The 57671-nt window shown below is 43.6% G+C and carries 49 protein-coding genes (1 of these 49 running past the window's edge); 28 read left to right on the top strand and 21 right to left on the bottom strand.

Annotated features, from left to right (window positions below):
• The 3 genes from B2863_RS10475 to ylqF form a co-directional block, all read left to right on the top strand.
• Positions 1-32: the end of a dienelactone hydrolase family protein gene (locus B2863_RS10475; protein ID WP_296210194.1), read on the top strand. Its footprint begins 706 nt before the window's first position; 32 of the gene's 738 nt are visible here — the last part of the coding sequence; its start codon lies beyond the left edge, outside the window; its stop codon occupies positions 30-32.
• 171 nt (positions 33-203) lie between these two features.
• Positions 204-3446, top strand: a complete 3243-nt coding sequence (locus tag B2863_RS10470) for a DUF2339 domain-containing protein (RefSeq protein ID WP_296210191.1) — start codon at positions 204-206, stop codon at positions 3444-3446.
• A 122-nt stretch (positions 3447-3568) separates the two neighbouring features.
• The gene (gene ylqF / locus B2863_RS10465; RefSeq protein WP_296210189.1) at positions 3569-4525 is read left to right on the top strand and encodes a ribosome biogenesis GTPase YlqF; all 957 of its coding nucleotides are present in this window, start codon (positions 3569-3571) and stop codon (positions 4523-4525) included.
• A 21-nt stretch (positions 4526-4546) separates the two neighbouring features.
• Here ylqF and B2863_RS10460 read toward each other — a convergent pair whose 3' ends face one another.
• Together B2863_RS10460 and B2863_RS10455 are read right to left on the bottom strand one after the other, a co-directional pair.
• Entirely contained in the window at positions 4547-4942 is a 396-nt protein-coding gene (locus B2863_RS10460) for a hypothetical protein (RefSeq protein ID WP_201607897.1), read from the bottom strand.
• A 6-nt stretch (positions 4943-4948) separates the two neighbouring features.
• A complete protein-coding gene (locus B2863_RS10455) occupies positions 4949-6073 on the bottom strand; it encodes a hypothetical protein (RefSeq protein ID WP_296210184.1) in 1125 nt (374 codons plus the stop codon).
• 191 nt (positions 6074-6264) lie between these two features.
• On the opposite strand from B2863_RS10455, the gene mutY reads away from it, so the two are divergent.
• Positions 6265-7509, top strand: coding sequence for an A/G-specific adenine glycosylase (mutY, locus tag B2863_RS10450; RefSeq protein WP_296210182.1), 1245 nt, complete (start codon positions 6265-6267; stop codon positions 7507-7509).
• Positions 7510-7596: 87 nt separating this feature from the next.
• On the opposite strand, the gene B2863_RS10445 is transcribed toward mutY, so the two are convergent.
• Complete coding sequence (locus B2863_RS10445; protein WP_296210179.1) at positions 7597-8499, bottom strand: acyl-CoA thioesterase; 903 nt, start codon at positions 8497-8499, stop codon at positions 7597-7599.
• Positions 8500-8859: 360 nt separating this feature from the next.
• The gene (gene rapA / locus B2863_RS10440) at positions 8860-11748 is read right to left on the bottom strand and encodes an RNA polymerase-associated protein RapA (protein WP_296210176.1); all 2889 of its coding nucleotides are present in this window, start codon (positions 11746-11748) and stop codon (positions 8860-8862) included.
• A 666-nt stretch (positions 11749-12414) separates the two neighbouring features.
• On the opposite strand from rapA, the gene B2863_RS10435 reads away from it, so the two are divergent.
• The 3 genes from B2863_RS10435 to B2863_RS10425 all read left to right on the top strand — a co-directional run bounded on the left by B2863_RS10435 (position 12415) and on the right by B2863_RS10425 (position 17050).
• Positions 12415-14730 carry a sensor histidine kinase gene (locus B2863_RS10435; protein ID WP_296210173.1) on the top strand — a complete coding sequence of 772 codons (2316 nt, stop codon included), beginning with the start codon at positions 12415-12417 and terminating at the stop codon, positions 14728-14730.
• A 105-nt stretch (positions 14731-14835) separates the two neighbouring features.
• Positions 14836-15792 (top strand): response regulator, encoded by a 957-nt coding sequence (locus tag B2863_RS10430; RefSeq protein WP_296210170.1) that lies wholly within the window; start codon positions 14836-14838, stop codon positions 15790-15792.
• Positions 15793-16102: 310 nt separating this feature from the next.
• A complete protein-coding gene (locus tag B2863_RS10425; protein ID WP_296210167.1) occupies positions 16103-17050 on the top strand; it encodes an NAD(P)-dependent oxidoreductase in 948 nt (315 codons plus the stop codon).
• Between the two features lie 11 nt (positions 17051-17061).
• Here the strand turns inward: B2863_RS10425 and B2863_RS10420 are convergent, their stop codons facing one another.
• Both B2863_RS10420 and B2863_RS10415 read right to left on the bottom strand, forming a co-directional pair.
• Positions 17062-18564 (bottom strand): flavin-containing monooxygenase, encoded by a 1503-nt coding sequence (locus B2863_RS10420; protein ID WP_414706938.1) that lies wholly within the window; start codon positions 18562-18564, stop codon positions 17062-17064.
• A gap of 217 nt (positions 18565-18781) precedes the next feature.
• The gene (locus B2863_RS10415; protein ID WP_296210163.1) at positions 18782-19495 is read right to left on the bottom strand and encodes an RluA family pseudouridine synthase; all 714 of its coding nucleotides are present in this window, start codon (positions 19493-19495) and stop codon (positions 18782-18784) included.
• Positions 19496-19976: 481 nt separating this feature from the next.
• Here B2863_RS10415 and trxA point away from each other — a divergent pair, with 481 nt between their 5' ends.
• From trxA to B2863_RS10400, 3 genes are all read left to right on the top strand, one after another.
• Positions 19977-20303, top strand: coding sequence for a thioredoxin (gene trxA / locus B2863_RS10410; RefSeq protein ID WP_057761928.1), 327 nt, complete (start codon positions 19977-19979; stop codon positions 20301-20303).
• 525 nt (positions 20304-20828) lie between these two features.
• Positions 20829-22097 (top strand): transcription termination factor Rho, encoded by a 1269-nt coding sequence (gene rho / locus B2863_RS10405; RefSeq protein WP_055125334.1) that lies wholly within the window; start codon positions 20829-20831, stop codon positions 22095-22097.
• A gap of 319 nt (positions 22098-22416) precedes the next feature.
• Positions 22417-22644 carry a hypothetical protein gene (locus B2863_RS10400; RefSeq protein ID WP_057761930.1) on the top strand — a complete coding sequence of 76 codons (228 nt, stop codon included), beginning with the start codon at positions 22417-22419 and terminating at the stop codon, positions 22642-22644.
• A gap of 194 nt (positions 22645-22838) precedes the next feature.
• Here B2863_RS10400 and B2863_RS10395 read toward each other — a convergent pair whose 3' ends face one another.
• A complete protein-coding gene (locus tag B2863_RS10395; protein WP_296210159.1) occupies positions 22839-23726 on the bottom strand; it encodes a KPN_02809 family neutral zinc metallopeptidase in 888 nt (295 codons plus the stop codon).
• 544 nt (positions 23727-24270) lie between these two features.
• Between B2863_RS10395 and B2863_RS10390 the strand changes: the two genes are divergently transcribed.
• On the top strand, positions 24271-24627 hold the full coding sequence (locus tag B2863_RS10390) for a hypothetical protein (RefSeq protein WP_165598186.1): 357 nt from the start codon (positions 24271-24273) through the stop codon (positions 24625-24627).
• 246 nt (positions 24628-24873) lie between these two features.
• On the opposite strand, the gene B2863_RS10385 is transcribed toward B2863_RS10390, so the two are convergent.
• The 5 genes from B2863_RS10385 to rpmI all read right to left on the bottom strand — a co-directional run bounded on the left by B2863_RS10385 (position 24874) and on the right by rpmI (position 30062).
• Positions 24874-25173: an integration host factor subunit alpha gene (locus tag B2863_RS10385; RefSeq protein WP_057761935.1), complete on the bottom strand. Its 300-nt coding sequence runs from the start codon at positions 25171-25173 to the stop codon at positions 24874-24876.
• Positions 25174-25388: 215 nt separating this feature from the next.
• Positions 25389-27800, bottom strand: a complete 2412-nt coding sequence (gene pheT / locus B2863_RS10380) for a phenylalanine--tRNA ligase subunit beta (RefSeq protein ID WP_296210156.1) — start codon at positions 27798-27800, stop codon at positions 25389-25391.
• 189 nt (positions 27801-27989) lie between these two features.
• Complete coding sequence (pheS, locus tag B2863_RS10375) at positions 27990-29045, bottom strand: phenylalanine--tRNA ligase subunit alpha (protein WP_296210153.1); 1056 nt, start codon at positions 29043-29045, stop codon at positions 27990-27992.
• A 327-nt stretch (positions 29046-29372) separates the two neighbouring features.
• Positions 29373-29729, bottom strand: coding sequence for a 50S ribosomal protein L20 (gene rplT, locus B2863_RS10370; protein ID WP_011281252.1), 357 nt, complete (start codon positions 29727-29729; stop codon positions 29373-29375).
• A 135-nt stretch (positions 29730-29864) separates the two neighbouring features.
• On the bottom strand, positions 29865-30062 hold the full coding sequence (gene rpmI / locus B2863_RS10365) for a 50S ribosomal protein L35 (protein WP_057761939.1): 198 nt from the start codon (positions 30060-30062) through the stop codon (positions 29865-29867).
• A 435-nt stretch (positions 30063-30497) separates the two neighbouring features.
• Here rpmI and B2863_RS10360 point away from each other — a divergent pair, with 435 nt between their 5' ends.
• The 7 genes from B2863_RS10360 to B2863_RS10330 all read left to right on the top strand — a co-directional run bounded on the left by B2863_RS10360 (position 30498) and on the right by B2863_RS10330 (position 36895).
• Positions 30498-30941, top strand: coding sequence for an acyl-CoA thioesterase (locus tag B2863_RS10360; protein ID WP_102093896.1), 444 nt, complete (start codon positions 30498-30500; stop codon positions 30939-30941).
• A 170-nt stretch (positions 30942-31111) separates the two neighbouring features.
• The gene (gene hisI / locus B2863_RS10355) at positions 31112-31969 is read left to right on the top strand and encodes a phosphoribosyl-AMP cyclohydrolase (RefSeq protein WP_296210150.1); all 858 of its coding nucleotides are present in this window, start codon (positions 31112-31114) and stop codon (positions 31967-31969) included.
• 205 nt (positions 31970-32174) lie between these two features.
• A complete protein-coding gene (gene tatA / locus B2863_RS10350; protein WP_057761945.1) occupies positions 32175-32414 on the top strand; it encodes a Sec-independent protein translocase subunit TatA in 240 nt (79 codons plus the stop codon).
• A 26-nt stretch (positions 32415-32440) separates the two neighbouring features.
• Positions 32441-33136 (top strand): Sec-independent protein translocase protein TatB, encoded by a 696-nt coding sequence (tatB, locus tag B2863_RS10345; protein WP_296210147.1) that lies wholly within the window; start codon positions 32441-32443, stop codon positions 33134-33136.
• Positions 33136-34068 carry a twin-arginine translocase subunit TatC gene (tatC, locus tag B2863_RS10340; protein WP_296210144.1) on the top strand — a complete coding sequence of 311 codons (933 nt, stop codon included), beginning with the start codon at positions 33136-33138 and terminating at the stop codon, positions 34066-34068. Before tatB ends, tatC begins: the two co-directional genes overlap by 1 nt.
• A 217-nt stretch (positions 34069-34285) precedes the next feature.
• Complete coding sequence (locus B2863_RS10335) at positions 34286-35785, top strand: UvrD-helicase domain-containing protein (RefSeq protein WP_179799124.1); 1500 nt, start codon at positions 34286-34288, stop codon at positions 35783-35785.
• Positions 35786-35860: 75 nt separating this feature from the next.
• Positions 35861-36895 (top strand): tRNA dihydrouridine synthase, encoded by a 1035-nt coding sequence (locus B2863_RS10330; protein WP_296210138.1) that lies wholly within the window; start codon positions 35861-35863, stop codon positions 36893-36895.
• 45 nt (positions 36896-36940) lie between these two features.
• Here the strand turns inward: B2863_RS10330 and B2863_RS10325 are convergent, their stop codons facing one another.
• Positions 36941-37369, bottom strand: coding sequence for an MAPEG family protein (locus B2863_RS10325; protein WP_414706936.1), 429 nt, complete (start codon positions 37367-37369; stop codon positions 36941-36943).
• Positions 37370-37380: 11 nt separating this feature from the next.
• Entirely contained in the window at positions 37381-37794 is a 414-nt protein-coding gene (locus tag B2863_RS10320; RefSeq protein ID WP_201549050.1) for an OsmC family protein, read from the bottom strand.
• A 475-nt stretch (positions 37795-38269) separates the two neighbouring features.
• Between B2863_RS10320 and B2863_RS10315 the strand changes: the two genes are divergently transcribed.
• The gene (locus B2863_RS10315) at positions 38270-38788 is read left to right on the top strand and encodes an RNA pyrophosphohydrolase (RefSeq protein ID WP_057761956.1); all 519 of its coding nucleotides are present in this window, start codon (positions 38270-38272) and stop codon (positions 38786-38788) included.
• 91 nt (positions 38789-38879) lie between these two features.
• Here B2863_RS10315 and B2863_RS10310 read toward each other — a convergent pair whose 3' ends face one another.
• A complete protein-coding gene (locus B2863_RS10310; RefSeq protein ID WP_296210127.1) occupies positions 38880-39701 on the bottom strand; it encodes an NRDE family protein in 822 nt (273 codons plus the stop codon).
• Between the two features lie 109 nt (positions 39702-39810).
• Entirely contained in the window at positions 39811-41463 is a 1653-nt protein-coding gene (locus B2863_RS10305; protein ID WP_296210123.1) for a DUF4139 domain-containing protein, read from the bottom strand.
• 412 nt (positions 41464-41875) lie between these two features.
• Here B2863_RS10305 and urtA point away from each other — a divergent pair, with 412 nt between their 5' ends.
• The 8 genes from urtA to B2863_RS10265 all read left to right on the top strand — a co-directional run bounded on the left by urtA (position 41876) and on the right by B2863_RS10265 (position 50841).
• The gene (urtA, locus tag B2863_RS10300; RefSeq protein WP_296210120.1) at positions 41876-43228 is read left to right on the top strand and encodes an urea ABC transporter substrate-binding protein; all 1353 of its coding nucleotides are present in this window, start codon (positions 41876-41878) and stop codon (positions 43226-43228) included.
• 397 nt (positions 43229-43625) lie between these two features.
• Positions 43626-45284: an urea ABC transporter permease subunit UrtB gene (gene urtB / locus B2863_RS10295; RefSeq protein ID WP_414706937.1), complete on the top strand. Its 1659-nt coding sequence runs from the start codon at positions 43626-43628 to the stop codon at positions 45282-45284.
• A 10-nt stretch (positions 45285-45294) separates the two neighbouring features.
• Positions 45295-46365, top strand: coding sequence for an urea ABC transporter permease subunit UrtC (urtC, locus tag B2863_RS10290; RefSeq protein ID WP_296210117.1), 1071 nt, complete (start codon positions 45295-45297; stop codon positions 46363-46365).
• A 44-nt stretch (positions 46366-46409) separates the two neighbouring features.
• On the top strand, positions 46410-47219 hold the full coding sequence (gene urtD / locus B2863_RS10285; protein ID WP_339343442.1) for an urea ABC transporter ATP-binding protein UrtD: 810 nt from the start codon (positions 46410-46412) through the stop codon (positions 47217-47219).
• 78 nt (positions 47220-47297) lie between these two features.
• Entirely contained in the window at positions 47298-47996 is a 699-nt protein-coding gene (gene urtE / locus B2863_RS10280; protein ID WP_057761967.1) for an urea ABC transporter ATP-binding subunit UrtE, read from the top strand.
• Between the two features lie 305 nt (positions 47997-48301).
• Positions 48302-49186, top strand: a complete 885-nt coding sequence (gene lgt, locus B2863_RS10275) for a prolipoprotein diacylglyceryl transferase (RefSeq protein WP_296210110.1) — start codon at positions 48302-48304, stop codon at positions 49184-49186.
• 148 nt (positions 49187-49334) lie between these two features.
• Positions 49335-50204 carry a thymidylate synthase gene (locus B2863_RS10270; protein WP_296210108.1) on the top strand — a complete coding sequence of 290 codons (870 nt, stop codon included), beginning with the start codon at positions 49335-49337 and terminating at the stop codon, positions 50202-50204.
• Between the two features lie 64 nt (positions 50205-50268).
• Positions 50269-50841 carry a dihydrofolate reductase gene (locus B2863_RS10265; RefSeq protein ID WP_296210105.1) on the top strand — a complete coding sequence of 191 codons (573 nt, stop codon included), beginning with the start codon at positions 50269-50271 and terminating at the stop codon, positions 50839-50841.
• Positions 50842-50974: 133 nt separating this feature from the next.
• Here B2863_RS10265 and uvrC read toward each other — a convergent pair whose 3' ends face one another.
• Together uvrC and B2863_RS10255 are read right to left on the bottom strand one after the other, a co-directional pair.
• The gene (uvrC, locus tag B2863_RS10260; protein ID WP_296210102.1) at positions 50975-52819 is read right to left on the bottom strand and encodes an excinuclease ABC subunit UvrC; all 1845 of its coding nucleotides are present in this window, start codon (positions 52817-52819) and stop codon (positions 50975-50977) included.
• 154 nt (positions 52820-52973) lie between these two features.
• Positions 52974-54497 carry a DUF3360 family protein gene (locus tag B2863_RS10255; RefSeq protein ID WP_290178531.1) on the bottom strand — a complete coding sequence of 508 codons (1524 nt, stop codon included), beginning with the start codon at positions 54495-54497 and terminating at the stop codon, positions 52974-52976.
• A 514-nt stretch (positions 54498-55011) separates the two neighbouring features.
• Here B2863_RS10255 and B2863_RS10250 point away from each other — a divergent pair.
• On the top strand, positions 55012-55572 hold the full coding sequence (locus B2863_RS10250) for a DUF4442 domain-containing protein (RefSeq protein ID WP_296210096.1): 561 nt from the start codon (positions 55012-55014) through the stop codon (positions 55570-55572).
• 239 nt (positions 55573-55811) lie between these two features.
• On the opposite strand, the gene rplS is transcribed toward B2863_RS10250, so the two are convergent.
• From rplS to rimM, 3 genes are all read right to left on the bottom strand, one after another.
• Positions 55812-56234, bottom strand: coding sequence for a 50S ribosomal protein L19 (gene rplS / locus B2863_RS10245; protein ID WP_057761981.1), 423 nt, complete (start codon positions 56232-56234; stop codon positions 55812-55814).
• A gap of 205 nt (positions 56235-56439) precedes the next feature.
• Positions 56440-57204 carry a tRNA (guanosine(37)-N1)-methyltransferase TrmD gene (trmD, locus tag B2863_RS10240; RefSeq protein ID WP_102092093.1) on the bottom strand — a complete coding sequence of 255 codons (765 nt, stop codon included), beginning with the start codon at positions 57202-57204 and terminating at the stop codon, positions 56440-56442.
• A gap of 77 nt (positions 57205-57281) precedes the next feature.
• Positions 57282-57671, bottom strand: a 390-nt coding sequence (gene rimM, locus B2863_RS10235; protein ID WP_296210090.1) for a ribosome maturation factor RimM, incomplete at its 5' end; no start/stop codon positions are given.

The raw sequence follows: 57671 nt of genomic DNA, 5'->3' as shown, positions 1-57671 counted from the left end.
TGATTGAGTTTATGAAAGCCAATTTGGCATAAAAAAGATCTGGTATAAAACTCATCAAGAAGGGTAGCTTAATTATTAAGCTACCCTTTTATTTTGAGCAGCGTTTTAGCACCTGTCTTTTAGCCCAGTAATCAGAGTAGTCTTGTGCTTCTTATCAAATCACGTCATTATCACTTTACTATAAACTGGATTGAGTGACGAAGATGTTGTATCTAATGGTGACCCAGTTGGGCTGGCTGGCTTTTACGATTTTATTGATCGTAGTGGTCGCGTTATTTACTAGGATAGCTCGAAAAATCGAACATTTACGCCGTGATGTGACGACGCTGCAAGCTGAGCTTGAGCAGCAAAGACAGCGTAGTATGTCGCCTCCATCTACACCTTTCGTCGATGGAAGCAATTATGCGCGCAACACTGCTACTAACGATCACGATTTTAAAGACAATATTCCTAAAGACAGTAACACTAAAGACCATGATGCTAAAGAAATAGCTTTAGATTCACAACACTCTTCTCCGGATAATCGGCTACCTGTATCACCTCCACCGCTTCATACCGTTGCTTCAAACTCAACTATACATGCAGCATCAAACATCTATGACGATAAATCTATAGACGATAACGCCTCGATAAATACGGAAAACACAGCGCCTACCGCACCGATTGAGCCTGATGAACGCTCATTGCCTATTGTGACCTCGCTCATTCATTCAATCGAAAACTGGTTTTTCGGTGGCAATTTGGTCGTGCGAGTCGGCGTACTGGTGCTGCTGGTAGGCGTAGTGCTTTTGCTTCGCTTATTAAGCGAATATATCGAGATTTCGATTGCCACGAAGTTGATAGCAGTTGGCGTTATAGGGTTAGCATTAGCAGCGCTTGGGTTAAAGCTGACGGCAAAACGCTTTTCTTATGGTATTACTTTACAAGGTGCAGGTTTAGCCATTGCATATTTGAGCACCTTTTTTGCATACAGCGTTTATGAAATCATTCCTAGTATCCCGAGCTTTATCGGGCTTGGGTTATTGTCTGCCATTACCATTGCCCTCGCCGTACGTCAAAACGCCTTCCCATTAGCATTGTTGGCATTATCGGGTGGATTTTTTGCACCGATTTTGACCAGTGAAGATACTGGCAGCTTAGTCACCTTATTCAGCTACTACCTACTATTAAACGTCACCATTGCCGTCATCGCTCACTATCGACCATGGAAAATATTGAATCTATTCGGTGTGACTGTGACATTTGGCTTGGCATACTATTGGGGTATCAGCGAAAACCTGAGCGCCGTCATTGAAACGCAGCGCTGGGCATTGGTAGCATTAGTAACCTTACACTGGCTGCTTTACTTGTTTGTCGTCATTCATTATGCCCAGCAAATCATCACCTATAATGCGCTAAACGAGAAAAAACTCAGTCATGCTGATAATACAGATGATACAAAGCACTTAGACAAAGCCCATATAGGCAGCTCCTATGTATTCCCTATTGATACGGGTTTACTGTTTTCAGTACCACTACTGGCCTTTGGCTTATTTTCTGCCTTATTAAACGACATCTCTAACGCCCTTACGATTACCAGTGCCATTTTGGCTGCGGTTTATCTTGGGGTGGGTTGGCTGTTCATCCAGCGCAGTAGACGCTATGCTTTAATCACCGAAGGGATGCTGGCGTTGGGATTAGGATTTTTTGCGCTCGTTATTCCGCTAGCGCTAGATGCTAAATGGATTGCTTTTGGTTGGTCCGTACAAGGGTTGGCGCTAGTATGGTTTGGCAGGCGTTCGCTGCGGTCTTGGTCGGTGTTATTCGGATTACTATTACAGCTCGTCAGCATTGGTATGCTAGTGACGACAGCGATATTCTCCAGCAAAGACTATCCTGTTTTAGCCTTTAGTATTTCAGCGCTCAGTTATTTAGCGACCGTCTTTATATTACGCGCTAGCAACTCCCCTGCTGTGCTGCTTAATAGCTTAGATAGTAGTAACAAACTTAATAGCCTTAACAATAAAGGCACTACAAAATCCTCGGTCCTACAATCTCAATCCTCAGTCATACAATCACTGGACGGCACATCAGATGCGTTAACCAGCTACGCGCATGCACTGGGTGTCAGTGACCAAGCTGCGCATCAATGGCTGACCTCAATCAATAATCAGAGCCGCGTATTCAAATTTGTTTGGCATAGCCCTAGATTAACCAAATTTTTAACATTGACCGCGATGGCTTGGATGCTACAAGTACTGATGCTTGATTTGCATCATTGGTTTGATATCTGGCAATCAAGCACGACGGTAATTGCACTGGCAGCACTCATCAGCTTGATCGCCTATTGGGTCATCAATCGCTATCGTCCGTGGGCGGAAATTAGACAGCTTAGTCATGGATTACTAGCCCTGTTCTACTTCATGCTAATACTGCAACTGCCACAAAAATTTGAGCGAAATTTAACATGGGCAACAGCAGAATGGTTGGTGTTTGTAGGCTTAATAATCGGTTGGTTAGTCATGGGGCAGCTATGGCTAAAAACATGGTCTGATACATTATCTGATACATTGTCCGATAACAACAATACCTCACGTTATAATGCTGCAAGTTGGCTAGGTACAGGCATCTTACTTATCGCTGCCGCGGCGCATTATGGCCTACCAGACTCTGATGGCGTGATGGCTTTCTTGTTTTCAGCAGTACTCATATTATTTGGGTTATGGTTCAACCATCGTTATATCAATCAAAATGCAGAAAATACATCAACTAATAAAGTTTCGGAACAAGGTCTACTGTACTGGTTTGATTGGCAACAGGCACTATTAGGATGCGCTGCCATCTTTACTCCCATTGCTTTACTGTGGGTTGTGCTTACTAATTGGTCTTATGACGGTGTGATTTGGGGACTGTCTTATTTTCCATTATTCAACCTATATGACATCACATCATGGCTGACGCTATCGGTTGGTTTTAGTCTGTATTACATCAGCCAACGCCGTCACAGTGAAATCGTTATAGAATCGGGTGCAACTGCCAAATCTAAGCACGTATTCAACGCTGAAAGTCTGTTAATTGTATTGGGGCTGATCAGCTTTTGGTTAATCTCCAGCATGTTGGTCAGAACGCTACACGCCTTTATTGGCACGCCACTTTGGAATGACTATCAAGGCGGTGCATGGCAGAGCGAACAAGTACAAACAGGACTGACGATCCTATGGACGCTCTTGGCATTGGTCGCCACCATCATGGCGAGTCGCTATTGGCAACGTGCGCTTTGGTTTATGGGTATTGGGTTGTTAGGTATCGTCGTACTTAAGCTAGTCTTGGTAGATTTGTCACAGACTGAAGCAATTTGGCGAGTGATATCCTTCCTTGGCGCAGGCAGTTTAATACTATTAATTGGTTACCTTGCCCCACTACCACCCACGCATGAGGAAACAGAAAACCAAAATCAGGCGTCATGACAAAGCTGGTTGGGTGAAATTGTGCCGTGAGCAAGGTGGTTCTGTAGTAAACTGGACACCATTAGAAAGTAAACGTTGATTGTTTTACTTTTAGCATTTTTTATAAAAGGTTATGAAAGCAGATGGATAAGAGAGCAAGTATTCAGTGGTTCCCTGGGCATATGAACAAAGCCCGTAACGAAATCAAAGAAGTCATGCCGCAGATGGATTTGGTCATCGAGGTCATCGATGCGCGTATTCCGTATAGTAGTGAAAACCCAATGGTCGCAGCACTACGCGGCGAAAAACCTGTTATCAAAATCCTAAACAAAGCTGACCTTGCCGATCCTGAGTTGACTCAAGCATGGATGGATTATCTCGAGCAGCAAGATGGGGTCAAAGCCATCGCTTGCGATACTGAAAAAGCCAATGATGTAAAACGCATCATCGCCATCTGTAAGCATCTCGTACCTAATAAAGTCGGGACTGGTCGTCAAATCAAAGCAATGATCATGGGTATCCCAAACGTTGGTAAATCAACGCTGATCAATACGCTAGCAGGTCGCGCTGTAGCAAAGACAGGTGACGAGCCGGCCGTGACCAAGTCACAGCAGCTGATTAAACTAGACGATGACATCATGCTCTATGACACGCCCGGTATGCTATGGCCAAAAGTCGAAAACGAAAACTCAGGCTATCGTTTAGCAGCGACAGGCGGTATTCGTGATACGGCTTTTGACTTCGCTGATGTGGCAAGCTATACCGCTGAGTACCTAATGCAAGCCTATCCTGAGCTGCTAAAAACCCGCTATAAAATTGAAGAGCTGCCAAAGACTGATTGGGAGTTTTTTGAAGTGGCTGGACGTAATCGCGGCTGTGTACGCGCGGGCAACCAAGTCGATACTTATCGTATGTCTGAGATTCTCATTAACGAATTGCGTAGCGCGAAGATTGGTCGCATCACGCTAGAAACACCAGCAATGACTGAAGCTGAAGAAATCGTCGTCGCAGAACAGCGCATCGCTGCTGAAGAGAAGAAAAAGGCGAAAGAGGAAGAAAAGCGCTTGCGTCGTTTGAAAACACGGAAGAATAGGAAGTAGGTTTAATAAACGTAAGACCAATCATGTAGAAGTGAAAATTTTCCCGTCAGGCAAAGAAACCAACCCTAGCAAATAATAAAACACCAACCCATGTTTCTTTGCCAATGGTGCAATTACTCTAGCAGCTTCTTGCATATTACTATCTGGCAGCGGCAGAGAGACAGCAAAGGTATCCTGTAGCTGTACATGAGCGACCGTTGCTCCAAATGCTAATGATAGCTCGAATGATAAATCACCTTCATGGGCAAATTGCTGTAGCTCAGTGGCGAATTTTAATATGTTTTCACTATGAGCGCTGACCTCTACCTCTAGCAGCTGCGGTAGTAATACACCTGCACTATCGTAAGAGATAGGCAGATACTCATCGCCATCACCCAAACTCGCATCCCAAACATAAAACAAAGCATATTCAGTCATAATCAGCTACTCTAATGGCTCTACGGTAGATAAAATCTCTAAAAGCCTATCCCAACGCTCATTCATTCTATTCTTAGCATACTCGTTTGGTGAGTTATCTATCAGATCACGATACTGTATAACCAAATTATCGAAGTCCTCTCGACCTGCAAGTTTGGCTAAAATAAGGTGTTTATCCACACACTCACCATAGCTGTGCCCTCTTGCAATCCTGTTGTGCAGTAACAAAAAAAGTTGATTATAGCTGGCTATTTTATCTACTTCATCCAGTTTACTGGCAAACTCAGTATTGATAAACTCAGGAATCTGTTTTTGCTTATCTGCAAAGTTTCTATCGCATACATTAATGTAATGTAGCTTTAAATAAGGAAACTGCTGTCTAAGCTCAGTTGGCGGCGATACTTTGTCATAAATCTCTTCAAACGCTGATGATACAAAATACGTATGAATTTTTAATCTAAAATAGCCGTTCTTACCTTCCGCTCCTCCGGTTAGACGCACATGACCATAAGGCATGGCTTTAGTACAACCATCGACTTTAAGAGAGTCATTAACGTTAGCGCTTGATATTTGGCTGGTTTGATAACCATAGCGTTCTAAGCAATCATGCATGAATGGGTGCAGTATTTTTTCAAAATCTTCTCTATCTCTGGGAACGTCTGCCTCTGGCTTATAGATGTCGGCAGACTGTTTTGCAAGCGCCCGCTTTTCTTTTAGCAGTGTCATCCCTCGTGCGATGTTAGGCGGATAGATCGTACCATCTGGATAGGCGACCATACCCCGCGTGTCATAAAACACTAGCCCTAATTCTTCACATAAAGGGGCGATAACATCTAGCGCTTCACCGTGCAGTGCTTCAGGTGTGGGTATGGCGACGCAAGCGGTCTTAGGATGTGTTTTCATCTCTAAATTTGTATTTACGTAGGCTTCATAAAAGACTTCTGAATAATCCGAGGTTCTGGCTTCGTCCACGAGACGATCTGCCAGCTCAATGATATTTGGGCTGATAGTATCCACTGGCTGCTGGCGCAAAGCTTCAAAGTCGTGCGTTGCTTGTTCCCATGAGCTGTCTTTACTTGGTATACAAGTAACTTGCTGGATATCCCAGACAAAAAAGGTTTGTGCTGACAAGATACTATCTCCTAAACTATTAATGGAAACACTGGTTCTACTTATTATCAAACCGAAAGTGCAAAACACATAATAACTAACTAATACTCTTCTTTAAAAATAACAAACCATTGCATAGCGAGTCAGCCCACCCCATAAATTAGTTAACCTTTTATGGTCTAATATTTTTTATTAATTGACAAGGATTATTCTTGCCTACTTTATTCTCTCAACCTGAGTCCTCTCTAAACTCCTTCGCCCCACGCCTACTCGATTGGTTTGCCGAAAATGGTCGCCATGATTTACCTTGGCAACAGCATCAAACCGATACACCCAATCCTTATATCGTTTGGTTATCAGAAGTCATGCTTCAGCAAACGCAAGTGACCACTGTACTGCCCTACTTTGCACGTTTTATGACGTCGTTTCCGACCGTGCAGGACTTGGCCGCAGCAGAATGGGATACCGTAGCGGAGCATTGGGCAGGACTTGGCTACTATGCGCGCGCGCGTAATTTGCATAAAGGAGCTAAGCAGTTGGTTGAGGTAATCGATGAGACAGGCGAGTTTCCGCAGACACTAGCAGGATGGGAAGCGATTTCTGGCGTTGGGCCATCGACCGCTGGCGCGATTATGGCGATGGGATTACATCATTATGGCGTCATTTGCGATGGTAACGTCAAACGAGTGCTGACACGTTGGGCCGCTATCGACGGCGATATCACTAAATCTGCTACCACCAAAGATTTATGGGTATTGGCAGAGCGACTGACACCGACAGAAAGCTCAGGACTATTTGCGCAAGCTATGATGGATATGGGCGCGACATTATGTACCCGTAGCAAGCCTGCGTGTCTATTATGTCCATTAAAAGAAGACTGCCTAGCCCATGCGCAAGGACGCGAAACTGACTATCCCGTCAAAGCAAAAAAGCAGCCCAAACCCAGTAAGTTTAGTAATGCCTTATTGATTACAGACACGAATGGCAACATTCTATGGCTACAACGCCCTGACAACGGCATCTGGGGTGGATTATGGAGTTTGCCGTTACAGTTCGTGGAAAAAGTTGACGGTAAAACTAATAACAAGGCTACCGTTAAAAAGACACTAGCTAACGATGACAAACTATCGAATATGCCAAATGACGTACGTAGTAATGAAAAAGTATACGAAGCAGAGTTTACTACCGCTGAGCAAATCATTAATGAATGGCTGATAAAAAATAAACTGGTGGCAAAATCAGTTAGCAATACTTTACTCGATGACGCCCCTATCAAGCATTCACTGACGCACTTTCACTGGTATCTAACCCCGCGTAAATTGACGATTGACGCGACGCAGGTAACTGAGTTAAATCAGAAGTTAGCAGCGGCTGAAATGGAATTTAAGTGGCTAACCGAACAAAAAGCGCAAGACAGCCTAGGGCTACCTCGCGCGATGGTTAAAATCTTAGAATAAAAATTGGAATAAAAAAAAGCGACTCACTATTAATAACGAGTCGCTTTTTTATGATGACAATCTAAAGGCAGCTGAGCCTACAGCACTCTAAGACTTTGGCACACGTAAACGCATGAGTCCTTCTTGTTGCACGGTAGCGACCAGTTTGCCATCTTGCCAAAACTGACCATGATTCAATCCTTTCGCATTAGACGTGGTATCACTCCACATGTCATACAGCATCCATTTATTCAAATCAAAATCACGATGGAAATGCATTGAGTGATCGATACTGGCAGCTTGTAGACCACTGGTCATAAAACTCACACCATGTGACATCAGCCCTGTGCCAACCAAATAAAAATCCGACGAAAATGCCAATAGTGCCTGCTGAACAGCCACTGGCTGATTGCCCAATTCACGAATGCGTAGCCAGTTTGCTTGCTTAGGTTTCATTGGTTCTGGGCTAATCGGATTACGCGGCTTAACTGGCTTAATCTCGACATGACGGCGGCGCATAAATCTTGCTTTTAGCGCTTCTGGCACTTTTCCGACATTCTCTTCTTTTAAATCTTGCTCTGTCAGCAAGTCTTCTGGCGGTGGATAGACAGGCATATCTTCTTGATACTCAAGCCCATCTTCCATCGGTGAAAACGAAGCAATCATTGAAAATATTACTTGCTCAACAGGCGGCTTACCACGTACTTCTTTGTACTGAATAGCGGTGACTTCACGTGCAGACAGGCTACGACCATCACGCAAACGACGGACTTGATATATCACCGGTTGGTTGATATCGCCACCACGCAAAAAATATCCATGCAGTGAGTGACAAGGTTTGTCTTTATCTAATGTATGCGCCGCTGCCATAATCGCTTGAGCGAGCACTTGCCCACCAAATATACGACTGCCCACATAGTCATGGCTTTTACCCTCAAACACATCAGGGGTAACTTCAATAAGCGCGATAGTAGCCAGCAGCTCATCAATCAGTTGTAGATTATCGGACATGACGATATGTTTCCTTATTTTTATCAAAAACGCTCAGCATCTGATGATATTGATGCCATATAGCCATCATATTTGAATGTAAAATAATGCGAGATCACTTGTTAAGATCTGTCGAAGGAGACCTTAAAATAAACATACAGACATCGTTAGCGATGTTATCACCGAATATTTATTTTCTATAGAAAAGGTAAACATCTTACCCAATATTGGTAGCTTTGACTAGTTACTGTCGGCTTACTCATAAGTATTGCTTGTCTGTTTTTGCCAGACAAGTCGCAACTAAAGAGCAAAACAAGCAATCTCAACCATAAAAAAACGAGATGCATAACAACACCTCGTTTTTGACAAATACGCCGATATTTATGGCTTAACTGCTACGAGTACGCGAATAGAATCCGGCACTAATGACAAGTTACCAAGTGCCTGCTCACCTTGAGCTTTGAGCTGCTCTAAACGCTCAATCTCTTCAGGACGTACGTTTGGATTGATCGTCTGTAGATGTTTTAAACGTTTAATTTCGCGTGACCACTGCTGGCTAAAGCGGCTACTTGCTTGCTTACCAATCTCAGCAATCTGCTGACGAGCAATGTCTTCAGCTTCGTAATAACGCTGCTCGATCACATCGCCGCGTACTTTAATAACTTGGCGGGCACGGTTTTTGTCTAATCGCTCAACGTGCGGCATAATCATCTCAGCACTGATACGAGCCGATAAGTCACTGCCCTGCTCACTGATAAAGACACGGATATTTTGCGTGGACAAAGTCGCTGGCAGATTAAGCACTTTTGGCGCGATTGCTTCAACACGGAAGTTCACCTCTAGCAGTACCATACCTTGCGGGACAGCGGCACTTTTTAGCATAGCAACTGTCGTGTTACCAAAAGTGCTAGTGCTCGCTAGCTCATAAATCGCACGCATCAATGGATGCTCATGAGTGATGAACTCGATATCTTCACGTTGAAGCGCTTGCTCACGCTCAAAGGTCAACGTCATACCGTCTTCATCACCAAGTGGCAAACCATCAATATAGTCACTGATCTCAGTGCTATCGATAGGCGCGATAACCCACGAGCCATCACGTTGGATGTTGTGATCGATATTGGCAGACGCAAAGAAACGCTCAATAAAGTGCGGCAGCAAATTATTACCATCGAAGTCACGCATAGCATCGGCGATACGACCAGCGACACGCGGACGGCATGAGTTGTACTCTAGCAGACGGTCACGACCAGCTTGTAGCTGTGCTTCTAGTCCTAAACGTGTCTGTAGCGCCTCGTCAATGATGTCTTGCAAGATGACATTATTTTCAGCGGTATCAGCACCCTCAAGCATAGGCTTAAGCTCTTGGATATATTGCTCTTGCACGCTTTGTGCCGTAGGCGATATCTGATTGAACATGTTCAGCGCATCGTTATACCACTGATACAGACGCTCTTGCGCTGTACCTTGCACATAAGGCACATGTAGCATGATTTGCTGTGTCTGACCGATACGATCTAGACGGCCGATACGCTGCTCTAACGTATCTGGATTAGCAGGTAGATCCCATAGTATTAATTGGCTTGCAAACTGGAAGTTACGACCCTCTGAACCAATCTCTGAACACAGTAATATCTGCGCGCCTTCACTATCAGCAAAGAATGCGGCCGCTTGGTCACGCTCAAGCAAAGTCATCTGCTCAGTAAAGATAGCTGTTTTGATACCTGCATGCAGACGCAATACCGCTTCTAAACTCTCTACCGTCGCCCCACTACGAGCGATTAATAGGACTTTTTGATGCTTCAGCTCACCACGTAAGATATCAATCAACCAAGAAACGCGTGGGTCATCTTCTAGCCAGCCACCATCTGGTTGGTTTTCTTCGCCCCATAGCTGCTCACGCAACTTACCATTGGTTTGATAGCTGTTTTTCCATGCCTCAGGTAGTGGCAATGGATATGGCTGACTACTACGGCCATAGAAACCTTTGACACTCTCACGCGTATTACGGAACAAGATACGACCTGTACCATGACGATCTAATAGCTCGTTTAGCGCATGCGTTCGTAGTTTTTCATCTTCATTGATTGAGGATAGCTCTTCAATACTAATATCTAGCAAGCTGCTTAAAGCAGCAATTTGACCTTCATTCAATGGCTTTTCTTCTATCAAGACGCCAGCAACTGCTGCTGTCTCTGCGAAGGCTTCCTGACCATCGATAAATTCATCCAAATCATCAAAACGATCTGGATCAAGCAAACGCAGACGGGCAAAGTGACTTTGCGCACCAAGCTGCTCCGGCGTTGCTGTCAATAGCATCACACCCGGTGTTTCTTCGGCGAAATCCGCAATCAAGTCATACTTATCATTGCCGCCCTGTGCTTCATCCCAATGCAGATGATGCGCCTCATCGACGACTAATAAATCAAACCCTGCATCCATCGCTTGATCATATAAGTCTGGGTGATCGAGCAATAGATCCATACCACCGATGATACATTGCTCAGTGGCAAAGACGTTTTGTTCAGGGTCGTGTTCTTTAATAGCCGCAGTACGCACTAGATCAAACAAGGCAAAGTTTAGATTAAAGCGACGACGCAGCTCAATCATCCATTGATACTGCAAGCTATCGGGCACTAAAATCAACACACGCTCAGCTTTACCTGTTAGCAACTGCTGATGAATAATCATGCCCGCTTCGATGGTCTTACCAAGGCCAACTTCATCAGCCAGTAGTACACGCGGTGCGATACGCTTACCGACTTCATGTGCAATATATAGCTGATGCTCGATGATATCGACACGTGCACCCATCAACCCTTTTAGTGGGTGGCCTGCTAGCGCTGACTGCATGCGCAAGATGTCTTGACGCAGCTCATACCAATCACCGCGCTCAATACGGCCAGCAAGCAAACGCTCAAGCGGCTTGGCCAATGTGATATTGGCAGCAAGGCGGGTTTCCATGATGCCGCGCTCGTGCTCATCGACGCCATATTTAAGTACGCCCATCACTTCATCAACGGCATTGACCGTATAGCTTTTGCCATCTTGGTCGTAGATGCTATCGCCCACTTTAAACACCACGCGCGATAATGGCGCAGAGTTTTTTGCGTAGACGCGTGTCTCTTCACTTTGCGGAAATAAAATATGCACACATCGGTCGTCAACATCGATGACCACACCTAAGCCAAGCTCAGACTCCGTATCAGATAAATAACGTTGACCAACGGCGAATTCAGTACTGTGCAATGAAGCAATAGAGATAGTCATAAGGCGATGTCTTTTGTACTCAGGTAGTAAGAAATTAGATAGATAGCTTAGAAAAACAGCAATGGCGGCTAACAATAGCTAAATAAGGTTGTTCACACCATAAAATGTCAAAAAGACATAGAAGAAGTGCCACAACACCAATCAAGCCAATCGTTCAGCCCAACCATTATATAACGTTAGCGGGTAGATGAGTGCGTTAAGTTGACTTTTCAAGAGCAGATTCATACAAGATGACGCGAATGCTAAGCATAAGTTGGTCATATAAAACAATAAGATAACGACTCGCAAGTATAGAAAAAACATTTACATCAGAAAATTGTTTCTATACTGTTACTTTATGAAAATAGATGTGTTTTTCGTTATGTCAATTGTTCATGTTTATAACTAAAAAAATAGTATTTAGCACTTTCCTTCTACTTATCGACCGCTATCAATGTTCACAGGTAGATGGATTTACTATTTGTTATAGGGACTTAGTTTGTAGATAAACATATAGGTTTATGGGTTGCGCCCTTCCTTAGAAGTAACGGCTTCACATCGTTGTGCTACTTATTCAGATATTTGGACATCAAATTATTCAGCATTAATAATCGCAGCTCTTTTTATACTAAAAATACTGCTAATCGTATTTTTTGTACTTTATATAATTCAAGGATGAATACATTTATGAGTGCCTCCAAAAAAGTTGGCTTATTTAACCAAGTCAGTACCCAAGTTACCATTATCTTGTTTCTTGCTTTTGCCGTTGTTGTTGCCGTTGTGGTTTACATTGTCGAAAAAGAAGGCTATGAAAAAATCAGACTTGAGTCAGGAAAACTAGTGGCTCAACGAGGGAATACCGCCGTCAACAGCATCTCGGCTGATGTCAATCGCGTCATGCGTAGCGCGTTGCAACTACAGCAAAGCGCTCAAACATTGCCAATCGAAGAAAATATTTTGCAGACTAGCACGGCTAACGCTTTTGATAAGCGGGATTATAGCTTATTAGGTAGTGGTGGTATTTGGCCTGATAATGGTGCGCTCGGAGACAGTACAGCGACTCATCCATTTTTGATGGTGCGCCAAGATGGCGATTACCGAGCAATATTAACGGATCCAAACCCTGCTAATCCTTATTACACTGAAAACTGGTTTAACAAAGTAAAAGTACTCAGACCTAATGGCTGTATATGGGCTGATGTAAGCCCCACTCAAACCAAAGGTGAATTGGCAATGAGCTGCGGTGTCGCTATTGAACGTGACAATCAGTTTTGGGGTGCAAGTACCGTTAACTTTACGCTCAACCAGCTACAAGAAAACATCGTTAAGCTGAGTGAAAGCTCTGGCTCAGGTTATATTTTATTGATTGACAACAGTAATAAGGTTATCGCTTCATCTAACCCTGAGCGCTTGAACTATATTGACGAAGAGACTGGTGTCCCACTGGATATCAAACAAGTCATTGATTCAGACCCTGCGTGGCAACCTATCTTAGATTTTTTAGATGCTCAGCATAATGAGATTATCAAACAAATTGCCTCAAAAATGCCTCCTGAAATACAACAAGTCATTGCAACACTTGATAAAAATGAGGCCACTGCTGTTAGTAGTTCTGAGCTTATCAACTACGCCGCTTATTTGAATGCTAATGCAAGCAATACAAGCACGATGGACAGTCGCTTGCTACAAAGTTTCGATCTAACCAATGACAGCTACTACAATGGTAGTCAGGCATATGTTTTCCAGATTCCTGAGACCTACTGGAAACTAATCGTAGTTCAACCAGATGCTGCCGTTAATGCTATCGCAGATAACTTGAGCAAAAACCTAATCAATTTAATCATGCTAGCGCTATTTATAACCGCTGCACTGATCTATTTCATGCTGACATTCTTAGCATTCAAACCATTGAAAAAGACCACGGACAAAATCTCTCTCGCAGAAAAACTCATCGATGATAAGCAATATAATAAGCTTAGTGACGTCAAATTTTCAGGTGGACGTAATGAAATTGGCCTAGTAAACCACTCTATTAGTGAGCTACTCCATCGTATCCAATCTAATGAAGGTAAGCTTGCCAATATCAATCAACAGCTAGAGGTTAAAGTCGAAGAACGCACCGCTGAACTACAAGACACACTAAAAGAGCTTAAAAACTCTCAGCTACAGCTGATCCGTTCTGAAAAAATGGCCACACTTGGTCAAATGGTTGCAGGCGTTGCTCATGAAGTAAATACGCCATTATCTTATGTACAAAACAACCTCGAAATCATCGGTCAATTGACTGAGCAATACGAAGAGCTGATTGAGTTGGTACAAGGGTTGAAAGGCGTTCAATCTGAAACGGCTGCTGCTGATGACAAAATAGATAAACTGTTAGCAGATATTGTCCGTGCTTCGGATGAAATCGAAGAAGATGACTTATCATCTGAGCTAAAAGAGCTGATTAAAGACTCTTTGTTTGGGGTGGAACAAATTACCGAGATGGTACTCAACTTACGTAACTTTGCACGCCTTGATGAGTCAAAAGTGAAGACTATTGATGTACGAGAATGTATAGAATCTTCTCTCAAAATCGCTGGGAACTCTATCAGACATCAAGATATTGTCACCAACTTTGGGTCAACGCCTGAAATCAAATGCTCACCATCGCAAATCAATCAGGTATTAGTTAACCTATTGAACAATGCTTCGCAAGCAATGGAGGGCAATCCTGATGACAAGATTGAGGTGCGTACCTACGCTGATGAAACCAACGTCTACATTGAAGTAACTGATAATGGTAAAGGCATGAGCCAAGCAGTATTGGATCAGATATTTGAGCCCTTCTTTACTACGAAAGCGGCAGGTGAAGGCACTGGCCTCGGCATGGCAATCAGTCAGCAAATCATGGAACAACACAATGGTACGATTACTGCCACATCTACTGAAGGTGTTGGCACGGTGTTTACCTTAACCCTACCCATCAACAATAATTTAACGGAACAAAGTATGTCGGCATAAGCAACACGCTTATTATATTGTCGGCGCAGCTCAGTTATGCGTTGTGCTGACAACAGACATAATACTTACAATCTAGCCTCTATTATTCATCGTAAGGATACGATCATGAATGAAGTTAAAGACAACATACAACCCTCTGCTCTAAGTACTGGACCTAAACCGAAAATTGCGTTTATTGACGATGAACAACGCATTTTACGTTCTATGAAACTCCTCTTTCGTAAAACTCATGACGTTTTTATCACGACGGATCCCACTGAATATATCGACTATATTAAAAACAACCATGTATACGTAGCAGTCAGTGACCAACGTATGCCTGAGCGTGTCGGTGTCGATATCTTACGTGAAGTAAAAGACATATCACCGTCTACCATGCGTATTTTATTAACGGGCTATGCCGATTTGAATGCTATTATTGGTTCTATCAACGATGGAGAGATTTATCGTTATTTGACCAAGCCCTGCAAGTCTGAAGAACTCATCGCTGTGGTTGGGCGTGCCACTGAAATCGCGTTGACTTACAATCCAGATGAAGATGCCGATCAGATTGATAGCTCAGACAATAAGCAAACCCTGTTGGTTATCGATGAAACAAATGAGCTAATCGAACAAATTCGCAAGCAGTTCTCCAATAACTATAAGGTACTGCATGCTGAAGGCTTAGAAGAGGCTTATGACTATCTGGCAAACTACGACATTGGTGTATGTATTACTGACATCAATGTTAGTGGCGAAAACATCGCACCAATAATCTTCACTTTAAAGCAAGATGCACCGCATTTGGTCGTTTTGGTGCAAACTGAATTTCAAGATGCAGGCTTGCTGATTGATTTGATTAATAAGGGTCAGGTCTATCGCTGCTTACCGAAACCGATGCGTGCCAGCTTACTAGAAATTAGCGTCAACCGTGCTTTTCAGCATCATACCAAACTCAAAGCCAGCCCTGATTTGGTGAAACGTTATGAAGTAGAGCACGACCCTGAAAATGATGTTCGCATTGATTTGAGTAATCGCGTACGCAGTTTTATTGGTAAATTGCGCAAGCGTTTTTCTTTTTAGCATTTGTTATTAGCAGTGTTTGCAAAGTTGGCTTGATAGCATTTGTGATACAAGCTGCATCAACGAAAAAGCTCACTATCTAACTAAAAGACCTCTACTTCGATATTAGAATAGAGGTCTTTTCTTTGTTTAAAATAACATCCATTTTATAGATACTGCTTTCACGCTAAAAATAAAGTGAAAATTCCTTTTTACTGCTTGCTTCTTTTTGACTAAAAATACCAACGTGCTACATTAAGCCGATAAGAAATCATGCGATAGTAATTTATTCGCTAACTATCTATAAGACAACAATGAGTAAGGACTAGCCATGCAAGCCGTTTTTTTAGATAAAGGTACGTTTTCTGAAGGTATTGACCTGCCAGCGCCAATAGGTGTGAGCGATTACATCACTTATAACGACACGCCAAAAGACACGGCTGTTATCATTGAGCGCTGCAAAGATGCTGACATTATTATCACCAATAAAGTCCAAATTGGTGCAGAAGTAATAGAGCAACTACCGAAGCTTAAGCTAATCCAACTGACTGCCACTGGTATGAACAACGTCGATCAAAAGGCTTGCGATAAGCACGGTGTCGCGCTTTTTAATGTCGCTGGTTATGCGGTCAAAAGCGTGCCCGAGCATACCTTTATGCTTATGTTAAATGCAATGCGCGCAGGCATCCACTACCATCAGAAAGTCGCTGATGGCACGTGGCTGGCAAATGGCAATTTTTGCCTGTTGGATATTCCGCTGATTGATTTGGAAGATAAGACGTTAGGTATTATCGGTATTGGCACCATCGGCAAGCGCGTGACCGAGATTGCTCGTGCCTTTGGTATGACCGTACTATGGGCAGAGCACCAAGGACGTGAACCACGCAGCGACGACTATACCGCGTTTGATGAAGTGCTAGCGCGTGCGGATGTGATCAGTCTACACTGTCCATTGAATGAAAAAACTGAGCATCTTATTAATAAAGATACTCTAGCAAAAATGGTTAAACAACCGCTCATCGTCAACGTCGCACGTGGCGGCATCGTTGATAGCCAAGCATTAACTGACGCGATTAACAATGAGCAGATCATCGGCTATGCTAGCGATGTGTTTGAACAAGAACCGATCGCTGACAATGACCCACTGCTCAGTATCAGCGACCATCCGCGTGTTATCTTTAGTCCGCACAATGCATGGGGTAGCAAAAGTGCCCAGGAGACCTTGTGGCAGATGTTGAGCAAGCAAGTCGCTGACTTCATCAATAACCATCAACAATAATTATCAAGATACTAACGACTAAATCGTAACCAATCGTCTTTTATCTTGCGATACTTAAGCATGATTCGATCGCTTAGATAGTTGTTGGTCACGAACCAAGGATAGCGATCTCCTTGTTTAGGCAGCTCGTCTTTGCCGCGGTTGACATATCCAGACGATAGCGAACCCATCACAGTATATGCTTGAGCATAGGCTGTCATATCTGCAGTCTGTGCTTGTGGTAATGCAACTTGATAGCGGTTTTTATGCATATACCCCAGCAGCCTCACTACATACTGACAAGCCAAGTCAATTTTAAGTGTCCATGAGGCATTGGTATAGCCAAACAGTGCCGCCAGATTAGGTATGCCTTCTATCATAACCGCTTTGTAGGTCATACGCGTGCCAATATCGACAGCTTGACCATCGATATATACCGCTGCCCCGCCCAACATCTGTAGCTTTAAGCCAGTCGCGGTAACGATGATATCAGCGTCGAGATGCTGGCCAGATTGCAGCATAATTCCCGTTGCCGTAAAGTGACTGATTTGATCGGTCACTACTGTTGCGCGTTTGTCCTGCAGGGCTTTGAATAAATCACCGTCAGGTACCGCACATACTCGTTGATCCCACGGATTATAGTCAGGCATAAAATGCTTGCTATCGACGCCGCTACCTTTCAGCTCTTTTTTCACCCCACTTCTTAAGACTGCCTTCATCACCTTGGGTGCATGAGTCGCAACTTTGTACAGGCCTTGCTGTCTCAACACGTTACGCGCGCGCAGTACCGTATAAGCTTGCTCCTTTGATAATGGTGAAAACTTGCCTGATAACCAGTCAATAGCATGGTCATCACCCGGCACGCTTGCCACATAGGTCGGCGTACGCTGCAGCATCGTGACATGACGCGCACACTGATTATTGTCTTTATCTACTAGCGCAGGTAGCAACGTCATCGCCGTGGCACCACTACCAATAACGACGACTTTTTTATCATTATAGTCTAGATTATTCCAGTGCTGTGGATGGACGATTTGACCGTGAAAATCCTCCTCTCCTTCAAAATGAGGACGATAGCCTTGCTCATAATCATAATAACCAGTGGCACCTACGATAAACTTGGCAGTCTTAACAAACCTCTCACCGCTTGCATGATTTTTGATGGTTGCTGACCACTGTTGATTCTCACTAGACCATGATATCTGCTGAACTTCATGCTGATAATGGATATGTTCGGTCACCCCAAACTCGCGTGCCGTATCAGCGATATAGCGTTTGATATCATCGCCTGCTGCAAGCATTCTATAATCAAGCCACGGCCTAAAGTTATAACCAAAGGTCAAGGCGTCAGAGTCAGAGCGAATCCCCGGATAGGTAAATAAATCCCATGTACCACCCAAATCAGCACGCTTTTCTAAGATAGCAAAGCGCTGTGGAGGTTTTTGCTTATTAGTCGGTTTTGCCTGCTTTTGCTTTTTTGAAGCTTTATGACCGAATAGGCCTTTATGCTGCTGTTGCTGTAAACGGCAAGCCATACCAATACCTGCGATACCCGCACCGATAATCAATACTTCATAATCGGCTACTTTGTCCGTCTTTGACTTTTTACCTTTAAAGCGATTTTTAATGGCCTGTTTGGTAGTGGTGATATCAAGCATACTTTCATCCTTGTATTTGCATGACTGGCATTTTATAGCTGGCTTTAGAGCCGTTTATCGCATCTATTAACAGTAAGCGGTAAAATCTAACGTTTTAAAATGGGCAGGGACTCTCCCAGTCCATCCAAGCACCCAGTACTGGATGCTTTAAACGTAATTGCTGTGCATGTAAGTTGAGCCTTGGGGCTATCTCTAATGCAGCACCTTCAGCATAAATCGGATCGCCAATCATCACATGATCGACGTGCACCATATGTACGCGTAGCTGATGACTGCGTCCCGTGACTGGCTTTAGCATGACCCGAGTGACTGCCTCGCCATTACAGGTTTCGTGAGCCACAACTTCATATAAGGTTAGCGCATGCTTTGACCAGTCGTGATCGACGATATGGCGCGGTTTGGTACTTGGCTCATAGCGCACTGGCACCGATATCTCACCAGTTGCGCCGACTTGCCCCCACTCACCAAAGACACGTGCTTGGTATTTTTTTTGCGGTAAACGTTCGATGAATTGCTTACTGATATTGGTTTGCGCTGCTGCATTTTTTGCAAAAATAAGCAGTCCTGAGGTGTCCATATCTAAACGATGAATCAATTTGACAGCTGGATTGGCACGCTCAAGACGAGCAAGCAGACTGACTTTGAGTGTTTTACCATCGACGCTCAATAGGCCTGCAGGTTTATCAACCACCCAAATGTCATCGTCTTCGTAAACCGTAATTTCTTGCGCAAAATTTTTAAAAAACTCAAGCGGATAAGCACTTTCTTGGGCATTGAGGGCATTAACTTCTTCATCGGTAAAAGGCATAAATTTAACTACTTATGTAAATTGGTTTTAAGATAAGGATTTTTGGTGACTAATCTTTTGGACACGACAGCTATATTTGGCACGATAGCCATTTTATGAACAACGGTTATTTGGATAAAAAGGCAAAACTTTGATTGATTTTTAACGTTATTAATATCGCTAGCTACTAATCACTAACTACTATATAAACAAAGTATAAAATACGACTTCTATAGTGCTGAGATACATACTTTGATAAGGATAATCGTATTAAATAACAGATTAGACACTCTTGTGCTGCACCGTTTCGATTTATTGTGCTAATACTAGTTGTTAAACAATTTAACCAGCCTGTATCTGTCAAATTAGGGCAAACATGTTAATATAATGGCACATTTTCACCCCTTCTAAACAATTCTTTGACCACCAACTGATTTATTATTAAACCAATATATAGGTTGATGAGTGGTGATAGAAGTAATAAAACAAGAGAGATAAAATTATGTCAGACCTTATTGTACATACTACCGACACAGACTTTGATCAAGACGTTCTACAATCAGACGTACCTGTACTAGTAGACTTCTGGGCACCATGGTGTGGTCCTTGTAAAGCCATCGCTCCTATTTTAGAAGATCTAGCGACTGAGTACCAAGGTAAAGTTAAAATCGTTAAAGTAGACGTAGACAACAACCCACAAGCGGCCAGCCGTTTTGGTATTCGTAACATCCCAACGCTATTTGTATTTAAAGATGGCGAAAAAGTTGATTCAGTAATGGGCCTACAGCCAAAAGCTGAATTGGCTAAAGTATTAGACAAGCATTTATAAGTTACATTTGCCAGCTCTAGATTACCTTGATCGGGTAAAATAGAATAACCGAGAAAGCCATTATCTAACCAAGATAGTGGCTTTTTTGCTTGTTTTTTGTGCAAAAAACTCGATAATATGACTTTTTTGGCAAAATTTATTGACAACGCTATTGTGAAGACCGTATAGTCTGCTGACAAGAGAAAACCAACTGTTTTCCTAAGTATCTTGTCGCTATTCTCCTCGTGTTTATCAACAAAAACACAATCGTCATTATAAACACCATTGCTGAACAAAATGACTAAACGCAATTACTGATATTGAGTTTTTGACGCAGACTCTTATGTAGCCTTTTTTATCCTTATTTCTTATTACCTTGCCTCCAATGATGGCAATGCGTACATAAGCAGACATATAAAACCAAAACTACATAAACTACAGCGCTGTGCACACACCCATATCATCATATTACCGTTATTTTAATCACTGTCGTGACTTGTGCTGCTAATGGCATCTCTCATCTGATCAATTGCTAATGACCTATCTATGAATCTTACTGAATTAAAGAAAAAATCAATCGCTGAGCTATTGGCTATCGCCAAAGAAATGGGTCTTGATAATATGGCGCGTAGCCGTAAACAGGACATTATCTTTGCTATTCTAAAAACCCATGCGCGTAACGGTGAAGCCATCTATGGTGACGGCGTACTTGAGGTTCTTCCTGATGGTTTTGGATTTTTGCGCTCATCAGAAGGCTCATATTTAGCCGGTCCTGATGATATTTATGTCAGCCCAAGCCAGATTCGCCGTTTCAGTCTAAAAACTGGTGACAGTATCGCTGGTACGATTCGTCCACCAAAGGATTCTGAGCGTTATTTTGCATTATTAAAAGTTGGCGAAATCAACTTTGATACGCCAGATCGCTCACGTCATAAGCTTATCTTTGAGAACCTGACACCCCTATTCCCAACTGAGCATTTAAAACTTGAGCTTGGTAACGGAACCACTGAAGATTTGACTGGCCGTATCATCGATCTAATCGCTCCGATTGGTAAAGGTCAGCGTTCTATCATCGTCGCACCGCCAAAAGCGGGTAAAACGATGTTGCTACAGACCATCGCGCAATCAATCACTCGTAACAACCCTGAATGTTATTTAATCGTACTATTGATTGATGAGCGTCCAGAAGAAGTGACCGAAATGGTACGTACGGTACGCGGTGAAGTGGTTGCTTCTACTTTTGATGAGCCGCCACAGCGTCACGTACAAGTGGCTGAAATGGTCATCGAAAAGGCCAAACGTTTGGTTGAACACAAGCAAGACGTGGTGATTTTACTTGATTCAATTACGCGTCTAGCACGTGCTTATAATACGGTCATCCCATCGTCAGGTAAAGTATTGACGGGTGGTCTGGATGCCAACGCCCTAGAGCGTCCAAAACGTTTCTTTGGTGCTGCGCGTAACGTGGAAGAAGGTGGTAGTTTGACCATTATTGCCAGTGCATTGATTGATACTGGTAGTAAGATGGATAGCGTTATTTTTGAAGAATTTAAGGGAACGGGTAACCAAGAAATTACGCTTGAGCGTGACTTGGCTGAAAAACGTGTATTCCCTGCGATTAATATCAAAAAATCTGGTACACGCCGCGAAGAGCGTTTATTGGACGAAGACAAGCTGCGTAAAGTATGGATTTTACGCAAACTACTTCAACCGATGGATGGCGTACAAGCCACTGAGTTCTTGTTGGATCGCTTAAAAGAAGCGAAAACCAATGATGAATTCTTCGAGCAAATGAAGCGTAAATCACAAAACTAATTATTGATTAGTTTGCTAGCCATATTCAGCTTTGCTTTAATATTAAGACTACCTATGGGTAGTCTTTTTTATGGCAGTATCAAGATATTAATAGTTAGACCCATTAGGACGTAATCTGCACTGTCGTTCATAGGCATTGCTGATGATACAGTACGGCAACATCGCTTACATCTTGTTTGCAAAGTTTAGCGTTTTTACTACGACTATATTATTAGTAACCGACTATTATGACAGACAGTAGGAATATACTTGAAAATATCATGGGCACAGTATTTTGAAGGTATTGTATTTTAAACTTGATGACTTAATAGGTGATAATATGAAATTTGCTAAAACGATCGCAATGACTGCAATTACTAGCTCAGCCCTAATCATGACTGGTTGTAACTCTTATAGCGGTATGAGCAACACAGCTAAAGGTGCTACTGCTGGCGCAGCAGCTGGTGCTCTTATTAAAAGCAAAGGCGACAGCAAAGATATCGCTCGTGGCGCATTGGCTGGTGCAGCGATCGGCGGTGCTGGTGGTTATGTTCTTGACAACAACTAAGTCTTTCTACGCTGATGTTACTTGATAATTGATTGAGTAATATAAGATAAGGTATGATAAAAAGCCTGCAATTCGTTGCAGGCTTTTTTATGTCTTAATTTTGATTATAAGTCCATGCGCTAGACTTATAATCAAAAACATTAGTATTAAAAAACATCGTTAGTCAAATACACAGTTATTAATATCTATGGCCATTAAAGTGCACCGCTGAACGTATCGCAAGATTGTACGTTACCGCTTTCTAGACCACGGGTGAACCATTCGACACGTTGTTGACTGGTACCATGAGTAAAGTTATCAGGTACTACTGCACCACCACTCGCTTTTGCCAGACGATCATCACCGATTTGACTAGCTGCATTCACCGCTTCATCAAGATCACCAGCCTCTAAAAACTGTACGCGCTCTTGATTGCGCTGTGCCCATACACCAGCAAAACAATCCGCCTGTAACTCTTGCAATACTGACAGCTTATTGGACTGTGCTTGAGTCACTTGCTGACGAGCTTCATTGACCTGTTGGCTAATGCCTAGTAGCGTCTGAACATGATGACCTACTTCATGTGCTATCACGTAGGCCTGTGCGAAATCGCCAGCCTTGCCTTGGTTCTCTTGACCACCAGAGCCTTGCTGATCGCCTGAAATACCAAGATTCTGACGCATCTCTACAAAGAATGATGTATCCAAATAAACAGTCTGATCCCCTGGGCAATAAAATGGCCCCGTTGCAGAGCTAGCACTACCACATGCTGAGCTGACTTGACCATTAAACAAAATCAATGACGGCTCTTGATAAGTGCTACCAGCTTCATTAAAGATTTGATGCCAGACTTCTTCTGTATCTGCCAATACAACTTTCACAAACTGCGTGTCTCGGTCTGTGCTGGTTGCCAGCTCAGTAGATGACTCACTACCACTACCTGTGACCGCCTGTCCTGTCTGTAATGCGGTCATTGGGTTTACCCCAAATACCAACCATAAAATACCTGCGATGATAATGCCACCAATACCACCGCCAATCATCTTACCGCCACCTGTGCTAGAGCGCACATTCGAACTACCTCGTCTACCTTGCCATTTCATAATTCTATTCCTCAAATATAGATTGATTCGTTATTTCTACTAACCACTATCTCTATTAACCACTACTTCTATTAATCATTACTGATGTTATATATTATTTGGCCAGTTAATTTACGCTATGACCTAGTCTACTATCCTAAAAGCAAGTAGAAACCTATAAAATTGCTAACTTAACTAGGATTTATGTAATATAGGACCATAATCGGACTATTTAATTCAATTCTTACCCATAAAAACGGGGCTAATATCGAAAATTCGAGACAAAAAATGAGAACTAAAAGAGGTCTTAATCCCTCTGATGTCATTGATTATACGTCGATTAATCTAGCCTCTTGTATTAAAAAGTATATCGAATAGAGAAAGTAAAATATTATTTTAAATTTTATTGTTACTTAATTGTACAGGCTATTTCTATTTACTTAGAAAACCTATAGAATGCGTGGAAGCTGAGTAGCTGTGACTAAGACTAGTTGAATTCTGGGAAATCTCGGATTTCGACCTTTGTTGCTGCTACTGCTCATTTCATTTTTCCGGAGAAAACCATATGAAACTTAAATTACTTGCTCTAGCTGGTATCATGACTGCAACTATGGGCCTTACTGCCTGTGATAGCAGCAAAGAAAACGCTGCTGAAGATTTATCTGACGCGCAAGAAGAAGTGCAAGACGCTTCTGAAGAGCTAAACGAAGCTGCTGCTGAAGGCGAAATGACTGCTGATGCTGACGCTGCTGTTGCTGGCGCTGAAGCTGACATCGCTGATGCTCAAGAAGCAACTGCTACTGACGAAATGGACGCTGAAGTTCCTGTAGACGGCGACACCACTAGCGTAGACGTAGCTAGCGAAACTGATACTGCTGCTGTTGAAGCTTCTGACGAAGTAGTAGTTGAAGAAGCTCAGTAATTTATTGTTCATACAATAGATAAACTGTAGTAAAAAAAAGAGAGCCTATGCTCTCTTTTTTTATGTCTATTATTTATGATTTTAGTAGGTTTCTACTTTATAGATAACTCTAATATGCGATGCGTGCTGCAATATCGAAATACATAGATGTACGCAAAAATAACTAAGTGCAAATACGCACTAGCATTCTTATAAACTCACGATAAAACAGACACACTATCGTTCAGCGCAGTGCCAAACTAGGTATTAGCTATCAAACAAACGCTCGTCAACCTTCTGACGAAATTTCTGCCCTGTCTTAAAAGTAACCACACGGCGCGCGGATACTGCAACAGGCTCCCCTGTTTTCGGGTTACGGCCTGGACGGCTGTTTTTATCTTTAAGCTCAAAGTTGCCAAAGCCTGAAAGCTTGACCTCTTTGCCATCAATCAAACTCTCTGACAGCTCATCAAAAAAGTTCTCCACCAGACAGCGGCCTTCTTGGCGTGTTAGGTTTAGGTGACTCATTAAATGCTCAATCATGTCAGATTTGGTTAAGGTGCTCACAGTACGACTCCTATGCTATGTCGTGATGTCGAATATCATGGTTTAGCGGTATGAGGGTTAAGGCTAGCTATTATAAAGGTTTTTTGACCATTTTTTAACAAAGTCTTCATTAAAATCCTTTATTAATAACCACTTAACTTATTCTATGAATAGCAATGCTCCGTAGCCTCATGGTAAAAAGACTACAGAGCATTGGGTATAATACTTACTAAATGTTAGCTGTCGCGCAGCTGTACAGAATGCTGGTCAGTTAGCGCTTGTACCACTTTATCTGTGACAGTCTTGACGGCTTCGTCAGACAATGTTTGCGTACTATCTTGCCATATCAGTGCAAACGCTAGTGAGCGCTGACCTGCTGGTACTTTGTCACCTTGATAAACATCAAATAACCAAAAATCAGTTAACAAATCACCTGCCGCAGTTCGCACCGTTGTCTCTAGTGTTTGCAAACTGATGTCACTGTCTACCAAGATAGCAATATCGCGGCGTACTTGCGGGAATTTGCTTGGTGTCGTGATAGCATGCTGCTCACGTGCAATCGTCAATAGCGGTGCCAGTGACAATTGAGCGACCCATGTAGTCGGCAGATCTAACTGCTTAGCAGTATTTGGGTGCAACTGACCCAACCAACCAACGTATATATCATCGATGTATAACTCAGCGCTTTGTCCTGGATGCAGGAAACTCAGCGTACTACGCTCATAGCGGATACGTGCGCTATCGATTTGTGCTGGTAATAGCTGCTCAATATCATGCTTTAGGTCATAAAAATCTAAGGCGCGGTTTTGATAAGCTTGCTCGCTCCATATATCACCAACTGCGACTAAAGCAATACTTGGCGTTTGTACTAAGTCACTAATACTTTGTCCAACAAAGCTAAGACCCGTTTCAAAAAAACGTACGCGCGGCTGCTGACGATTCAAGTTATATTGAACGCAAGGCAGTAGGCTCGATAGCAAGGTACGACGCATAACGGCTAAATCACTAGAGATAGGGTTTGCCAGTGCCAACACCTCCCCTAGCGCTTCGTCGTCAAGCAATGCTTCTAGTTTTGCATCACTAAAGCTAAAGCTAATCGCTTCCATATAGCCGTTGTCGACTAATGATAGCTTCATCTCATGCGTCAAATCTGCAGTATCATCATAATCCATACTGACTTGCAAATGTGGCAGGACGCTTGGAATATTGTCGTAGCCATAGATACGAGCAATCTCTTCGATTAAGTCTTCTTTGATACTCATATCAAAACGATAAGATGGTGGCTTACAAATCAGTGAATCGCTCTGCTGCTCTACGTCAAAACCCAGTTGGGTCAAGATACGTACCATCTCAGATGGCTCAATATCAATCCCAATGACATCACGAACTTTCGCGATTGGCAATGTAATCGGTGCGCGTGCTGGCAAATGCTCAAGGTTTTCGGCCGTGACTATTTGACCTGCTTCCCCGCCAGTAATACTGGTGATTAAATCACAAGCTCGTGCCAACGCCAATGCTGGCAATTCAAAGTCGACGCCGCGCTCAAAACGCTGTGATGCGTCCGTATGTAGCCCAAAACGGCGTGCGCGCGCAGCGATAGCGAGCTGATTAAAGAAAGCACTTTCTACAACGATATTGGTAGTGCTATCAGTGACACTGCTACGCTGACCACCCATAATACCAGCCAGTGCCAAGGCACCTTTATCATCAGCAATCACAAGCTCATCACCCGTCAAGGTAACGGTTTGCTCATTCAGCAAAGTAATGGTTTCATCAGGCTGTGCCAAACGTACAACGATATCACCTTCGATCGTGTCTGCGTCAAACGCATGTAACGGTTGACCCAATTCCATCAATACATAGTTGGTCACATCGACCAAGAAGTTGTGTGAACGTAGTCCTGACTGTACCAGCGCATCTTGCATCCATTTCGGAGTATCAATGCTACGATCAATATTGCGAATCGATTGCAACAGATAGCGAGGACACGCTTCCTTTGCATCGACTGTCACAGCTGGCGTTGCAGCAGTGCCAGCTGTATTGGCCGAGATTTCTGGCATTTGTACAGGTAAGTCGTTGATGACAGATATTTCACGAGCGATACCACGTACGCTAAAGCAATCACCACGGTTTGGGGTGATAGAGATATCCAATATTTGATTATCTAAACCTAGATATTCGCGAATATCTGTACCAACTGGTGCATCTTCAGGCAGCTCAAGCAAGCCATCTATATCATCGACTAAATCAATTTCAGAAGCGCCGCATAGCATGCCGTTTGAGGCAACACCGCGTAGTTTGCTTTTTTTAATTTTAAAGCCCGCTTTACCATTACTAGCGTCATCGCTTGGTAATACCGCACCAACGGTAGCAACCGGTGCTTTCATACCGACGGTCACATTGGGCGCGCCGCAGACAATTTGTAGCGGCTCAGCATCACCGGTATTTACCTGAGTGACACGTAATTTATCTGCATCAGGATGCTGCTCAACGCTGATGACTTCACCGACAACCACACCGCTAAAAGCACGGGCAACCGCATAGCGATCATCAATCTCAAGACCTGCCATAGTCAACTGTTCGGCTAACTGTTCGCTAGTATTTGTAGGGTTTACCCACTGACGTAGCCACTGTTCGCTAATTTTCATAAATATCTCGGATCAGAATTTTATAATAAAGATGTTGGAGTAAAGCTTGGCGAATTCACTTGCTATAGTCAATCCTATATAAATTAGATACAGCGTCAGGCTCGTTCAGTCTACGATTTGTAGCACTTTCACTCGCCTTCCGTGCATCTAAAATAAATTAAACTGACTATAATAGTTATAAGGAAAACTCTAGCCAAATTGCTTTAAGAAGCGCACGTCATTTTGGAAAAACAAACGCAAGTCATCAATACCGTAATACAGCATCGCAAAGCGCTCGATACCCATACCAAAAGCAAAGCCAGTGTATTTGTCGCTATCGATACCGCAATTGGTCAATACCTGTGGATGTACCATGCCGCAGCCCATCACTTCAAGCCACTTGCCATTGTCATCTAAGATATCCACTTCTGCAGACGGCTCAGTGAACGGGAAGAACGAAGGACGGAAACGTACGGTCAGCTCTTTGGCAAAAAACGCTTCTAGAAACTCACTGATTAAACCTTTTAGCTCAGCAAAAGTGCTCGACTCGGTGACCATAAGGCCTTCTAGCTGATGGAACATCGGCGAATGAGTTTGGTCTGAATCATTACGATAAACACGGCCTGGGCAAATGATGCGAATCGGCGGCTCATTTTTTTCCATGGTACGAATCTGGACAGGACTGGTATGCGTACGCAGTAGATAATGCGCATCAAAATAAAAGGTATCGTGCATCGCGCGCGCAGGATGGTGCGACGGGATATTCAACGCTTCAAAATTATAGTAGTCGCTCTCGACTTCAGGACCGGTTGCGACATTGAAACCCGCTTGAATAAAGTACTGCTGCATACGCTGAGTAATCATAGTTACTGGATGCAGATGACCTTTTTGACCACCGCGAGCAGGCAAAGTAATATCAATGCTCTCGGCCTCCAACTTGGCATTGAGCGCTGCGACTTCTAGTTGTTGCTGTTTATCGGTTAATGCTTGCTGAATGCGACTACGCACTTGATGTAACCAGCCGCCATAAGTTTTTTTATCATCAGCATCGAGCTTGCCCATCTGCTTTGACCAGCCCGTTAATGGACTCTTTTTACCAGTCAATTGCACACGCAAATCTTGCAGTGTACGCGCATCAGTTACTTGTAGGATTAGAGCTTCAGCAGCACTCGAAAATTCGGTAAGCTGAGCTTCGTTGAGCTCATTGAGCTCTGAAGACAAGGTCGGTAGCGCCGACAAGTCGTTGGTGGCAGCAGGGTTAGTCATAAGACGCATTATTCCTGATTTGAACGGACTATTAATTGTAGGGATTTGACTAAATATTGCAAACCATTTATCCAGTTATGTTTATATAAAAGATTAATATAAAGGCTGGTTATAAGAATGGCTTGAATATTTAGACGATGATAAGCGTATTTTTGCTCTACAAAGTTCAATATAGAGCACGCTTAAAATAATTTAATATAAAAAAAGCCACCGACCAGCGGTAGCTTTTATTAATATCATACTATTAATCAATATTAGTCCTATCCATTTAGACAATTGCTTATAAATAATTATTTAAAAGCATCATACCTAAAGGACGGTTAATATTTAGGCCAATTCCGCTTTTGCTTTTTCGACCAATGCTGTGAAAGTCGCTGCATCATGCATAGCGATGTCTGCTAGAACGCGACGATCGATTGCGATGTTTGCTTTTTTCATGCCATTGATAAAGCGGCTATAGCTTAAGCCGTTTAAGCGTGCACCAGCATTGATACGTGCGATCCAAAGACGACGGAAAGTACGTTTCTTGTTGCGACGGTCACGATAAGCATATTGACCAGCTTTGGTCACTGCCTGTACCGCTACGCGGTAAACACGTGAACGGGCACCGTAGTAGCCTTTTGCGCGCTTTAAGATTTTTTTGTGACGGCGATTTGCCTGTACACCACGTTTTACACGGGCCATAATTTACTCCAAGATTTTTTAATCACTGTTAAGCGAGTGATGATGCCGTTAAATAACAAACATCATTGTCAGATTGCAAAGTCAAATATCATTTCATCAGATAGTTTTCAATCAAAGATAGATGACAGTAGGCTATTAGATGTATGGGCACATACGACGAACTGCTGCTTCGTCAGATTTATGTACCAACTTAAGACCACGCAATTGGCGAATACGCTTAGCTGATTTCTTGGTCAAAATATGGCTTTTGAATGCTTGCTTACGCTTGAAGCCATTCGCTGTTTTTTTGAAGCGTTTAGCTGCGCCGCTTCTGGTTTTCATCTTAACTTTCATGATGATTTGCCTCTTTTTCTGTTTTAGAACCTGGTCGTCAAATAGTCATACTGAATAATCGTTATATAAATAACCACTAAAACTCTATTTGCCTCGAGGTGGGAGGCGCTATTTTAGCAGATAGTGCCTTGTTTTGCCAAGTAAAGTTTTGGCGAGGTTTTAGTAGACAATATAGACAAGTAATCAGCATCAAATAAGCGATAGCAGCTCTCTTAAAAGCCTTAATAAAACGGCTGATTTTTATCCAAATAGATTGAATGTCAGCCTAAGCTGTGCTTAAGTAGAGACTGAGCTATATCTTTATATAAATACTATTAAAACCCGCTTTTTCACCATGAATACTTAGGCTGTAATGTATAGCTATAACGATAACAGTGCTGCTAACCTACGGCATGATAAATAGAACCATATTTGGCCATCACTCTAGGAGATAGTGTGTCAAAACAAGAGTTAGTATTCGACGACGACTTGTTTGTTTTTGAGACAGTGATGCGTGTGCGTCATACGGAAGCCGACGCAGGACAACACATGACGGTCGAATCTCTGACAGCGCTATTGTCCGAAGCACGGCTAAGGTTTCTATACGCTAAAGGTGTCAAAGAAATCAACGCAGACCATCAAGGCTTGATTATTGATAAATTGCAGCTAGATATTGTGAGCCGTATCCGCGTACGAGAAGAGTTGTTATTTGAAGTTGGTGTTGAGCCAATATATGATAATGGCGGTAATATAATCCTAAAAGTCACACGGATGCACACGGGCGAGATAGTAGCAAAAGCGCGCCAGCATTTTAGAGGTTACGACTTTAACCTCAATAAAGTGACTAAGCTTGATAACACGATCAAAGAAGCGCTGTATCCGCATTTATTTAGACTGTAGAATCGCTTGTTATAAATAGTATGCTGTCATTTAGCATAGTTGCACTCTATAGCACATTTAGTTGACATCATATTGCAGAGCATTTCAGATAATCTCCCCGCTTTAATCATAAGTAGTATAATTGCTTATCACTCTTTTTCACTTTCTACCTATAAGACGACAAATACATTATGACTTTACCTGCTTGGCTGACTGCCGTAACTTTTAATGATGATGGTTTGATTCCTGCAATTACTCAAGATCATCAGACAGGTCGTATTTTGATGATGGCGTGGATGAATGCAGAAGCATTACAGCTCACTGCACAAACACAGACAGCGGTTTATTTTTCACGCTCACGTGCCAAGCTGTGGCATAAAGGTGAGTCATCAGGCCATACACAAACTGTGCATGATATTCGTCTAGACTGTGATGCAGATGTGATTGTGCTTAGTGTCACTCAGGCTGGTGGCATTGCTTGCCATACAGGACGTGAGTCTTGCTTTTATCAACGTCTGGATTTATCAGGTCAAACGCCTGAATGGCAGACCGTCGATAAAGTATTAAAAGACCCTGCGGATATTTATCAGTTTCATGAATCTACTAGCGACACTCATGAAACTGAAAACACTGGCGCGAATACTGACTCGGATACTATCCAGGCACAACCTGATATTGCTCAAGCACAAGTCGATAAAGCCTCTGTACTACAGCAGCTTGATAGCGTATTAGCAGAGCGCAAACAAGCCGATGCCGACAGCTCTTATGTGGCCAGTCTATATGCTAAAGGATTAAATAAGATATTAGAAAAAGTTGGTGAAGAGAGCACAGAGAGTATCATCGCTGCCAAAGATTTTGCTAACTGCGATGAGAGTACAGACAAAGCAAGCTACGATGAAGCGCGTCATGAGCTGATCTATGAAGTCGCCGATGTCTGGTTCCATACCTTGGTTGGGCTAGCATGGTTTGATATAGAGTCGGATGCTGTGTTAAACGAGCTAGGCAGACGTTTTGGGTTATCCGGTATCGATGAAAAAGCCGCTAGATAAGCCTAAATAAAAAATAAACGTCTATTTTATTAGATTATTGTTGCTTTCACCTATTTGTAATAAGTGCAGGTTATAATATAGCTCTGTTTTATCTCGCATTATATGTCGATGCTTTTTGTTTGCTAGATAGACCTTTTTGCAAACTAAAAGCAGGCATATAAAGACTGAAAACCAAGTCACAAAACCAAGTCACAAGGATACCATTATGGGTAGTTTTTCTATTACACATTGGCTGATACTATTGGTCGTTGTCGTTGTCGTGTTTGGCACCTCAAAACTCAGAAATGCTGGTAAAGATTTGGGCGGTGCTGTCAAAGGCTTTAAAGAAGCTGTTAAAGATGAAAATACAGAGCATGCCAAAAAACACGCGGTTCTTGACCACGATGCAACGGCACACACTGAAGAGCGCTCAACCACCAAGGTTGATGATAAGCATAACGTATAGCATCTAAACAGTGACATCGGACCATTATGTTTGATATCGGGTTTTCTGAACTACTCCTCTTTGGCGTTATCGCCCTAATCGTACTGGGCCCAGAAAAACTGCCGCAGGCAGCGCGCACAGCTGGGCAATGGTACGCCAAAATTCGCCGCACAGTCTCAACATTGCAGTCTGAAATAGAGGCTGAGCTTGACTTGGCTGAGACGCGTCAGCAAATGCAAAAAGAGCTCGCCAAAATTCGCCAGACCGAAGCGGAAATGAGGCGTGAGATGGCTGAAATGCGCGGCAATATGAAAGCTTTTGAAAGCTCACATAGTCCTGCTTCGATAGCTTCTGAAGCATCTACGAATGCTGAAAACAGCAAGGGTGACGAAGCTCATAAAAATAGCCACATACAAAAACAGCCGTCAGCCACGCCAAAAGCGTTCGACTATGCTTATACCACTGACGAGCAGCCAGATACATTAGAAAACGGTCAATTATCGAAGCGTGGTCACAGCGGTGACAATATAGATGATGCAAATGTGAGCGATAATGCCAAGGCAGCGCCAGTTGTTCAGACCATCACTACCCGACCGTGGGAAAATATGTGGTTTCGACTTGGTGCTTATGACAAAGCACGTCGGCTCCCAATGCCACCATATGTGCCAAACTATAAAGCGGATGCCTTACTCAACAGTCCTACCAACATGCAGACTTCTGACCATAAACAGGAGACTGATTGATGTCATTATTCAAGCGCAAAAAAAGTCGTCAAGAGAAAATCGCTGTTTCTGCCATTACTGACCAAGATGTTATTGCTCAAGAAGCTATTGATCAAACCACCTTTAATAAAGACACTCTTAATCAAGATACTTCAGCAACGACCAATACCACTCAAGATAAAAAATCAGATGATGTTTTAAGCCCTTTGGCTGATATGCCTATTACCGAGCATTTGATTGAGCTGCGTCGGCATTTGATCAAAATATGTGTGGCAGTACTGATAATATTTTTAGGTTTAGTTGGATATTCGCGCGAGCTATACAACTTTTTATCTGACCCACTGGTTGCGCAGTTACCCGCCAATTCGACCATGATTGCCACCGATATCACGTCAAACTTTATGGCACCGATACGTCTGACCGTATTCGTAGCCGCGTTTTTGGCGATGCCCTATATCCTTTATCAAATTTGGTCATTTGTAGCGCCCGGTCTGTATAAAAAAGAAAAGAAAATCGCCATTCCAGTGCTGCTATCCTCTATATTTCTGTTTTATGCTGGTGTGGCTTTTTCTTACTTTATTGTGCTCAAAGGGGTCTTAAAGTTCTTCATTATGTTTGCCCCGCAAAACGTACTACCCATGACGGATATCGACAGCTATCTTAGTTTTGCCTTAAAATTATTTATGGTATTCGGCTTAACGTTTGAAATTCCAGTCGTTACTTTGCTATTGATATTGGCAGGTATTGTCTCCATTCAGAGCTTAGAAGAAAAACGTCGTTATATCATTGTGGGCTGTTTTGCTGTGGCTGCCGTTGTCACGCCGCCCGATGGCGTATCGATGCTCATGCTAGCGATTCCGATGTGGTTGTTGTTTGAGCTTGGTTTGTTTTTGGCAAAGATTTTAATCAAAGAAGAGCCCAGTCCTACTCTCGTGTCGACAAATAAAGAATAAAACACTTACCAGTCTAATCCAGACTAAAATAAAGTTATTGATTACATATAGCTATGCGTTAAACTACCATTACACCGTTTTATTCTTGCCTCATTAGTAAGCTGATTGCTTACTATCACGCTTTAGCATCACCCTCATCTATAAGCCATTGTTTACCCAGTGGCTTTTTTTGCCCCTTTTGTTTTTAATTCAATTTTTGTATTTAGGTAGCTTTATTATGTCCGCATCTATGCCAGCTTATATGAGCGATCCCACTGACGAGCAGCTGAGCGCGCTGAATATGGCGATGGATCACAAGTCGTTTAAAGTGGTCGCTTATGCGGGTGCCGGTAAGACAACGACGCTCAAGCTAATCGGTGAGCGCTTACGTGGCCGCGGACTATATCTGGCCTTTAACAAAGCGATTGCCAATGATGCTCGTTCAAAGTTTCCACCGCATGTAGAATGCCGTACTTTTCACTCATTAGCTTATCGTCATGTCGCTCGTGATATTACCGCCAAGCTATCTTTGCCACGCTTTTCACCCAAGCGCCTCGGTGATGATTTGGGACTACAGCCTGTGCAAGTACGTCGACAAATGGATGGGATCAATAAATACATCACGCTGACACCCGCACGATTGTCTCGGTTCGTCAGCGACGCGGTCAGTAATTTCTGTAGTACGCATGCTAGCTACCCTGCGCCAAGGCACATACTTTTCCCAAGCTGGCTCGATGACTCAGATGCGGAACAGCTACGCGAGATGCTCTACCCTGCTGTTGAGCAGCGTTGGTTACAGTCGATTGATGCGCGTCACCCTGCTGGTATTGGCCATGATATTTATCTCAAGCTGTGGGCACTATCTAAGCCTAGTATTCCAGCGGACTTTATCTTATTTGATGAAGCACAGGATGCCGACCCATTGATGATGGGTATCTTGACGCAGCAGTCGAGACAAGTCATCTATGTGGGCGACGCGCATCAGCAGATTTATGAATGGCGCGGCGCAGTCAATGCCATGAAAAAGTTGCCATTACCGCAGACATTATTGACGCAGTCTTTTCGCTTTGGCGAGCCGATTGCAGAAGTGGCCAATACTCTATTAAAAGCACTACAAGAGGACGTACCGCTAAAAGGCAATCCGAATAAGCAGTCCTCTACCGATAAGGGTATGGTACATAGTAAGAAAGATGCTATTTTGTGCCGTACCAATGCTGCTGCCATGTCACAACTGTTGACAGGGCTAAAGCACGGGCATCGCGTGGCGCTACAAGCGGATACCGATCGTATGCTCAAATTCTGTCAAGCAGCCGAAAACTTAAAAAACGGTAAATCAGCTTACGGTGTACCTGAGCTGGCTTATTTTTATAACTGGGGTGATGTGCAAGAGTACGCCGAAACCAATGAGGGTAGTGATCTCAAAACACTGGTCAAGCTCGTCGATGACCACGGTACCAACGTCTTGAGCCAAGCGGTCAATAGTCTCACCAGTATCGAAAATGCGGATTACGTCATCTCTACCGCGCATAAAGCCAAAGGGCTTGAATGGGGAAAAGTGCAGTTAGATGATGATTTTTACTACGATGTGACCACCAATGCGGTCAAGATCAGTCCAGAAGAGCTGCGTTTGCTCTATGTCGCTTGTACTCGCGCGCAAAGCAATTTGGATATTCACAATATTAAAGACTTGATATCAGGATTACAGACGGGCAAAAAAGTGATTTTTGGTAATACTTAATTACCCTACACCTCGGTCAGCTTCAAGTTTTATTCAATCTCTCTTATAACGACCCTTTAGCAGTGAATCACCAGCATGAATAATAGCCAGCAACTTCAAACGCGTCAAAATACTATTAACCAGTTATTTGCAGCTCCCGTGCGTTTGCTCGCGCCTATGGAGGGCTTAACCGATCCATTAATGCGTCAAATCTTAACTCAAATTGCGTCTGACTTGGGTCGTCCTTATGATTGGTCGGTTAGTGAGTTTATTCGTATCACTCAGCACGTCTTGCCTGCACACGTGTTTTATAAATATGTGCCTGAGCTACATCATGATGCCAAAACGGCCTCTAGTACGCCTATTCATGTACAAATTCTGGGTAGCGAAGCACAGCTTATGGCCGAAAACGCCGCGTACGCTTGTGAGCTTGGCGCGCCTGCTATCGACATCAACTTTGGCTGTCCTGCAAAAACGGTCAATAGTCATCGCGGTGGTTCTGTATTATTAGATGAACCTGAAACAATGTATCAGATTATCAGTGCCGTACGCCAAGCCGTTCCCGCCCATATACCAGTATCAGCTAAGATTCGTCTGGGCTATACCGACACTAGCCGAATGGATGATATTCGCGGCGCGATTGCTTCTAGCGGTGCTGATTGGCTAACCATCCATGCACGCACTAAGACCCAAGGCTATAAGCCGCCCGCCTATTGGGACAAAATTCAAAGTTTTAATGCGCTCGATATTCCAGTCATTGCCAATGGAGAAATTTGGAACTTTGAGCATGCGCAAAACTGTATGACACAAGCAGGTACATCGCATTTGATGTTAGGTCGCGGCGCAGTAACGCGTCCTGATTTAGTGGCACAGGTTGATAATGATACTGAAAACAGTACTGACAGCGTAGAGAATATGGCTACATTGTCATGGCAAGATTTGATTGCCCATCAGATTAAGTTTTTGGAAGGTGAGGCAAAGAACGACGTGGTGTTAGTCGGACGCTATAAGCAATGGCTAGGTATGCTCACCAAAGGCTATGTTGAGGCGCAAACAATGTGGGAAGGTATCAAACGAGAGAAAAATAAAGCGGTGATTATTAGCGCCCTACAAGCAAGCGTACGAGATTAATCACCTGCTTGTATTTGAGCGTTTCGGTAGTTACGGGTATTTTTACTATACACTGACTCGTATCGCTAAATAAAATAGCATTAGACAACATGCCATTGATAGTACCCAGAGGATAGAGCGGAACATTGCCAAATTAGTAATATACGCCACACAAAAACCAATTCGTATCATCACATACAACCAAGCCAATACGTTAATAATCGACTGCGGCACAAAGAACAGCATAGCGACTATCACCGCCGCCAAAAACACTGGCAAGGTTTCATAGCTGTTTTGCTGTGCTGCATTAGCACGTGCTGCCATGCCTGTCGCATTTTGAAAAAATTCGCGAGGATGTGCATTATTTCTGATTCTAAAGCCACCAGATACTTTTGCAACGACTGACACCGCCCATGGCAGTAGACTTGCTACCACCATGGCTAAAATGGCAGACGCCACTTTATCAGTTACCAACTCAAAGAATGCACTTATCATTATATAAGTCCCTAGCCTGCAACCACTTCAAAGTCATGGGTGATATTGACCCCACCTGCTACTAACATACGGCTGGCAGAACAGTATTTTTCTGCTGATAACTGGATGGCTTTTTCGACTTGTTTTTCTTTGACCTCTTGACCAGTGACAATGAAATGCATATGAATATCGGTATAGACCGCTGGTACGGTTTCAGCGCGCTGGGCGGTTAGCTCACAACGTACATCCGTCACTGCTTGGCGTGATTTCTGTAAAATCTCTACGACATCATAACTGGCGCAACCACCTAGTCCTAGCAAAATCAGCTCCATCGGGCTTGAGCCTTTTTCTTTATCAGCATCGATTTGTACATTATGTCCTGATGGTGACACACCCATAAAGGCTTTATTCTCTTGCCATATGACGCTTGCTTTTGATTCTGACATTGTAGATGTTCCTTATTTTAAATGGCGTATTGCCTATTATTATTGTGTGAATGGTATATTGCCCAGCTAGTGTAGCATAAGCCAAAGCAAGATTTTATAGGCTCATTGTTTTGCTGTTAGCTCGCCAGTGAAATCTATGCTTTTACCACTTTATATATATCAGAATATTGAAGTTCGATAGTTTACTGAATAATCGTATGTCCATCCGCCTATTACTCCTCTTCAACACTTGCCTAAAAATGCCATATAAAAACCTACAAAAGTTTGCTTATAAATAGTTGATTTTAAAAGGTAAAACTCGTGAAACATTTTATAGCAAAATACTGTTACACATTTTGCTTGTTTCTTGGTTTAATAACGGTAATGAATCTTGTTTTGAGCGAATATCGATAACAATCACCTTATAATAATTACGATTGCTGTCACGGTTTCAAGTCAAAACAAGCTATTTTTAAACAAATTAAAAGGTTTAGTCATGATAGATGCAGACGGCTTTCGCGCCAACGTCGGCATCATCTTGGCAAATACACAAGGGCAGGTTCTGTGGGCAAAACGTATTGGTCACAACGCTTGGCAATTTCCGCAGGGTGGTATCGACCGCGGGGAGACGCCGATGGATGCAATGTATCGTGAGCTCTGGGAAGAGGTCGGCTTACATCCGCGTCACGTAGACTTATTGGCAGTCACGCAAGACTGGTTGCGCTATCGTTTGCCAAAACGTTATGTACGTCATGGTCAGCATCCCTTATGTATTGGGCAAAAACAAAAATGGTTTTTGCTACGCTTAGATGAGCCAAATACTCAACATATCCGCTTTGATGAAGGGAAACCTGAATTTGACCATTGGCAATGGGTCAGCTACTGGTATCCACTCGGACAAGTGATTCACTTTAAACGAGGCGTTTATCGTCGTGCCTTGCAAGAATTGGTACGCGAACTCCCGCTAAAGCAAGAGCTGATCATTCCTGAGCAAAATAACCACCTGCTGATGTAATGAATCACTCAATAGTACAATTCAAAACACCCACGATAGTAGCTAGAATGTTAGCAATTACCGTGGGTGTTTTTTTATTATCTATTAACGGTCACTTTGAATGACTGTCAAACTCTCGGCTAATAATATTAGCAATACAATCTGCATCGCTCTCTTTGCGCAACGTTAAGATGCTTTGAGTGCGGGTACCATAAGTAGGTTTGCTGGTTTTGGTATCGCCAAAAGCGACGGGTTCAATATAAATAGACGATAACATCTGCTCCACTTCAAATGCCACGCCAGTAATAGGCAGTTTGTCTTCTGGTGCTTTGATACTATCTGACAAGACATTAAAAGCCGCCGCTTGCCAGTACGCAGGCGAACTATCCTCCGCAATCAATGGCAGCACTTCTTGACGTAGTCGCCCGCGCAACCGCTCTGTCTTAAACCAGCTGTCCTCTGGTTGTCCGTTAGAGATAACATGTAGACCTGCATATAATGGCGTGGGTGCATGACCACGATTATTGACGATCACAGCTTGCACAGCATCACCAATAATCAGATTAAAACCCGCATAATCTTGCAAATCAATCTGCCGTGCAAAATCCATTGGACTTAGAGTCCCTGTCAAGAATTCAGTGACCAGTGCACCACGTGAGCGCTCATCACTGCTTGCTTGCACTCCATCACGAAAATTCAACACCGCAGCCCAACGACCATTTTGTTCATAATACTCTGGACTCTGCGCTGGCGATGCTTGCTGATGAATGCCTAACCACGTACCACTGCTTTGTTTATCACGTCCAGCATAAATAGGTTGGTCAGACCACTGGTGGAGCGGCTCAGTTGGGCGCTGCAAAAACTCATCACGGTTAGACAGTAGTACCAGCGGTAACTCATCAAATAATTGCCAAGCAATAGCGACAATACACATAGCTTTCCTTTATATAATCATTTTTGATATGCGGGTAATTCTTAATAGAGGCAAAGATATTATTTCAGACTTTACCTATTAATAAGGTAGCCTTTATAGATATTAATTATTAATTGCCAGTTAGCAATTTATTGGCAGGATAACTAATTTGAGAGGTTGAACGTATTACTTGTGATTGCTTACTTGGTAAGCCAAATTCCCACGCTACCATGCCTTGATTGTCATTCCAATCTCGCTCAGTTACAGGCGGCGTATGCGTCACCGCAACTTTTAAACTATCGTCACGACTGATAGGTTCACTGCCCAGTACTTGCAAGTGTACGCTACGATTGTGCTGATTGGTAAACTGATATGCTTTGGTGGTCGTCAGTGTTTGCGTACGGTTTAGCACACCTTTTTCACCTTGCTTATCTTCATTGGTCAGCTCTTTTACGAGCATATTTGAGTCACGACCAAATCCAATCCCCTGCTCTTTTAGCACTTGATAATTATAACGCGACTGACCCACATAATTGTCATCACGGTACAACTGTAGCGAACCATCGACCCAGTCCGGTGTCAAAAACGGCGCTGATGCATACCAGTAGGCAGCAGTCTCAACACTTGGCGTACTGCGAATCCAGAGCTTACTATTACCTGCCTGCTCCCCAATCACGGTTCGTACCCGTCTCCCGTCACTCGGAATACTGACCAACTGCGGTAAACGATACTCGATGATGCCATTCTTGTTTTGGCTACTGACCGCAAAATTAGGTAGCGGCGCCATAGCTGCCCCTGCTCCTTTGTTATAAGCAGGCTCTTCCATCATAACAGGGGACGCATCCATCATAGGTAGCTCACGTCTTACTCGAGCATCTTCGCTCTCTTCATACAATGACAGACGCTGCACATACGGCAGTTGCCCCGTCGTACTTTGATTGGGATTAACGGTACTAAGTGTTAGTGGTACGTTTGTCCAGTTCTCGCCAGTTTGCTGAGCAATAATCGCAGAGGCTGTGATACTTAATTGGTCACTATTTGTGTTTAGACGAGCTTGATACGCAGGCTCCCAACCTGCACCTTGCACTTGATAATGCAACTTAATACTAGTTGGCGAGCGGCTTGCCGTACGTACACTCACCTGTGTCACCTTGTTAAAGGTCGATGTCGCGCTGCCTGCCATGAGTTGGTTCAGTGCGTCTTGGGCACGCACTTGTCGCTGTTGAATCTCTAAAATTCTTTGGTTAATACTAGTCGCTTGAGTTTCTATATCGCGGGCATTATTGGCAATCGTGCTATCTGTATTGACTTGCGTGGCTTTGGTCAGATTTTGCAAGTAGGCCTTTGCTAATCGTGCAGCTTCTAACTCAGCATTGATATTGGCTAAGGTATTTTGCTGCGTCTGTACCTTGGCGTCACCTTGATATTGGCACTGGGCTGCCTGCTCACCTGTCAACTCTTCGATACTGACTTCCCCAACGTTGACACTACCTGTCGCCTGTACGCTTAGGCTTTCTTTATCCATATAAGGTGACAGGCACGAAAACACAACCGTTTGCTCACCGCTACCTGTGATAGGCAATGCGCGCGTCACGCTCGCCAGCCCCTGATAAATGGTCACTTGCTCGACGCTACTGGTGGCCGCTTGCGCCGAAGACAATCCCAAGATGCCACTACTACCAAGTACAAATGGCAGGATAGCAAATCTAGTCATTTGGTTAAGTGGTGATAATACGCTGCCATGGTCTGTTGAGACAGGCGAATCCGTTAATTGTGCGTTCATACATCATTCCTTAGCAGTAAAATCCATCATGGCAGCCACGCATTGGCTCAAAGCGCAAAATAGTAACTATCTTAGAGATATTACCGTAGCCGTTTTGCAGGTCTTTGGCAATAAATGCTTTTGACAGACAGCATTTTTAGTAAACAGCGCCTTTATCGATAAATCTCTTCATATGATAGCGATTCAATTTTAAAAATTTGGTTTTTAACATTGCACCATTTTTTTGTTCATCTCCCCTTTATGGTGCAATTTATTTACCATCCTGCACTAAATTAATGAATATATTAATCAGAACTTAATTATTGCTCAATTATTACTCTATTATTGGCTTTTTTAACTTGGCACGGAACTTGAACTCCTAATAGTTGTTCAGGAACATTATTTTACCTTTTGTATTTATTAGGAGATGTCCATGTTTTCGTTACCAATTTTAGCCAACACTCAAGTAGTAGACCCTCAATCACACGAAAAAATCAAATCACGTTTTTCGTTACTAGCGGTGGCCGTCGTTGGCAGCTTAAGTCTTATTGGTTGTCAAAAACCTGCCGAAACTGCAGCATCGACAGAGACAACCGCTGAAACCAGCACAGAAACAACCACCGAGCCTTCTGCTGATGGCGACACCATCAAAGTCGGCATATTACATTCGCTGTCTGGCACCATGGCCATCTCTGAAACCTCTCTAAAAGACACCGCGTTGATGACGATTGATGAAATCAATGCCAGTGGCGGCGTACTGGGTAAGCAGCTAGAACCAGTCGTCGTCGACCCTGCTTCTGATTGGCCATTGTTTGCTGAAAAAGCACGTCAGCTACTCACTCAAGACAAAGTAGATGTTATCTTTGGCGGTTGGACATCGGTATCACGCAAATCCGTATTACCTGTGGTTGAAGAGTTAAACGGATTGATGTTCTATCCAGTGCAGTACGAAGGACAAGAGCAATCAGAAAATATCTTTTATACTGGTGCGGCACCAAACCAGCAAGCCATTCCAGCAGTAGAGTACTTGATGAGTGAAGAAGGCGGCGGTGCAGAGCGCTTTGTATTATTGGGTACGGATTACGTCTATCCACGCACCACCAACCAGATTTTAAAGGCATTTTTGAAATCAAAAGGTGTGGCTGATGCAGACATCATGGAAGAGTACACACCATTTGGTTTCAGCAATTATCAAACCATCGTATCTAACGTCAAAAAATTCTCAACGGGCAAAAAGACCACGGTTATCTCGACCATCAATGGCGACTCAAACGTTCCGTTCTATCGTGAGCTTGCCAACCAAGGTATCAAAGCGTCAGATATTCCAGTCATGGCATTCTCAGTCGGTGAAGAAGAGCTACGCGGTATCGATACCAGTCTGCTACAAGGGCATTTGGCGGCGTGGAACTACTTCATGTCGATCAAAAACCCAACCAATAGCGCCTTTACCAAACGCTATAAGCAGTATGCATTGGACCAAAAACTACCGAATGCTGAAAAAGTCGTGACCAATGATCCAATGGAAGCTACTTATGTCGGTATCAACATGTGGAAGCAAGCTGTCGAAAAAGCAGGTACGACTGATGTCGATAAAGTACGTATTAGCATGGCGGGACAAACGTTCGATGCACCTTCTGGCTACACGCTAAAAATGGATGAAGAAAACCATCACCTATGGAAGCCTGTCATGATTGGTCAAATTCGTGCCGACGGACAGTTTGATACGATTTTCAAAACACCAGAAGTCATCCAAGCACAGCCATGGAGCGAGTACATTCCTAAATAGGCTACTCCCTAAATAAGACAGTTCTGAAAAAAAACATGGATAGTAATTGAATAGTAGGCGGATGGATAAACGATACCAATAACAATCCTAACGCCTACTTTTCACATTTATTTTCAACACTTATTCTTAACTTTTAAATAACACCAAACCTTATCAACTCTTCTATCGCTTAATCCGTTAAGTAGTAGTGGCTAAGGGTTTGTTGTCTGTGAAAAACAGGGAGCCGCACATGCAGCACCATACTTTACGCCCGTTTGTAGGGCCAACATCGTCCAAAAATGGAAATAACCCACAAGCATCAGCCAGTGAAGTCATGCAGTATGCGGCTCGTTTTTCAATTTATGCGCCTCTGCGATTACTTGCATTGATGGCATTATGTATAACAACTTTTACAACCATGGCGTATGCCGATCATGATGGTCAAGTACATGACCACGATACGGATACCGCTCATAGTGAGCAATCCTTGGTCACACCTGTCAACGTAGCCACTTCTACTCAAGCCAGCATCTCAAATATTTCGACAGCAACTACAAATTCAGGTGATGCCATTCAACAATTTGTGGCGGGTGATTTTAGTAAGCGTCAAGCCATGCTAAGTGATTGGCCAGGATCCGCTGAGAGTTTAGATAGTTTGGTTGAATTTATTGCCAATGATGAGCTATATCAAGGCAACGGTGGGCAAACGTATCTACTTAATAAAGATGACCAGCTGTTTACTTATCCTGATAAAAAAGAAACGGCGGACTGGCCTAGTGATTTATCACAAATCACCCTGACCAATGCCCTACGCTCAGCGCTCATCTTTGGTCAAGCCAAGGTAAAGCTGGAATCTGACAAACCAGCACAGCGCCTACAAGCTGTAGAGATTTTAGCCGATAATATTGACCAAGTAGATCCAGCCATTATTACGACAGCAGCGGCAAATGAAGACAGCGCTAAAGTTCAAAAAGCACTAACGGCACTACAAGCTCGTATTGATTTCAAAAACGGCGACCTACCCACTCAGATTGCAGCGGTCAATCTACTTGCAGATAGTGATAACCCACAAGTATTGGTCGATATCGAGTCTGCCCTTGCCGCTGATAATTTAGATTCTGCACTTGAAGCAGCGCTTATCGATGCTGAATCTAGCGTGTCACGGCGTATCGAAATCAGCACATGGACGGGGCATATTTTCACTGGCATGAGTACCGCTAGTATTTTACTGCTAGCGGCGCTTGGTCTTGCCATTACCTTTGGCTTACTTGGCGTTATCAATATGGCGCACGGTGAGCTAATTATGATTGGTGCTTATACCACTTATATGGTGCAAAACTTCTTTCAAGCTTACATGCCAGATATGGCTGGTTGGTATTTGCTTGCTGCTATTCCAGCTGCTTTTTTAGTCAGTGCCATCATCGGCATGATTATTGAACGTATCGTGATTCGTCCGCTATATGGCCGCGAGCTAGAGACCTTGCTGGCGACCTTTGGCGTCAGTCTGATTTTGATGCAGTTGGTACGGATGATTTTTGGTGCTCAGAACGTTGAAGTCAGTAACGTGGCATGGTTAAGCGGCGCGTACCAAGTGTCATCAAGCCTCGTACTGCCTTATAACCGTATCGCCATTATTGGCTTTACCGTCATTGTCGTGGCGCTACTGGTGTACTTGCTCAACAAAACCCGCTTTGGTTTATTTATACGAGCTGTCACTCAAAATCGCCAGATGGCACATGCTGTCGGTATCCCCTCTGCACGTATCGATATGATGGCATTTGGTTTGGGCTCTGGGCTGGCTGGTATGGCTGGCTGTGCACTTGCCCAAGTAGGCAACGTGGGTCCTGACTTGGGCCAAACCTATATCATTGATACGTTTTTGGTCGTCGTCGTCGGCGGTGTCGGTCAAGTATGGGGCGCAGTATTGGCCGCCTTGGGACTTGGAGTCAGCGGTACGGTACTTGAGATTGGTATCGGTGCGGTATTGGCTAAGATTGTGTTGTTGGTTCTTGTGATTCTGTTTATTCAGAAACGGCCACAAGGTTTATTTGCACTCAAAGGCCGCTTTGTCGAATAAGGAGACTTCTATGATACTGACCAAATTACTGTCTGATACGCCGCGTAGTGCTGTTTTAATTGGCTTATGTTTTGCCGTACTACTGATACTGCCTTGGCTACATCTTATGCCAGAGACCTCAGCTTTTCACCTTTCAGCCTACTGGATTACCCTGATTGGCAAGATTATGGCGCTAGCCATGGTCGCTTTGGCGCTAGATCTCGTCTGGGGCTATGCCGGTATTTTGAGCTTGGGACATGGCTTGTACTTTGCCTTGGGTGGTTATGCATTCGGCATGTACCTAACACGTGAGACAGCGGGCGACGCGCTTCCTGATTTTATGCGATTTTTGAGCTGGACTGAGATGCCATGGTATTGGGCTGGCACGCAGCACTTTTGGTGGGCAGTCGCACTGGTCGTATTAGTGCCTGGCTTGGTTGCTTTTATCTTTGGTTTCTTTGCTTTTCGCTCCAAAATCAAAGGCGTTTATTTTTCTATCATCACCCAAGCTATGGTCTATGCAGCAGCCTTGCTGTTCTTCCGTAATGAGACGGGCTTCGGCGGTAACAATGGCTTTACTGGTTTTACCACCTTACTCGGCTACGACATTACCGCTGCCTCTACTCGTTCAATGCTGTGTTTTGTCACTGTCTTAGCATTGTTAGTCTCTTATATGGGTTTGCGTCATTTAATGAACCAACCTTATGGGCGCGTACTTGGTGCGATTCGTGACAGCGAAAACCGCTTGCAGTATTTGGGCTACCGTACGCTGTGGTACAAGCTATCCGCTTGGGTGCTGTCCGCCGTCATCGCTGGTATCGCAGGTGCGCTATACGTACCGCAAGTAGGCATTATCAATCCGAGTGAGATGAACCCTGTGAACTCAATTGAGATAGCCGTCTGGGTAGCGACTGGTGGTAGAGGAAGCTTAATTGGCGCGATTTTAGGAACTGGTGTGGTAAATGCTGTGAAAACCTACTTTACCGTCGCCTACCCTGAGTTTTGGCTATTGATATTAGGTGGATTGTTCGTCGTCGTGACGTTGTTTTTACCCAATGGCATTATGGGCTTGTTCGATCGATTCAAAAAGGAGAAACAATAATGCTAAACGATAAGTCCTCATCGACTGAACAATCGACCAAAGCGCTGTCTGAATATGATCATACTGATGGACGTGACGGTCTCAGTCATCCCAAAAAATCAGGCGTCGATTTTAGCCATGGTATTGCTCTGTACTTAGAAGACGTGAGCGTCTGGTTTGATTCGTTTCGCGCACTCAATAATCTGTCTCTATATATCGAAGAAGGCGAGCTACGCTGTATCATCGGCCCAAACGGCGCTGGCAAAACCACGCTAATGGATGTCATTACGGGTAAAACCCGCCCTACCGAAGGCAGCGTGTTTTTTGGTCAGACTCATAACCTTGCCAGCTTATCTACCGAACAAATCGCTGAAGCTGGTATCGGCCGTAAGTTTCAAAAACCTACTGTCTTTGAAAATTTTACCGTAATGGATAATCTGTTACTTGCTGCACCGAAAGACAAACGTGTGGTCAAAAGCTTATTTAACAAACTCAATGCTGATACTCGCGATACCCTCGACGCGACTCTACAGCAAATCCGCCTGACCGATAAGATCAACAAGCCAGCTGGTTTGCTTTCACATGGGCAGAAACAGTGGTTAGAGATTGGCATGCTACTGATGCAAAGCCCCAAGCTCATTTTGCTTGATGAACCTGTAGCAGGCATGACCGATGCCGAAACAGAACATACCGCTGAGCTGTGTCTACGGCTCAAAAAGAACCATACATTAGTAGTAGTCGAACATGACATGACCTTTATCGATGCCATCAGTGAAAAAGTCACGGTATTGGCACAAGGGGCGATTTTGGCCGAAGGTACGTTAGCTGAAGTACAAGCCAATGAAGCAGTGATTGAGTCCTACTTAGGTCGATAACAGAACGAATCATCTAGACGAGCCAAACGAACATTCCCTTTAAAATATTAGAAAAGTTTTAGAGTTTAGGAGACAGCCATGTTACAAGTGAACGATATCAACCAGTATTACGGCGGCAGTCATATTTTACGAGACGTCTCGTTTACAGCGCCTGTAGGCGCATGCAGCGTGGTACTTGGACGTAACGGCGTGGGCAAAACTACTCTGCTTAAATGCTTGATGGGGATACTACCGATTAAATCAGGAGAGATTTTGCTCAATGATAAAGATATCAGCAAGATGTCCCCAGAGCAACGTGTCCGAGCAGGTCTAGCTTATGTACCACAAGGACGCGATATTTTTTCGACACTGACTGTAGAAGAGAACATATTAATTGGTATGGCCAAGTTTTCACGCAGTAAGGCAAAACACGTTCCCAAACATTTATACGATATTTTTCCAGTACTAGATGAGATGAAACATCGCCGCGGTGGTGATCTGTCTGGTGGTCAGCAGCAGCAGCTTGCTATCGCCCGTGCCCTAGCCTCCGAGCCGACTGTGTTAATTTTAGACGAGCCAACTGAAGGTATTCAGCCCTCTATCATTAAAGACATTGGCCGCGTCCTACGTGACTTGGCTGACAAAGGTGACATGGCCATTGTACTGGTTGAGCAATTCTATGAATTCGCTGAAGAGCTTGCTGACAATTACACGGTACTATCACGCGGCAAGGTAGTCTCACAAGGTGCAGGCGACACGATGGTCGAAAACAAAGTACAAGATTTAGTCGCCATCTAATTTCTTTTAATAATAAATGTAATAATACAAATTGGTAGTGAACGCTCGATAATGCTAAAAATAGCGTTCTTATCCTAAGCTGCTAGCTACCAAGATTACATATCATCACGAAAACACTCCTTGATTAAAGTCACTTTTTTCACCTCACTTCTTATCCTTTTTGACTCTTAGCCTATACATTCTGTACCATCTCAAAAACTCAAATCACTCATACACTCTGATTAGCACTAGAGCAATTATGTATGCCCAGCGAACGAAATTTGCTATTATAGTCAGCATTTTATTATCAATATTATGATGCCCTTATGATGATTCATCCTCAGTACGATCCTGTAGCATTAGCAGTTGGACCTGTCGAAGTCCATTGGTATGGGCTGATGTATTTGTTGGCATTTGCCGCCGCCTACGGACTAGCATGGTATCGCAGTACCAAGCGTGAAGGCTGGACGACAGATATGGTCTCCGACCTAGTGTTTTTTGGCGCACTTGGTGTGATATTAGGTGGCCGTGTCGGCTATGTATTGTTTTATCAGTTCGGTGAACTGCTTCAAAACCCTGCCTATCTGTTCAAAGTCTGGGAAGGCGGTATGTCATTTCATGGCGGCCTGATTGGTGTCATGTTGGGTATGCTGTATTTTGCCCGTAAATATAAGAAGACACCTTTCCAAGTGCTCGATTTTGTCGTTCCTTGTGTACCAACTGGTTTATTGTTCGGACGTATTGGTAACTATATCAATGCCGAACTATGGGGCCGTGTCTCTGACGGTGGCTATAACTGGTTGACCTACTTCCCGCAGGCCGCTAGTGTTGATATGCAGCAGCTACAAGCCAATCCTGCGCTACAAAACCTTATGACTGAAGTCAATGGTCAGTACCTGTTGCCTCGTCACCCGTCTCAATTGTATGAAGCCTTTGCAGAAGGTCTACTGTTGTTTCTATTCTTGTGGTGGTACTCATCAAAGCCCCGTCTTCGTATGGCAGTGACTGGTGTCTTTATGCTTGGTTATGGCTTTAGCCGATTTATCATTGAGTTCTTCCGCCAGCCAGACATCGACCAAGGATTCATCTTGCTAGGTTGGATGACCAAAGGTCAGATACTAAGCGCCCCAATGATAATTATCGGTCTGTTCTTGATCGGTTACGCTTACAAACGCGGCATCTACGACTGGGGTAAGCAAGCTGCTTATTAAGCTTACACTTTTATGATAAAGGTTGAGGACTTAAAATAGGGTATGCTGTCAACACGCCTACCCTAGCAATACTTTCAATAATGACAGTGTATATATCAACTACCCATCTAGCCTGTATGCACTGTCAGCAGTAACTAAAGAGCATTTTATGATCAATGGCACCCAAAGTAATAACGAGCAAGGCTATTTAGATTTGCTACGCCACGTTCTCGACAATGGCACTGAAAAAGGTGATCGTACTGGTACTGGTACGCTTAGCCATTTTGGCGCACAGCTACGCTTTGACTTAGCAGAAGGCTTTCCACTGCTAACGACCAAAAAAGTTCACTTTAAATCTATCGCTTATGAACTATTATGGTTTTTAAGTGGCAGCACTCATGTTGACTATCTACAACAGAATAACGTTCGTATCTGGAATGAGTGGGCAACAGCAGAACAGACCGCGCGCTTTAACAGACCTGCTGGTGATCTGGGTCCTATCTATGGTCATCAATGGCGTAACTATGGTGCGACCAAAAATGAAGATGCCAGTTATAACGCTGATGGCGTCGATCAAATCGCACAAGTCGTTGAACAGATAAAGACCAATCCGAATTCACGCCGTTTGATTGTCTCTGGCTGGAATCCAGGTGAAGCAGAGCAAGTAGCCCTACCACCATGTCATACGTTATTTCAGTTCTTTGTCGCAGACAATAAGCTGTCATGCCAGCTGTATCAACGTTCGGCTGACTTATTCCTAGGCGTGCCTTTTAACATTGCGAGCTATGCGCTATTGACTCATATGATCGCGCAGGTGTGTGGTTTAGAAGTTGGAGAGTTTGTTTGGACAGGTGGTGATTGTCATATTTACCAAAACCACCGTGAGCAGGCTGAGCTACAGTTGACGCGCTCGCTATATAAACTGCCGACATTGTCTTTGAACCCTGAAGTAAAAGACATATTTGCGTTTGAATACGAAGACATTAGTGTCAATGACTATGAGTCGCACCCTGCTATCAAAGCCAAAGTTGCCGTATAAAGTTAGTCTGGTTAACTACGCTAAATAAAAGCAAGATTTAAAAATACAATAAAAAGGATATATTATGAGCTATGCCCATACCGAAGTTGCCCAAATCGCTGCTATTAGTAGCAATCGCTGTATCGGCAAAAACAATGAGCTACCGTGGCATATCTCAGCAGATTTGCAACATTTCAAAAGCATGACGACCAAAGAAAATGATAGCAAGATTCAAGGTATCGTGATTATGGGTCGTAAGACATTTGAGTCGATGGGTAGCAAACCATTACCCAAGCGTGTGAGCTTTATTGTCACGACACAGATGGATTATGCTGAGACAAAAGGTCTCGCAGATAGCAGCAACGCCTATGTGGTACACAACCTAGACGATGCTCTGACACAAGCAGCTAGCCTAGCACATGGCGCGCATCTCGATACGATTTGGGTGATAGGCGGTGAGCGAGTATTTAGTGACGCTCTGATGTACACCGACCGTATTGAGCTGACTCATGTAGGTACTGATATTGCTGACGGCGATGCATTTTATCCTGAGCTGCCAGAACGCTTTAAAGTAGCAGACGAATCTGAGCAGATGCACGATGAAAAAAGTGATTTAAACTTTAAATTTACCACTTATAAAGTAACAACTGATAAGTAGTAAAAGCCTATTAAAAAAGGGGCAATCTTGGATAAGTAGAATTATCTAAGACTGCCCCTTTTTTTATTTAATCTTCACACAGTTTTATTTGTAGACAATCAATAAAAACTGCTGCTTGATAATATCTAATCCATTACTCATGCAATACTTTATAAACCGTTTTTGCGAGTACTGGTCCGATGCCTTGTACGCCTGCCAACTCCTGCTGTGAAGCGCCAAGCAGCTGCTGCATACCACCAAAGTGATTGAGTAAGTCACGACGACGTTTTTCACCCAGTCCCGGTATTACCTCTAGTACTGATGACGAGCGACGCTTATCGCGTTTTTTACGGTGAGCGGTAATCGCAAAACGATGCGCCTCATCACGAATATGCATCAGCAAGTGCAATGCTTTGCTATCCATCGGTAAATCTAACGGTTCGTGATCGATAAAGTGCAATACCTCAAGCCCAGCCTTGCGCCCTTCCCCTTTTGCCACACTGATGAGCAAGGTGTCGCCAAGAATACCCAATTCAATTAATACTTCTTTGGCAATACCAAGCTGACCTTTACCACCATCAACCAATAGCAAATCCGGTAACGGCTGCTTTTTATAACGTCGAGTCAGTACTTGTTTCATCGCTGCATAGTCATCGCCACCTTGGATATCATGGATAGCATACTGACGGTAATCGCGACGACGCGAGCCACCTTGATCAAATACCACGCAGCTACCAATGGTCGCCTCACCCATCGTATGTGAGATATCGAAGCATTCAATACGATCAATCGTCCGATCAGCGACAGTCGCCAATACGTCTTTTAGCGCGCCAAAGCGCGCATGCAGCTCTAAATAATCGCCAAGTTTGGTTTTTAATGCATTACTGGTATTCAGTGTGGCTAAGTCTAGCCACTCTGAACGGTGCTCACGCACGTTGGTCTTGATAACTACTTTATTGCCAAAGTGCGTTGCCAATGCTTCACTCACTGCCACTTGATCTGGTATCTGATGGCTCAATATGATTTCGGCAGGCAAATCATCGGTCACTTGGAAATAAAATGACGTAATAAAAGCCGATAAATTGTCTGCTAACGACTCACTACTATCCACATCTGGGAAATAATTTTTTCCACCCAATACACGGCCACCACGTACCGTCAGCACGTTCACACAGGTCATGCCAGCCTGACTAGCAATGGCAATCACATCTGCCTCACCTTGTACGGTATAGACCGCTTGCCTTGCTTGTACTTCACGTAGCATAGACAGCTGATCGCGATAAAATACCGCCTTTTCGAAATCTAACGCTTCAGCTGACGCTTCCATCTTTTCAATCAGCGTACTATGAATATCGCTAGAGTCGCCCTTTAGAAAACGAATCGTATTATTCACATCTTCTGCGTACTCTTCTGGCGATACCAAGCCAACACAGGGCGCACGGCAACGTTTGATCTGATACTCAAGGCAAGGACGCTGACGCTGCTTAAAAAAGGTATTGGTACATTGACGCATTTGAAACATTTTTTGCATCAATACTAGCGTTTCTTTTGCCGCATGTGCAGAGGGAAACGGGCCAAAGAATCGACCCTTTTGGTGATTGCCTTTGCCGCGGCCGTAAGCCAAACGTGGATAAGGCTTATCGGCTGAGATAAACACATAAAGATAGGATTTATCATCACGCAGCAGCACGTTATAGGGCGGTCGATGTTCTTTGATTAGATTCTGTTCAAGCAACAGCGCTTCGGTTTCACTACGCGTGATAATAGTCTCAATATTATGAATCCGCGCCACTAGCGCCCGCGTCTTTGGATGATCTATCGTCTTGGCAAAATAGCTATTTACTCGGCTTTTTAGCGACTTAGCTTTACCAACGTATAAGATGTCGCCGTTCTTACCCAGCATCTTATACACCCCTGGCAAGTTAGGTAGGCGTTTAATCAAATGCTTAAGACGGGCTTTTTTATCATCGACAGGACTCGATTCTGAGACATTAACCATAGAATTTATTGCTCTTAAAAATCTTAGTAATACTGCTAGTTATGGGGCGGGAGTCATTGTTTTACAAGCCAATTATTATCGCAGCGCTACCCATAAAAAAGCCAGCTTTCGCCGGCTTAGTTTGTTCTATTATCGTGTATGTAACAACATACTACTAATGACGGAAGTTTGCCATCAATGCTGGGATACCCGGCAGCATACCGACGATAGCCATGACGCCTGTCAGTACCACAAACATAATGCCTGGTATGATCCAGCGGCTCATCTTAGTCAAATTGGCACTACGCTCTTTAGAGCCAATCAAGCCCAAGTTATCAAGCAACAACGTGAGCGACCAACCAAAGGCTGGGTTAACCAATGCCGACGCAAATACCACAATTGCAGCAGACTGCGTGGTTTTACCTTCGCGCGTCATTTCCATACCAGCTTCTAGTAATGGAATAAACACCCCAACGATCAAAGCCACACACATCACTGGTTGCCAAATGGCCAAATCCATTGGATAGCCCCAGACACCTGCGATAATACAGAATAGAGCTGTCAATAAAGCGCCAGCAGGAATAGGACGTTTAGCAATCGCTGCAGGAACAATATACGTTCCCCACGATGACGCAAAGTTGGCGCCGCCCAATACAGAGCCGACTACCTGACGAAATGAAGCACTGGTCATCGTGTCATCGATATCCATAAGTACTTTTTCAGTACGCTTAGGATAGCTGATTTTTTGGAATACTTGATGGCCCAAGAAATCTGGCGACCACATTGCCACGGCCAAAATAGCAAACGGTAATACTACAATGAAACTTTCAATCGTCGGCAGACCTAACATCCAACCTGTGTTCTCGCCCCACCAATACATTGGATTCATGTTTGGTAGACCTGGTGCTGTTTTGAACGCAAAAGGTGCGCCCAATGCAAATGCAAGGCCACCACCTAACACACAGCTTAGCGGAACCGCGAGCCAGCGTTTTTGCCAATGCTCAAGCAATGCATATAGCAGGATAGTCGCCAGAATAATAAAGAAAGCGATATGCGACATGCCAATCCCTTCTGCCCAAGCAAAGAGATTTTTGACCTGTGACGTGGTACCGATAAAGCCCAAGTAAATCAAGAGGCCACCGCACACACCTTTACTGGTCAAGTTAGCAAGCAGACTCCCCCCTTTACTAATTGCGAGGAGCAGACCAAAAGCACCGATAAGCAAACCAAAGGCCATCGGGTGCCCACCAGCTGCTACCACAATAGGAATCAGAGGAATAAGTGGGCCGTGAGTACCAGCAAGGTTGGCCGTCGGCAATAGAAAGCCCGAAAATAAGATAATAAAGAAGGAGACGATCAATAGCTCATAGCGCACGTTTTCTAGAACAAATGCATCACCTAAGCCGAGTGGACCTGCAAAGGTTGCTGCAATGGCGCCCACCATGACAACTTTACCGATGGTCGCGGCCATTGCTGGAATAGTATCTTCGTATTCAAAACGGTAATCACGGAATGGTAAATTAGGACGCCAGCGTTTCGGCTGCATGATTTGTAGTTCATGGTTTAAATAAGCATCACGACTGTCGAAACTAGAACTGGGCTTATGCAAATCTACATAACTGCCTTGTACTTGACTGTCGTGGTTTACGTTCGAGGTCGGCGTATTAGACCCTGAAGAGGGGGTCTGAGGGTTACTCATCACATTTCCTTGTGTCGATTACGTCTTTAATTGACTACACACGCTCTGCTCTAATGTCATAGACCAAAGCGCCTATTACAAACTGCGAACTATTGTATGCCAAGACTTGATGAAATGCGAACCTAAAACCATTTAAAGATACTATGTATCTCATTATAATATATAAACTAAAGTTTCTATTTGAGACAAAATTAACCTTAATAGAAAACCATGAGGAAAAAATCTTTCTATTATAGACTTTGAATTAGAATAAACGACCGTTTTATTGATAATGATTTACATCTAGGTGGATTTTTATCACATAGATGAATAGCAAAGATAGTTATAATAAATAACGATCGTTACTTATAAGTGGGCATAAATATGTCATTTTGGTTACGCTTTAGAGCTAGCAGGCTGAGTACTTTTTAATTATGATAAATACTTTTTATCGATTTATTTCTCAGTGATACTGTGTAAAACCGCATTATTGATACAATCAAAAAATTGAGAAAAAAGGCAACAGGACAAGTTTATGAGCGTATTACCTACCAACCTTGAGACTTTGAAACGTCGAGCCAAGCAAAGCATCATGCCATTGCTTACACCGCATTTATTAAAGCTGCGCCTTAATACTTATGCACCATACATTGGTGCAGGTATCAAAATCGATCATATCAGTCTCGATCAGGGTTTGTGCGTAGTCAGCATGGGACTAAACACTCTGAACAAAAATATCGTCGGTACTCAGTTCGGTGGTAGCTTATATTCAATGGTTGACCCTTTTTATATGCTCATGCTGATGCATCAACTGGGTAGCAATTACGTGGTGTGGGACAAAAGCTCACATATTGATTTTATTGCGCCTGGCAATAGTAAAGTCACTGCACGTATGAAAATACCTAGTTCTGAAATCATCACTATTCAAGAGCTGGCAAAAGAGGGCGAAGCGGTCTTCCGTGAGTATAAAGTCGACATCGTTGATGAACAGCAAAAGCTAATCGCAACCGTCACCAAGACTTTATACATTAGACTGCGCAAATACAGTAAGTCCAAAGAGCAAGTAAATCGCATCGATACATTTGATGCTCAATAAGCTTTAGCTTATAACTGGCACTATTAGAGCTGATAGTATTAGAGCTGATAAAACTCAGATTATTAATGCTACACATACAAAAACCCCAATCTAGCTTTCGCATAGATTGGGGTTTCGTCTTTTTTGGTATGGCCCGCTTATTTATAAATAAACCTATGAATAAGGGCTTGTATCTACTATTACCTTGTCTTGAGCCAATCCTAAAATTATAGGACTAACTCAAAACGGCAAACTTGTGCTTAGATACCAGGTGCAGTATCAACTGCATCAGGTACGCCAGCGTCAGTTTTTTTCTTAGCAACTGGACGAGCACCAAGTTTTTCGCGGATACGTGCTGATTTACCAGAGCGCTCACGTAAGTAGTATAGTTTCGCACGGCGAACAGCACCGCGACGTTTCACTTCGATGCTCTCGATGATTGGTGAATGCAATTGGAATGCACGCTCAACGCCAACGCCGCTTGAGATTTTACGTACGGTAAACGCTGAGTTTAAACCGCGGTTACGCTTAGCAATTACAACGCCTTCAAAAGCCTGTAAACGCTCACGCTCACCTTCACGTACTTTTACTTGTACCACAACGGTATCGCCGGGTGCAAAGCTTGGGCGCTCAAGCAATTGAGCGTTTTCGATGACCTGAACCAATGGATGCTTGTTGCTCATGAGAGTTATCTCCTCACATTAGATAATAGAGGCTTGACGCATATCACCTGTTTGTAATAATTAATCGCATCTCTTTATAGTGAGACACAACGTAAATGGGTTATAACCAACGGCCACTATGCTATGACTCGTTTTATTATTGCTCAAAATTCTGTTTCTTAACTGTTTATCAAACTTCGTAACGATAAAATTAGATTTTAAAAACCTACTTTTTATCTGCTTTGGCCAATGCTTTCAACCACTTCGCTTGCTCTACCGTTGGGGTAAACGCTTGCCATAAGTCTGGACGACGCGTTTGCGTACGACTGACTTGCTGACTAAAACGCCACTTAGCGATATTGGCATGGTGACCTGAAAGTAATACCTCAGGAACCGCCATACCCGCAAACTCATGCGGCTTAGTATAGTGTGGACAGTCAAGCAAGCCATCGACAAAAGAGTCTTGCTCCGCTGACTTGTCATCACCCATGATATCGGGCAGACGACGTATCACACTATCCATTAGCACCATTGCTGGCAACTCGCCACCAGTCAACACGTAATCACCTAACGATACTTCCATATCGACATATTGTGATAGTAAACGCTCGTCAATACCTTCATAACGACCGCATAATAAAATCATGCCATCGTAATCAGTCATATTGACTACGCTACTCTCACTAAGCGTCTGTCCTTGCGGCGACATATAAATCACCGGACAGTGCTCACTATCGACACGGCAACCATGCTGACTGGCACGCAATCGTGCATCCTCAATGGCTTTCGATAATGGCTCAGCCATCATCACCATCCCAGGACCACCCCCATAAGGGCGCTCATCAATACGGCGATAGTTATCGGTGGTATAATCACGTGGATTAATGCATTCAATCGTAACTTGCTCTTGAGTCACTGCTCGGCCCGTGATTCCAAACTCACGAATCGTGGCAAACATCTCAGGAAAAATACTAATTACGGCAAAATACATCTGATGTCTACTTGCGTTAAGGCTAAAACAATCGGTGTAAGTACTAACAACGTCTGACTAAAAAGCCAGAAACGCTATCAGTAATCACTCGGCCATGCCACAAGCACTGTTTTTTCAGTCATATTGACTTCTATTACAGTTTGCTTATGCCATGGAATCAGGCGTTCTTCATTGTCTAAACTGTCTGAATTTGCCGTTACACGCATGATGTCATGGGCACCGGTTTCAAACATTTCAGTGATATTACCTAGATACTCATCCTGCTCGTTCATCACGCGCAGACTGACCAAATCCGACCAATAATATTCGTCTTCAGCGGTTTCAGGCAGGACGTTTTGTTCGACCCAAACGGTAACACCGTTCATAGTCTCAGCAACATTACGATCAGGAATCTGCTCAAATTGAGCTACAATCCCTGTTCCTTGCTCACGCCAAGCCTTCACAGTTAAAGGTTTCATGCCAGTGGC

This window comes from Psychrobacter sp. UBA3480 (assembly GCF_002377945.1).
Taxonomy (GTDB): domain Bacteria; phylum Pseudomonadota; class Gammaproteobacteria; order Pseudomonadales; family Moraxellaceae; genus Psychrobacter.
Note: the sequence above shows the minus strand (reverse complement) of the source record. Positions and strands in the feature narration are given on the sequence as shown.

Bases quoted from the DNA above. Each gene is read 5' to 3' on its own strand.
- tatA (WP_057761945.1), top strand. From the start codon at position 32,175: ATGGGTAGTTTTTCTATTACACATTGGCTGATACTATTGGTCGTTGTC.
- B2863_RS10310 (WP_296210127.1), bottom strand. From the start codon at position 39,701: ATGTGTATTGTCGCTATTGCTTGGCAATTATTTGATGAGTTACCGCTG.
- B2863_RS10400 (WP_057761930.1), top strand. From the start codon at position 22,417: ATGAAATTTGCTAAAACGATCGCAATGACTGCAATTACTAGCTCAGCC.
- B2863_RS10435 (WP_296210173.1), top strand. From the start codon at position 12,415: ATGAGTGCCTCCAAAAAAGTTGGCTTATTTAACCAAGTCAGTACCCAA.
- pheS (WP_296210153.1), bottom strand. From the start codon at position 29,045: ATGACTAACCCTGCTGCCACCAACGACTTGTCGGCGCTACCGACCTTG.
- rho (WP_055125334.1), top strand. From the start codon at position 20,829: ATGAATCTTACTGAATTAAAGAAAAAATCAATCGCTGAGCTATTGGCT.
- tatB (WP_296210147.1), top strand. From the start codon at position 32,441: ATGTTTGATATCGGGTTTTCTGAACTACTCCTCTTTGGCGTTATCGCC.
- trxA (WP_057761928.1), top strand. From the start codon at position 19,977: ATGTCAGACCTTATTGTACATACTACCGACACAGACTTTGATCAAGAC.
- B2863_RS10395 (WP_296210159.1), bottom strand. From the start codon at position 23,726: ATGAAATGGCAAGGTAGACGAGGTAGTTCGAATGTGCGCTCTAGCACA.
- B2863_RS10335 (WP_179799124.1), top strand. From the start codon at position 34,286: ATGTCCGCATCTATGCCAGCTTATATGAGCGATCCCACTGACGAGCAG.
- urtC (WP_296210117.1), top strand. From the start codon at position 45,295: ATGATACTGACCAAATTACTGTCTGATACGCCGCGTAGTGCTGTTTTA.
- rplS (WP_057761981.1), bottom strand. From the start codon at position 56,234: ATGAGCAACAAGCATCCATTGGTTCAGGTCATCGAAAACGCTCAATTG.
- B2863_RS10315 (WP_057761956.1), top strand. From the start codon at position 38,270: ATGATAGATGCAGACGGCTTTCGCGCCAACGTCGGCATCATCTTGGCA.
- trmD (WP_102092093.1), bottom strand. From the start codon at position 57,204: ATGTATTTTGCCGTAATTAGTATTTTTCCTGAGATGTTTGCCACGATT.
- B2863_RS10250 (WP_296210096.1), top strand. From the start codon at position 55,012: ATGAGCGTATTACCTACCAACCTTGAGACTTTGAAACGTCGAGCCAAG.
- B2863_RS10330 (WP_296210138.1), top strand. From the start codon at position 35,861: ATGAATAATAGCCAGCAACTTCAAACGCGTCAAAATACTATTAACCAG.
- B2863_RS10420 (WP_414706938.1), bottom strand. From the start codon at position 18,564: ATGGCTTGCCGTTTACAGCAACAGCAGCATAAAGGCCTATTCGGTCAT.
- rpmI (WP_057761939.1), bottom strand. From the start codon at position 30,062: ATGAAAGTTAAGATGAAAACCAGAAGCGGCGCAGCTAAACGCTTCAAA.
- pheT (WP_296210156.1), bottom strand. From the start codon at position 27,800: ATGAAAATTAGCGAACAGTGGCTACGTCAGTGGGTAAACCCTACAAAT.
- B2863_RS10470 (WP_296210191.1), top strand. From the start codon at position 204: ATGTTGTATCTAATGGTGACCCAGTTGGGCTGGCTGGCTTTTACGATT.
- B2863_RS10445 (WP_296210179.1), bottom strand. From the start codon at position 8,499: ATGTCCGATAATCTACAACTGATTGATGAGCTGCTGGCTACTATCGCG.
- hisI (WP_296210150.1), top strand. From the start codon at position 31,112: ATGACTTTACCTGCTTGGCTGACTGCCGTAACTTTTAATGATGATGGT.
- B2863_RS10270 (WP_296210108.1), top strand. From the start codon at position 49,335: ATGATCAATGGCACCCAAAGTAATAACGAGCAAGGCTATTTAGATTTG.
- B2863_RS10265 (WP_296210105.1), top strand. From the start codon at position 50,269: ATGAGCTATGCCCATACCGAAGTTGCCCAAATCGCTGCTATTAGTAGC.
- B2863_RS10425 (WP_296210167.1), top strand. From the start codon at position 16,103: ATGCAAGCCGTTTTTTTAGATAAAGGTACGTTTTCTGAAGGTATTGAC.
- rplT (WP_011281252.1), bottom strand. From the start codon at position 29,729: ATGGCCCGTGTAAAACGTGGTGTACAGGCAAATCGCCGTCACAAAAAA.
- B2863_RS10430 (WP_296210170.1), top strand. From the start codon at position 14,836: ATGAATGAAGTTAAAGACAACATACAACCCTCTGCTCTAAGTACTGGA.
- B2863_RS10255 (WP_290178531.1), bottom strand. From the start codon at position 54,497: ATGAGTAACCCTCAGACCCCCTCTTCAGGGTCTAATACGCCGACCTCG.
- rapA (WP_296210176.1), bottom strand. From the start codon at position 11,748: ATGACTATCTCTATTGCTTCATTGCACAGTACTGAATTCGCCGTTGGT.
- urtE (WP_057761967.1), top strand. From the start codon at position 47,298: ATGTTACAAGTGAACGATATCAACCAGTATTACGGCGGCAGTCATATT.
- B2863_RS10390 (WP_165598186.1), top strand. From the start codon at position 24,271: ATGAAACTTAAATTACTTGCTCTAGCTGGTATCATGACTGCAACTATG.
- ylqF (WP_296210189.1), top strand. From the start codon at position 3,569: ATGGATAAGAGAGCAAGTATTCAGTGGTTCCCTGGGCATATGAACAAA.
- B2863_RS10325 (WP_414706936.1), bottom strand. From the start codon at position 37,369: ATGATAAGTGCATTCTTTGAGTTGGTAACTGATAAAGTGGCGTCTGCC.
- uvrC (WP_296210102.1), bottom strand. From the start codon at position 52,819: ATGGTTAATGTCTCAGAATCGAGTCCTGTCGATGATAAAAAAGCCCGT.
- lgt (WP_296210110.1), top strand. From the start codon at position 48,302: ATGATGATTCATCCTCAGTACGATCCTGTAGCATTAGCAGTTGGACCT.
- B2863_RS10305 (WP_296210123.1), bottom strand. From the start codon at position 41,463: ATGAACGCACAATTAACGGATTCGCCTGTCTCAACAGACCATGGCAGC.
- urtB (WP_414706937.1), top strand. From the start codon at position 43,626: ATGGCGTATGCCGATCATGATGGTCAAGTACATGACCACGATACGGAT.
- B2863_RS10415 (WP_296210163.1), bottom strand. From the start codon at position 19,495: ATGCCTTTTACCGATGAAGAAGTTAATGCCCTCAATGCCCAAGAAAGT.
- tatC (WP_296210144.1), top strand. From the start codon at position 33,136: ATGTCATTATTCAAGCGCAAAAAAAGTCGTCAAGAGAAAATCGCTGTT.
- B2863_RS10460 (WP_201607897.1), bottom strand. From the start codon at position 4,942: ATGACTGAATATGCTTTGTTTTATGTTTGGGATGCGAGTTTGGGTGAT.
- B2863_RS10320 (WP_201549050.1), bottom strand. From the start codon at position 37,794: ATGTCAGAATCAAAAGCAAGCGTCATATGGCAAGAGAATAAAGCCTTT.
- urtA (WP_296210120.1), top strand. From the start codon at position 41,876: ATGTTTTCGTTACCAATTTTAGCCAACACTCAAGTAGTAGACCCTCAA.